The sequence below is a fragment of the Kitasatospora hibisci genome, from assembly GCF_043950205.1.
In the GTDB taxonomy this organism is placed as follows: domain Bacteria; phylum Actinomycetota; class Actinomycetes; order Streptomycetales; family Streptomycetaceae; genus Kitasatospora; species Kitasatospora hibisci.
Genome location: NZ_CP171642.1, coordinates 4,819,449 through 4,874,177 on the forward strand (window position 1 = coordinate 4,819,449; position 54,729 = coordinate 4,874,177).

Here is a 54,729-nt window from a genome sequence, read left to right on the forward strand (position 1 = left end):
CACCGGCCGGGACCGCTGGCGCGGCGTCACCGGCAACCGCCAGGGTGCCGAGCCGGTGGTGGTCGGCGACGGCATGGTGCTGGTCGGCAGCGGCGAGGTGCTGTACGCCTTCGAGGCGGCCGGCGGCCGGGAGCGGTGGCGGTACACCGCACGGGGCGAGATCGTCGGCTCGCCGGCGGTGGCCGACGGCCTGGTGCACCTGGGCAGCCGGGACCACTCGCTGCACACCCTGGACCTGGCGAGCGGTCAGCTGCGCTGGGAGCTCGGCACCAAGGGCGAGCTGACCGGCTCGCCGGTGGCCGTCGGCGGGAAGGTCTTCGTCGGCAGCAAGGACCGCTGCGTCTACGCGCTCGACGCCTTCTACGGCACGGCGGTGCCCTCGCACTGACCGGAGCGGCTGACGGAGCGGCTGACGGAGCGGGGCGGGAGCCGTCGTACGGCTCCCGCCCCGCTCGGTGCGGCTTGCCGCCCCGGGGCTACTTCTTGCGGGCCTCGGGGTGGCGGCTGCACCAGCCCTCCCACGCCGAGGCCACCATCTCCTCGACGCCGTAGCGGGCGGTCCAGTCCAGCTCGCGGCGGATCAGGTCGGCGGAGGCGACCACCCGGGCCGGGTCGCCGGGGCGGCGCGGGGTGACCTCGCCGGTGGCGTCGTAGCCGGTGACCTTGCCGATCACGTCCAGCATCTCCTTGACGCTGACGCCCTCGCCGCGGCCGATGTTGAGGACCAGCGAGGTCTCGCCGGCCGGGTCGGACGCGAGCCGCTTCGCGGCCGCGACGTGGGCGGAGGCGATGTCGGAGACGTGGATGAAGTCGCGCACGCAGGTGCCGTCGGGCGTCGGGTAGTCGGCGCCGAAGATGCGCGGGGCCTGACCGGCGGTGAACCGCTCGAAGACCATCGGGATCAGGTTGAAGACCCCGGCGTCGGAGAGCTCCGGCGAGGCCGCACCGGCCACGTTGAAGTAGCGCAGCGCCACGGTGGAGATGCCGTAGGCCTGCCCCGCCGCGGCGACCAGCCACTCGCCGGCGAGCTTGGTCTCGCCGTACGGGCTCATCGGCGCGCACGGGGTGGACTCGGTGACCAGGTCGACGTCCGGCATGCCGTAGACGGCGGCGGAGGAGGAGAAGAGGAATCGCTTGACGCCGCCCTCGGCCGCGGCCTCCAGCACGGTCTGCAGGCCGGTGACGTTCTCGCGGTAGTAGAAGAAGGGCTTCTCGACCGACTCGCCGACCTGCTTCTTCGCCGCGAAGTGCAGGATGCCCTCCACCGCGTGCTCGCGGATGGCCGCGTCGAGGACGGCGCGGTCCAGGGTCGAGCCCTCGATCAGGGCGACCCCCTCCGGCAGACGGGTGCGGTCGCCGGTGCTGAAGTCGTCGAGGACGGCGACGCGCTCGCCGGCCTCGACGAGCTGCCCTACCACGTGCCCGCCGATGTATCCGGCGCCGCCGGTGATCAACCAAGTCATGGCCGCATCTTACGGGCCCGTACGGTCGGAAAGGCGGCCGGGCGAGTCGGTGCAGAGCATTCGGACATTTCGGTGAAATGCTGACAAAGATCTCTGTGTGGGGAATCGGAGGGAGCCAAGGTGAACCGCAAGAAGGAGCCCACCCGCCCGATCCCGGCCGGGCCGCGGCCGACCGGGCCCAGAGCCTTCGGCGTGAGCACGGCCGTCCTGGCGGCCGTCGCCGTGCTCACCGCGCCGGCCGTGGCGGGCTGCAGCAGCGGCTCGTCGTCCGCGTCGTCCCCGGCCGCCACCACCCCGGCCGCCACCACCACGGGCGCCACCGCCACCGCGCCCGCCCAGCCGACCGGGCCCGCCAACCAGCTGGAGGAGGCCTACCGGAAGGTGATCACCGACGTGCTGCCCTCGGTGGTGCAGATCACCACCGGCAGCGGGCTCGGTTCCGGGATCGTCTACAACGACAAGGGCGACATCGTCACCAATGCCCACGTGGTCGGCAACGCGACCAACTTCACGGTCACGCTGGCCAACAGCACCAAGCCGCTGGACGCCACCCTGGTCGCCAGCTACCCGGACTCCGACCTCGCGGTGATCAGGCTGACCGACCCGCCGAGCGGTCTCAAGCCGGCCTCCTTCGCCGACTCCGGCAAGGTCCAGCTCGGGCAGATCACGCTGGCCATGGGCAGCCCGCTGGGGCTCTCCAGCAGTGTCACGGACGGCATCGTCTCGGCCACCGGCCGGACCGTCTCCGAACCCGACAGCCCCGGATCGCCGGGCGCCACCATCGGCAACATGGTCCAGACCTCGGCGGCGATCAACCCCGGCAACAGCGGTGGCGCGCTGGTCGACCTGAACGGCCAGGTGATCGGCATCAACACGCTGGCCGCCACCGAGCCCGAGAGCAACGGGACCGCCGCCGCGCCCGGGATCGGCTTCGCCATCCCGGCGTCCACCGTCACCCGCATCGCCGACCAGCTGATCAAGGACGGCAAGGTCACCAACTCCGGCCGGGCCGCACTGGGCATCACCGCCCGGACCTTCTTCGACCAGGAGTTCCGCCCGGCGGGCGCGGTCGTCGTGGCGGTCTCCGCGGGCGGCGCGGCCGAGGCGGCGGGCCTCCAGGCCGGTGACGTGATCACCAAGGTCGGCGACACCCCGGTCGACTCGCTGAACGCGCTCACCACCGCGCTGGCCTCGCTCTCCCCGGGCGACAAGACCACCGTCACCTACACCCGCGACGGCCAGTCCAGGAGCACCGAGGTCACCCTCGGCACCCTGGCGACCCCCTAGGCCCCGCCGGAGGTCACCCGCCCGCCGCGCAAGGGTCCGCGGGCGGCCGCCGGACGGGTCGCGGCCGGGAACCCCGCCCACTGCCTCGGAGGGGTTCCCGGCCGCTTCGGCCGCCCGGGCGCGTGTCTCCGTCCCCGGGGCTCAGCGGCGGGCCGCCCGGGTCCGCCAGGGAAGCTCGACGGTCACGGTGGTCGGGCCGCCGTGCGGGCTCTCCACCAGGAAGACCCCGTCCACGGCCCGGATCCGCTCGGCCAGCCCGGCCAGGCCGCTGCCCGGGTACGGGGCCGCGCCGCCCTTGCCGTCGTCCCGGACCAGCAGCATCAGCTGCTCGCCGGCCCGCCAGACGTCCACGGTGGCGGATCCGGCGCCGGCGTGCTTGGAGATGTTGGTCAGCAGCTCGCTCACGGTGAAGTAGGCGATCCCCTCGACCGCGGAGTCCGGGCGCTCCACCGCGCCGTTGCCGTCGCTCAGCTCGACGTGCACCTTGACCCCGCCCGGCACGGTGCAGCGGGCGGCCACCGAGGAGAGCGCCGCGTCCAGGCCGCGGTCGGTGAGCACCGCCGGGTGGATGCCGCGGGCCAGGTCGCGCAGCTCCTGGAGGGCCAGCTTCACCTCGCCGTGCGCGTTGTCGACCATCTGCGCGGCGGCCCGCACGTCCTCCGGCGTCTCCGTCTCCCGCAGCCGTTCCTTGGCCATGCCGAGGTCCATCGCCAGCGCCACCAGCCGGGCCTGGGCGCCGTCGTGCAGGTCCCGCTCGATCCGCCGCAGGTCCGCGGCGGCGGTGTCGACCACCGTGCCGCGGTCGTCCTCCAGCTCGCGCACCCGCTCGGAGAGCGCCCCGGGGAAGAGCAGGGTCTCCACCAGCATCCGGTCGACCGCCGACTCGAAGCGGACCACCCAGGGCAGTACCGGCCAGCCGGCGATCACGCAGACCAGCGTCAGGGCGAAGCTCAGCACGCCCCAGGGCAGCAGCAGCACGCAGTAGAGGGCCGAGCGCCAGCTCAGCGCGTCGGTCAGGTGGGCGATCGCGTAGCCGGTGATCCCCGGGCGGGTCCGGCACACCGGCGGCGGCTCGCTCACCCCGGAGCCGTGCACCGACCGGGCCCGGCGGCGGGCGGCGCCGCCCAGCGCCCGGCACCCGGCCAGCCCGGCGGCGAGCAGCGGCAGCCCCACCACGGTGACCGACAGGGCCAGGCCGATCGAGAGCAGCGTGACGGCGAAGACGAACCCGGCGATGCCGACCGGAAGGTTGAGCAGCAGCTGGCCGGCCTGCCGCCACATCCGCGCGCCGTACAGCGGGGCGCGCTCCGTGCGCGCACCCTGCTCGTCGCTGGCATCCGCGGTGCCGCGGTGCTCTGGCTTCATCTGGATCTACCGTCCCTCTCGGTCGAGCTGGTGATCCAAGCTTCCCGGGCCGGCGGTGCTCGGGGCCATGGGGGTGCTCCGTCTTCCCGGGCGGGGGTTATCCCCACCCCCGCGTCCCGCCCGGTGGCCACTCCCGTGTCCGCCGGGCGTCCAGCGGCTGTCCACGGGTTGTCTTGCGGATCGGGCAGGGTGCGGTGGTCGACGGCCGTGCACTTAGACTCACGCATTGGCGATGGTTATGACCGTGTAAAGAAACGTCGTAGAACTGCCCCGAGGGGCGGTTTCCACGGCCGATGTGGAGGCGAGTGGCATGGAGGGGCAGCAGGCGGCTGCCGTCGCTGCCGACCCGGCGGTCGGCAGCGGCTACTTCGACGCGTACGCCGCGATGGGCCTGCTCGCGGTGGTCGGCGTGCTGTTCGTCGCCGTGGCGTTCACCGCGAACCGGCTGCTGCGGCCGGTGGTGTACTCGCCGGAGAAGCTCCTCGCCTACGAGTGCGGTGTGGACCCGGTCGGGGAGGACTGGGCGCACACCCAGATCCGTTACTACGTCTACGCCTTCCTGTACGTGATCTTCGCAGTCGACGCGATCTACCTGTTCCCGTGGGCGACCGTCTTCGCCGCCCCCGGGTACGGCGCCGGGACGCTGATCGAGATGTTCGTCTTCATCGGCTTCCTCGCGGTCGGGCTGCTCTACGCCTGGAAGAAGGGCGTTCTGGAATGGACGTGACGCACAACCACTCGCACGGCGCCGGAGGCCCCGTCCCGCTCGGCCTGCCCGACCCGTCCCGCCCCGGCGCGGCCGTCGAGCGCCGCGCCATCGGCCCGCTGGCCCGGCTGGCACCGGACCCGGTCAAGGTCGTCCTCAACTGGGGGCGCCGCTACAGCCTCTGGTGCTTCAACTTCGGCCTGGCCTGCTGCGCGATCGAGTTCATCGCCGCGTCCATGGCCAAGCACGACTTCATCCGGATGGGTGTCATCCCGTTCGCGCCCGGCCCCCGCCAGGCCGATCTGATGATCGTCTCGGGGACCGTCACCGACAAGATGGCCCCGGCGGTGAAGCGCCTGTACGAGCAGATGCCCGAACCGAAGTACGTCATCTCCTTCGGTGCCTGCTCCAACTCCGGAGGCCCGTACTGGGACTCCTACTCGGTCACCAAGGGCGTGGACCAGATCATCCCGGTCGACGTCTACGTCCCGGGCTGCCCGCCGCGGCCGGAGGCACTGCTCCAGGGCGTCCTCAAGCTCCAGGAGAAGATCGCCGCCGAGTCCCTGCCGGGCCGGTACACCGCGCCCGCCGCCGCACTGCGCCGCCCGCTGGTGGCCGGGCCGGACGCCGCTTCGGAAGGAGGAGGCGCATGAGCACCGCCGAGGAGTACGCGGCGTCGGTCGGCGAGTGGGCCACCGGCGCCGAGGCGTACGGGCTGATCACCGTCGACGTTCCCGCCGAGCACTGGGTCGAGGCCCTCACCGCGGCCCGCGACGTCCTCGGGCTCTCCTTCTTCGACTGGCTGAGCGCCGTGGACGAGCTGGCCGAGGGCTTCTCGGTGGTCGCCCACCTCGCCTCCGCCGACGCGCCGGGTGTGCGCCACCTCGCGGTGCGCACCCGTGTGCCGCGTGACGGGGCCGCGCTGCCGACGGCCGTCCCGGTGTACGCCGGCGCCGCCTGGCACGAGCGCGAGACGCACGAGATGTTCGGCATCGACTTCCCCGGGCACCCCTACCTCGCCACCCTGCTGCTGCCGGACGGCTTCGAGGGGTACCCGCTGCGCAAGGAGTTCGTGCTCGCGGCCCGGGTCGCCAAGGCCTGGCCGGGTGCCAAGGAGCCGGGCGAGTCCGACCACGGCGACGGGCCGGCGCGGCGCAAGATGCAGCCGGCCGGCGTGCCGGACCCGAACGAGTGGGGGCCGCTCAAGGGCACCCTGCCGCCGGTCGCGGAGCGGCCCGCGCGCGGTGCGCGGGCGGCGGGCGCGGCCCGGGTGCCGCGGGCCGCTGCTGCCGGTGCGGGTGCCGCTGCCGGGGCGGCCGAGGGTGCTGCCGCGGTGCGGGCGGACCGGCCGCGGCGGACCAGGTCGGTCTCCGAGGGTTCCGCGAGCCAGGCCGCCGAGGCGGCCGGGGGCGCGGCCGTCGAAGGCGCGCCGGTCGTCGGTGCGGCGGAGAGCACCGCACCGCCGGTGCGGGCGGACCGGCCGCGGCGGACCAGGACGGCCTCGGACGGCTCCGCGAGCCAGGCGGCGGGTGCGGGGACCGACTCCGCAGACGCCGGGGCGAGGCCCGACCGGCCGGCGCCGGCCCGGCCGCAGTCCGCGGACGCGCCCTGGCACAACCCCGTGCCGGCGCACGACGAGCCCGGGGCGAAGCCCGGCACGAAGCCGGAAGCGGCGACCGGGGCGGAGCCCGAACCGGAGCCCGAACCGGAGCCCGAAGCGGCACCCGAACCGAAGCCCGCGCCGGAGGCCGGGCCCACGTCGGACGGGACGACCGACGGGACGACCGACGAGACGCCGGCCGACCGGGCCGGCCAGGACGGAGACAGCACGTGAACCTGCTCGACACGTTGCTGCGCTGCGCCGCCACGCTCGTCGTCTTCCTCTCCTTCCCCCTGATCATCGGCCAGACCGAGCACAAGGTGATGGCGCACATGCAGGGCCGGCTCGGTCCGATGTACGCCGGCGGCTTCCACGGCTGGGCCCAGCTGGTCGCGGACGGGGTGAAGTTCGCGCAGAAGGAGGACATCGTCCCGGCCGGTGCGGACCGCCGGATCTTCCAGATCGCCCCGGCCGTCTCGCTGCTGCCGTACCTGTTCGTCCTGCTGGCGATCCCGGTCGGCCCGGACGGCTTCGTCGGCCAGGCCGTCGACGCCGGCCTGTTCTTCGTGCTGGCCGTGATGGGCATCGGCGTGATCGGCAAGCTGATGGCCGGCTGGGCCTCGGCGAACAAGTTCTCGCTGCTCGGCGGCCTGCGCACGGCCGCGCAGCTGATGTCCTACGAACTGCCGATGGTGCTCGCCGCCGCCTCCGTGGCGATGGCCGCCGGCACGCTCTCACTGCCCGGGATCATGGACGCCTGGGAGTGGTACTGGCTCCCGTGGCAGCTCATCGGCGCGTTCGTCTTCTTCACCGCCGGCCTGGCCGAGCTGCAGCGCCCGCCGTTCGACATGCCGGTGGCCGACTCCGAGATCATCTTCGGGGCGTACACCGAGTACACCGGCCTGCGCTTCGCGTTCTTCCTGCTCTCCGAGTACGTGGGCATCCTGGTGGTGTCCGGGCTGACCGCGGTGCTGTTCCTGGGCGGCTGGCACGGCCCGCTGCCGGACCAGCTCGGCTGGCTCTGGACCATCCTCAAGACCTTCGCGCTGGCCTTCGTCGTCATCTGGCTGCGGGTCACCTATCCGCGTCTGCGCGAGGACCAGCTGATGAAGTTCGCGTGGACCGTGCTGATCCCGCTCGCCCTCGTCCAGCTCGCCCTCACCGGCGTCATCAAGGTGGCGATCTCATGACCTTCCCCGGCTCCGGCCTGGCCAAGGGCCTGGCCGTCACCCTGCGGACGATGACGAGGAAGAGCGTCACCGCGCAGTACCCCGACGTGCAGCCGGTGCTGCCGCCGCGCTCGCGCGGCGTCATCGCGCTGCTGGAGGAGAACTGCACGGTCTGCATGCTCTGCGCCCGTGAGTGCCCGGACTGGTGCATCTACATCGACTCCCACAAGGAGACGCTGCCGGCCGCGGACCCGAACGCCCGCGCCCGCACCCGCAACGTGCTGGACCGGTTCGCCATCGACTTCTCGCTCTGCATGTACTGCGGGATCTGCATCGAGGTGTGCCCGTTCGACGCGCTCTTCTGGTCGCCGGAGTTCGAGTACGCGGAGACGGACATCCTGGAGCTGACCCACGAGCGGGACAAGCTCCGCGAGTGGATGTGGACGGTGCCGGCGCCGCCGGCGCTGGACCCGGGGGCCGAGGAGCCCAAGGAGATCGCCACCGCGCGCAAGGCGGCGGACAAGCTGGCGGCGGCCGCCGCCGCGGCCGCCGCGTCGGAGGAGCCGGACGGGAAGGAGGACGCCGAGTGAGCGCCGCCCTGATCGCCGCGACCGGGTCGCTGGACCCGGCCGCCCGTTCGTTCCTCTCCCCGACCGGGGCCGAGATCGTCTTCCTGCTGGTCGGCATCGCGGTGCTCGGCTCGGCCGTGGTCGCCGTCACCACCAAGCAACTGGTGCACGCCGCGCTCTGGCTGGTCGCCGCGCTCGGCGGCCTGGCGGTGGAGTTCCTGCTGCTCACCGCCGAGTTCATCGCCTGGGTGCAGGTGCTGATCTACCTCGGCTCGGTGGTCGTGCTGGTGCTGTTCGGGCTGATGCTGACCAAGGCGCCGATCGGGCGCTCGCCGGACGCCGACTCGAAGAACCGCTGGGTCGCCCTGGTGGTCGCGCTGGCCTCGGCCGGCACCCTGGTGACCCTGGTCGTGGACGCCTTCCGGAAGTCCTGGATCGACCTCGGCGCCGGCGGCGGCTCGGCCGCGGTGACCGGGGCGAGCCTCTTCCGCACGTGGGTGCTGCCGTTCGAGGCGCTCTCGGTGCTGCTGCTGGCGGCGCTGATCGGCGCGATCGTGCTGTCGCGCGGGGCCGGGCGGCGGGTGCCGCCGCCCCGGGCGGGCCGGATCAGGGCCGGCCGGCCGGTGGGCGGCAACGGGACGGTCGCCGCCACCGCGCCGCGGGCCGCGGAACCGAAGGCCGACGCCGCCGCCACGCCGAAGGCCGCCCCGGAGGCCCCGACCGCGGCCGCTGCCACCGCGCCGACCGCTGCCACCGCGTCCGCGACCACCCCGGCGGAGGAGAGCTGATGCACCTCGCCTACCCCGCCGTGCTCGCCGTGCTGCTGTTCAGCGTCGGCGTCTACGGCGTGCTCGCCCGGCGGAACGTCATCCTGGTGCTGATGTCCGTCGAGCTGATGCTCAACGCCGTCAACCTCAACCTCGTCGCCTTCGACGTCTGGCTGCGGGACTCCCTGCACGCCGGCCAGGCGCTCACCCTGTTCACCATCACCATCGCCGCCGCCGAGATCGGTCTCGGGCTCGCCATCGTCCTGCTGCTGTTCCGGGCCCGGGGCACCGCGGACGTCGACCGGGCCACCGAGCTCGGCGACCCGGCCGAGACCGCCGAGGAGGCGCCGACCGGAGCCGAGGCGCTGAAGGGCCAGGCCGCCGCATGAACCTCGCCCTGCCCGCCCTCGTCCCCGCGCTGCCCGCCCTCGGTGCCGCCGCAACCCTCGCCACCGGCAAGAAGGCGCGCGGGCTGGCCAAGCCGCTGGCGATCGTGCCGGTCGCCGCCTCGGCCGTACTCGCCCTGGTGGTCGCGCTCCAGCTCGGCACCGGCCAGGTCCTGGACGCCGCCACCCGGCTCGCGCCGACCGGCGGCCCCGAGATCTCGCTGGGCTTCTACCTGGACGGCTACAGCTCGCTGATCTCCGTCCTGGTCGGCCTGGTCGCCACCTGCGTGCAGGTCTACTCGACCGCCTACCTCAAGGGCGACCCGCGCTACCCCTCGTACGCAGCGCTGGTCTCGCTCTTCACCGCGGCGATGCTCCTGGTCGTCTACTCGGGCGACCTGATCGTGCTGCTGGTCGGCTGGGAGGTCATGGGCATCTGCTCGTACTTCCTGATCGGCCACCACTGGGAGACCGCCGACGCCCGCTCGGCCTCGCTGAAGGCCTTCCTGGTCACCAAGCTCGGCGACGTGCCGTTCCTGTTCGGGATCTTCCTGCTCGGCGCCGACGCCGGCAGCTTCCGGATCCCGGACGTGCTGGCCGCCGCCACCGACGGCCGGCTCGGCCACCCGACGCTGACCGCGCTGCTGCTGCTCGCCGGGGTCGCGGGCAAGAGTGCGCAGTTCCCGCTGCACACCTGGCTCCCGGACGCGATGGCCGGTCCGACGCCGGTCTCCGCGCTGATCCACGCCGCCACCATGGTGGCGGCCGGCATCTACCTGGTGGCCCGGCTGCTGCCGGTCTTCCTGCTCTCCGGGGCGGCGCTGGTCGTGCTGGCGGTCATGGCCGCCGTGACGATGATCGGCTCGGCGCTCTGCGCACTCGCCCAGGACGACCTGAAGCGGGTGCTCGCCTACTCGACCGTCGGCCAGCTCGGCTACATGGCCGGTGCGCTGGCCAGCGGCGACCGCGAGGCGTCCGTCTTCCACCTGGTCACCCACGGCGTCTTCAAGGCACTGCTGTTCCTCGCCGCCGGTGTGGTGATCCACGCCGCGCACACCAACTCGATCTCCGCGATGTCCCGGCTGCCCGGGCTGCGCAAGCGCGTCCCGGACGCCTACTGGACGATGGGCATCGCGCTGGCCGCCCTGGTCGGGCTCCCGCCGTTCTCCGGCTTCTTCAGCAAGGAGGCGGTGCTGACCGCCGCCGAGCACGCCGCCGACGGCGACGCGCTGACCAACGGGCTCGGCCCGGCCTCGGCCGTCCCCGAGGCGGCCGGGTGGATCGTGCTGGTCTCGGCCGCGCTCACCGCGCTGCTCACCGCGGCCTACGCGGCCCGGATGTTCCTGGTCACCTTCCACACCCCGCCGGCGGCCGTCGCGGCCGCCGCCCCCGCGGTGGGACGGCCGGACCACGAGGCCGACGCACCGTACTCGCCCGAGGTGGACGAGGCCGACCCGGCCACCGCGGAGCCGCCCGCGATGCGCTGGCCGCTCTGGGTGCTGGCCCTCCCCACGATGGGCCTCGGGGTGCTCGGCCTGCGCTCCGACTGGCTGCCCGCGCTGCTGGACGGCGGCTCGCTGCGCCCGTCGCCCGTCACCGCCGTGATCGGCACCGGCCTCGCCGCGGTCGGTGCGCTGCTGGCGTACGGGGCCTGGCGCTCCGCCACCGCGCGGGTCGCGGCCGGCCGCACCGAGCCGGCCGACGCGCGCCGGGTGCCCGAGCAGGCCGGGGCCCCGGCCGCCGAGGTGATCGTCGGCGACCCCGGGCGCGCCCTGCTCGGCCCGCTGTTCGGCCCGGCCCGGCACGGCTTCGGCGTCGACCGGCTCTACAGCGCGCTGTTCGTCCGCCCGGTGGCCGCCGCCGCGCAGCTGGTCCGTTTCCTCGACCGCGAGGTCGTCGAGACCTACGTGCGCGGCAGCGGGCTCGGCGCCAACCTGCTCGGCCGGGCCGTCCGGCTCGCGCAGACGGGCAACGCACAGACCTACCTCGGCGCGCTGCTCGCCGGCGTCGTCCTGCTGGCCGTCCTGGTGGCGGTGTAGCCGGATGCCCTATCCCGCCCCGCCGGTCCCCCCGATGTCCACCGCCGCCCGCACCGCCCGTAGGAGCCCCCGATGAACGCAGTCCTCATCGCCCTCCTGCTGCTGCCGCTGGCCGGCGCCGCGCTGACCCTGGCGCCGGTGTTCGGCGCCGACGCGGCCGTCGCCGACCGGCGCGCGCTCCGGCTGAACAGCGTCGTCACCGGTGCCGTGCTCGTGCTGACCGTCGTGCTGGCGGCCGGCTTCGACCACGACGAGCCCGCCCGGATGCAGGCCACCACGGACGTGTCCTGGATCCCGGCCATCGGCGTCCGGCTCCACCTCGGCGTGGACGGCGTCTCGCTGCCGCTGATCGTGCTGACCTCGCTGCTCACCTTCCTCTGCGCGCTGTACTCGGAGAAGCGGCCGCCCTCGGGCGACGCCCCGGGCGGGGCCCCCGGCTCGGGCCGTCCGTCGGCGCAGTCCTTCGTCGGGCTGTTCCTCCTCCTCGAAGTGGGCATGCTCGCCACCTTCGCGGTGCTGGACCTCCTGCTCTTCTTCCTGGCCTTCGAGATCGTGCTGATCCCGATGTACTTCCTGATCGCCCGCTGGGGGAGCGGGGCGAAGGTGCCGGCCGCCAACCGGTTCATCCTCTACACGCTGCTCGGCTCGGCCGTGATGCTGCTCGGCTTCCTGCTGGTCGGCAGCAAGGCGGGCACCTTCGACATGCAGGCCCTGGCCGCCGCGCAGGGCAACGGCCTGAGCCACACCACCCAGGTGACCGCCGCGCTGGCGATCATGGTCGGCCTCGCGGTCAAGGCACCCGCCTGGCCGCTGCACAGCTGGCTCCCGGACGCGCACACGGCGGCCCCGACCATCGGCTCCGTACTGCTCGCCGGCGTGCTGCTGAAGATGGGCACCTACGGCCTGGTCCGCGTCCTCCTTCCGGTCGTGCCCGACGGCACCGCGACGCTCGCCCCCTACCTGGGCGCGTTCGCCGCCGTCGGCATCGTCTACGGCTCGCTCGCCTGCCTCGCGCTCGCCCGTCCGGGCTCCAAGGGCGACCTCAAGCGCCTGATCGCGTACTCCTCCGTCGGCCACATGGGCTTCGTCCTGCTGGGCATCGCCTCCCTCACGACGGTGGGCGTCAACGGCGCGCTGTTCGCCAACATCGCCCACGGCCTGATCACCGGTCTGCTCTTCTTCGTGGTGGGCGCGCTCAAGAACCGCTACGGCACGGCCGACCTCGACACCCTGGCCGGCTCCACCGGCGGCGCGCTCTACGGGCGGGCCCCGCGGATCGGCGCCCTGCTCGCCTTCGCCGCCGTCGCGAGCCTCGGCCTGCCCGGCCTGGCCGGCTTCTGGGGTGAGCTGCTCGCGATGTTCGGCGCCTTCGACCCGGCCGCCGGCCTCTCGCGTCCCGCGTTCCTCACCTACATGGTCCTGGCCGGCCTCGGCACCCTGCTCACCGCCGCGTACCTGCTGGTCGTGGTCAAACGCGTCTGCATGGGAGACCCGGAGCAGCCCGCCCCGGTGGCCGAGCTCGCGGACCTGCGCCCGTACGAGGCGGTCAGCTGGACGCCGCTGGCCGCGCTCACCCTGCTGGCCGGACTCTGGCCCGCGCTCCTGCTGAGCCTCTCCGAACCCGCCGTCAAGCTCCTCCTCGGAGGTGGCTGAGCATGCTCGGACCCCAGCTCGCCGCACTCGGACCTCACTCCACGGGGCAGCACACTGTGACCTCCCTCGCCGTAGCCAACCCGGGCAGCCTGATCCAGTCCGTGGACTGGGTGGCGATCGCGCCCCCGCTGATCGCCGCCGTGGCCGCCCTCGCCGTGCTGGTCACCGACCTCTTCCTGCCCGAGCGCCACAAGAAGCTCCTCGGTCTGCTCACCGCGGCCGGACTCGCCCTCGCGCTCGCCTCGATCCTCCCGCTCACCGGGGGATCGCCCCGGGCGACGTTCTGTGCGCAGAGCGTCCCGGGATCCGCCGGCGGCGCGGGCTGCTCGTACGTCGCCGACCACTTCGCCCTGGTGTTCCAGCTGCTCGCGCTCGGCGGCGCACTGATCGCCGCGCTGCTCTCGGTGCACACCGTCGAGGACGAGAAGCTGCCCGGCGGCGAGTACTGGTTCCTGTTGCTCTCCAGCGCCACCGGCGCCGCCCTGCTGCCCGCCTCCCGCGACCTCGCCACCCTGGTGATCGCCCTGGAGGTGGCCTCGCTGCCGTCCTTCGCGCTGGTCGCGCTGCGCCGGGACGGCAGGGGCGCCGAGGCGGCGCTCAAGTTCTTCCTCACCTCCGTCACCGCGACCGCCGTGATGCTGCTCGGCGTCGGGTTCGTCTACGCCGCCGCCGGCAGCCTCCACCTGGGCGCGGTGGCCGAGGGCCTGGCGCACGCGCCGGCCCAGCTGAAGCCGCTGGCCGAGGTGGGCGCGGTGCTCACCCTGGTCGGCTTCGCCTTCAAGGTCGCCGCCGTCCCGTTCCACTTCTGGGTGCCCGACACCTACACGGGCGCCCCGCTGCCGGTGGCCGGCTACCTCTCGGTGGTCGGCAAGGCGGCCGGCCTCTCCGGCCTGGCCCTGGTCACCGTGATCGCCTTCCGGCCGTACGCGCACACCTGGGGCCCGGTGCTCGCGGTGCTGGCCGCCGCCACCATGACGGTCGGCAACGCGGGTGCGCTGCGCCAGCGGTTCGACACCCGGTACAGCGCCGTCCGGCTCCTCGCCTGGTCCTCGGTCGGCCAGGCCGGCTACCTGCTGGTCCCGCTGGCCGCCGCCGGGTACGCGCCCACCGGCACCGACCCGCTGGGCGCCACCGCGGCGTACGCGCTGATCTACGGTGTGGTGAACCTGGGCGCCTTCGGCGTGGTCGCCGCCGTCGGCCGCCGGGCCGGGACCAGCGTCGACGACTTCCGGGGCCTGTTCGCCCGCCGGCGCTGGACCGCCCTGGCGCTCGCCTTCTTCCTGCTCTGCCTGGCCGGCCTGCCGCCGGGCGTGATCGGCCTGTTCGGCAAGGTCGTGGTGTTCCGCGCCGCGGTCGACGCCGGGCTGGGCTGGCTGGCCGTGGTGATGACCGTCAACGTGGTCGTGGCGCTCTACTACTACCTGCTCTGGACGGCCCGGCTGTTCGCTCCGGTGGCGGCCGGGGAGCCGGTCGGCGAGGCTGTCACCGAGCGCCGACTCCCGGTCCCGCTGGCGGCCACGCTGGGGCTCACCGCCTCCGCGGCCGTGGTGCTCTCGGTGGCTCCGGAGCTCGTCCTCCAGGTGGTCGGCGGCACCCTGTTCTGACCCCCGCCGGCCGGCCCCCGGGCCGGCCCCGGCGGGTGCGGTGGTGGTCACAGGCGGAGGTCACAAGGGAACAAGGCCCACGGCCCCACCCGTTGAGCGGGCAGAGGGACGAGGCAGAGAGGGCTTCCCCACCGCACCATTGGAGGGCCTGCCGTGCACCGCCGGCACAACGGACTGAGGACCGCCGCACTGCTCGGCGGCCTCTCGGCACTGATCCTGCTGATCGGCAGCCTCTTCGGCCGCACCGGGTTCGTGATCGCCCTGGTGGTGGCACTCGGCACCAACGCCTACGCGTACTGGAACAGCGACAAGCTCGCGCTGCGCGCGATGCGGGCCCGCCCGGTGAGCGAGATCGAGGCGCCCCGGCTGTACCGGATCGTCCGGGAGCTCTCCACCTCGGCCCGGCAGCCGATGCCCCGGCTCTACATCTCGCCCACCCCGGCGCCGAACGCCTTCGCCACCGGGCGCAACCCGCGCAACGCGGCGGTCTGCTGCACCGACGGCATCCTGCAGCTGCTGGACGAGCGCGAGCTGCGGGGCGTGATCGGGCACGAGCTCAGCCACGTCTACAACCGGGACATCCTGATCTCCTCGGTCGCCGGGGCGCTCGCCTCGGTGGTGATGTTCCTGGTGAACTTCGCCTGGCTGATCCCGTTCGGGCGCAGCGAGGACGACGACGGGCCCGGCCTGTTCGGGACGCTCGCGATCATGATCCTCGGGCCGCTGGCGGCCTCCCTGATCCAGCTGGCCGTCAGCCGCTCCCGCGAGTACCAGGCCGACGCCGACGGCGCCCGGATCACCGGGGACCCGCTCGCCCTGGCGAGCGCGCTGCGGAAGCTGGAGGCCGGCACCCGGAAGCTGCCGCTGCCGCCCGAGCCGCAGCTGCAGACGGCCAGCCACATGATGATCGCCAGCCCGTTCCGGCCGGGCGAGGCCGGTGCCCGGTTGTTCTCGACGCACCCGCCGATGGCGGAGCGGATCGCCCGGCTGGAGCAGATGGCAGGCCACCGGCGCTGAACGCCCGCCGCCCGGTGCCCGCCGAGTGCGGTCGGCCGGGCGACCCGGGCGTACGGTTCCGGGTTCAGCCGACGGCGGTCTCCTCGTACGCCCGGCGCAGCCGGTGGACGCCCTCGGCGGCGTGTGCGGGGCTGTCCACCCCGGCGTAGCTCAGGCGCAGGTGCGGGGCCGGCGGCTCGGCCGCGTAGTAGGGGCGGCCGGGGGCGACCAGGACGCCGGCCCGGAGCGCGGCGGCGGCGAGCGCCGTCTCGTCGGTGCCGTCGGGCAGCCGGACCCAGAGGTGGTAGCCGCCCGGCCGGAACGCGCCGAGCAGACCGGGGAGCTCGCGGCGCAGCGCGGCGACGGTGGCGGTCCGGCGGTCGCGCAGCTCGGCGCCCAGGGTGCGCAGATGACGGGCCCAGCCGGGGTCGGCGACCAGCTCCAGCGCGGCCTCCTGGAGCGGCCGGGAGACGAAGAAGCTGTCCACCACCTGGGTGGCCCGCAGCCGCTGGCGGGCGGGGCCGCGGGCGGTGAGTGCGCCGACCCGGAGGTTGGGCGAAGCCGCCTTGGTGAGCGAACGCAGGTGGACCACGACGCCGTCCGGGTCGTCGGCGGCGAGCGGGCGGGGCAGCGCGGGGGAGTCGGAGTGCACCAGGCGGCGGGCGAAGTCGTCCTCGACCACGAAGGCGCCGGCGGTCCGGGCGATCCGCAGCACCTCTGCCCGCCGCTCGGCGGAGAGCACCGCGCCGGTCGGGTTCTGGAACAGCGGCTGGCAGACGAAGAGCCTGGCCCGGGTGGCGTCGAAGGCCGCTGCCAGCAGGTCGGTGCGCACGCCGTCCGCGTCGACCGGGACCGGCACCACCCGGAGTCCGGCCGCCCAGGCTGCGGCCAGGGTGCCGGGGTAGGTCGGGGACTCGACCAGGACGGGGGCGCCCGGTGCGACCAGCGAGCGCAGCGCGACGGTGAGCGCGCTCTGCCCGCCAGCGGTGATCAGCACGTCCCCCGCGTCGAGCGGCCCGCCGTTGCCGCCGATGTCCCGGGCGAACCAGCCGCGCAGTTCGGTCAGCCCCTCCACCGGCGGGCGGTCCCAGGCACCGGGCCGCCGTCCGGCCCGGGCCAGTGCGGCGGCCAGCAGACGCTCCGGCAGCAGCGAGGCGTGCGGGTAGCCGCCGGTGAGGTCGACGACCCCGGGCGCGGGGACGTTCAGGGTGGCGAGCAGCGGTTCCGCCGCGGGGGTGCGCGGGCCGGCGTCGGCGCTCAGGGCCACCTCCTGCCAGGAGAGGTCACCGGAACGCCCCGGCGGTGGGGCGGTGGGTGCGGCGGGCGGGGCGAAGGCCGCGGCGCGGAAGACCCCGGCGCCCGGCCGGGAGACCACCAGCCCCTCGGCGGCCAGCACGGCGACCGCACGGGATACCGTCACCGGGCTGACCTGGTGGCGTTCGACCAGCGCCCGGCTGGACGGCAGTTTCCGCCCCTCCGGATAGCGCTCCACTTCTCGTCGAAGGATGTCGGCGAGTTCGGTGACGCTGCTACGCTCGTTCATGACGGCACAAGATAGCGCTACTCGGTCCCTGGTGATAGCGGCCGAGCAGTCGGCGCCCGCCCCCGGAGCACGCTCCGCCGATGGCACCGCCGGTCGCAGCGGCTCCTCCCGCGGCACCCGTTCCTCCGGAAGCTCCGGCACCGCGCTGGCGGGGCTCGGGGTGCTCTCCTTCTCGTTCAGCTTCCCGGCCACCGCCTGGGCCCTGACCGGCTTCGGTCCGTGGACGGCGACCGGGCTGCGCGGCGTCCTGGCCGGGCTGCTCGCCGCGCTCTGCCTGGCGGCCGCCCGGGTGCCGCTCCCCGAACGCCGCCACTGGCCCGGGCTGCTGGTGGTATCGGCCGGCTGCGTGCTGGGCTTCCCGCTGCTCACCACCCTGGCGCTGCGGACCTCCTCGACCGCGCACTCGGCCGTCGTCATCGGGGTGCTGCCGGTCGCCACCGCCTCGGTCGCCGCGCTGCGGACCGGCCGGCGCGCGTCCCGGGCGTTCTGGGGCGCGGCGCTCGCGGGGGCCGCGGCGGTGCTGACGTTCACCCTGATGCAGAGCCACGGCAGGCCCACCGTCGCGGACCTCTACCTGTTCGCCGCGCTGCTGGTTTGCGCGGCCGGGTACGCGGAGGGCGGGCGGATCTCGCGGGAGCTGCCGGGGTGGCAGGTGATCGCCTGGGCGGTGGTCGCGGCGCTGCCGGTCACGGTGCTGACCACCGTGCTGGCGCTGCCCGCGGAGTCGGTCCACCCGGGTGCGAAGGCGCTGGCCGGGCTGGCGTACACGGCGGCGGTCTCGCAGTTCGGCGGGTTCGTGGTCTGGTACCGGGGGATGGCGGCTGTCGGGGTGCCGAAGGCCAGTCAGCTCCAGCTGGCGCAGCCACTGCTGACGCTGGTCTGGTCGGTGCTCCTGCTGGGCGAGGAGCTGCCGGCGGCGGCACCGGTCACGGCGGTGGTGGTGCTGGTCTGCATCGCGGTCACCCAGCGCGCCCGCAGCTGAGGCCGGGACGGCCGCCGCCGCGCCCGTACCCGGGCACCGGGTACGGGCGCGGCCGCGGGCGGTCAGATGTCCTCGGGGCGGTAGACGCAGAGCGCCCAGATGATGAAGACGTCCGCCGCGATCACGATGATCGACCAGAACGGGTAGTACGGGAGATCGAGGAAGTTCTCCAGGGCGCTCAGCGCGACGACCACGATGGCGGCCCAGCGGGCCCAGCGGGCGCCCGCGAGGAGGAAGCCACCGATCAGCGCGACCACCGCGCCGGTGATGACGTGGACCCAGCCCCACCCGGTGAGGTCGAAGCGGAAGACGTAGCGCGGGGTGGTGAGGAAGACGTCGTCGTCGGCGATCGCCATGATGCCGCGGAAGGCCTCGAAGAAGCCGTTGATCAGCATCAGGACACCGGCGAAGACGACCAGCCCGGGGGCCCACTCGCTGAACCGGTTGGCCGAGGCCGGCGGCGGTGGCTGCCCGGTGCCGGAGCGCCAGGGCGGGGGCTGGTCGGGGGTGGGCGACGCGCTGCTCATGCTGCTCCTCCTGGGCCGTGCGCCGGGGCCGAAGGCGCGGCGCACGGAGGCGACGCGCCGAGGCCCCGGCACGGGCGTACGGAAAGGCGTTCGGACTTCGACCGTCCGCCGAACCCGGGCGGTGGGCAATCGGGCGCAACTGTTCGGGTGACGGGCTCCGCGCGCCGCCGGGGCGCGCGAGGCGGGACTGGTAGTGGTTGTGCGACCACTGTCCGGGCCCGGTCCGCCCGCTCCGGCGGGCCACCGCCCGGCCCGAGCACGGAAGGCGCGCCGCGTGACTCTTCTGCCGAAGGACGTCGTGGAGCAGGCCGGGGGTCCGCCGCGCACCTCCCGGCTGGCCCGCTTCCTGGCGGCCGCACGCCGCCGCCGCGGCCGGGCGCTGGTGGGCTGGCTGACCACCACAGACCACAAGCGGATCGGCACCCTCTACATCGCCACCTCGTTCCTGTTCTTCCTGGTCGGCGGCCTGATGGCGATGCTGATCCGGATCGAACTGGCCCGCCCGGGGATGCAGCTGCTCGACAACGAGCAGTACAACCAGCTCTTCACCATGCACGGCACGATCATGCTGCTGATGTTCGCGACGCCGCTGTTCGCCGGGTTCGCCAACTGGATCATGCCGCTGCAGATCGGCGCGCCGGACGTGGCCTTCCCCCGGCTGAACGCGCTCGCCTACTGGCTCTACCTGTTCGGCTCGTTGATCGCGGTCTACGGTTTCCTCACCCCCGACGGGGCGGCCGACTTCGGCTGGTTCGCCTACGCGCCGCTGAACAGCGCCGAGTACAGCCCCGGCCTGGGCGCCGACCTCTGGATCATGGGCCTGGCCTTCTCCGGCTTCGGCACCATCCTGGGCTCGGTCAACTTCATCACCACGATCGTCTGCTTCCGTGCTCCCGGGATGACCCTGTTCCGGATGCCGATCTTCGTCTGGAACGTCCTGCTCACCGCGGTGCTGGTGCTGTTCGCCTTCCCGGTGCTCGCGGCCGCGCTGCTCTGCCTGGAGTCGGACCGCCGCTTCGGTTCGCACGTCTTCGACGCCGCCAACGGGGGCGCGATGCTCTGGCAGCACCTGTTCTGGTTCTTCGGGCACCCGGAGGTGTACATCATCGCGCTGCCGTTCTTCGGCATCGTCACCGAGGTGATCCCGGTCTTCAGTCGCAAGCCGGTCTTCGGATACTCCGGCCTGATCGCGGCGACCATCGCCATCACCGGTCTGTCGATCACGGTCTGGGCGCACCACATGTTCGTCACCGGGCAGGTGCTGCTGCCGTTCTTCTCGATCATGACGATGCTGATCGCGGTGCCGACCGGGGTGAAGTTCTTCAACTGGATCGGCACCATGTGGCGCGGTTCGCTGAGCTTCGAGACCCCGATGCTCTGGACGGTGGGTTTCCTGGTCACCTTCCTGTTCGGGGGTCTGACGGGCGTGCTGCTCGCCGCTCCGCCGATCGACTTCCACGTCTCGGACTCGTACTTCGTGGTGGCGCACTTCCACTACGTGGTGTTCGGGACGGTCGTCTTCGCGATGTTCGCGGGGTTCCACTTCTGGTGGCCGAAGATGACGGGGCGGATGCTGGACGAGCGGCTCGGCCGGATGCACTTCTGGACGCTGTTCGTGGGCTTCCACGCGACCTTCCTGGTGCAGCACTGGCTGGGCGCCGAGGGGATGCCGCGCCGGTACGCCGACTACCTGGCCTCGGACGGCTTCACCACGCTCAACACCGTCTCCAGCATCGGCTCGTTCCTGCTCGGCCTCTCCACGCTGCCGTTCCTCTACAACGTCTGGTACACCGCCCGGTACGGCGAGAAGGTGACGGTGGACGACCCGTGGGGGTACGGGCGTTCGCTGGAGTGGGCCACCTCCTGCCCGCCGCCGCGGCACAACTTCACCGCCCTGCCGAGGGTCCGTTCGGAGTCGCCGGCCTTCGACCTGCACCACCCCGACATCGCCGCGCTGGACCGGCGGCAGAACGCCGGCGAACCGCTGGTCTGAGTGCGGCGGACCCGGCGGCGCCGGGCGGTCTCGGGGCGGTTCCCGGGCGCTCGTTAGGATGGCCGCCATGGCAGAGGAGACCAACGCCCCGGCGGCCGGGGACCCGCGGGCCCGGCGGCGCGGCCAGGGCGAACTGGAGGCCCAGGTGCTGGCGGTGCTCCAGCGCGCGCCCGGTCCGGCCACGGCCGGCTGGGTCCAGGAGCACCTGGACGGAGGCCTCGCCTACACCACGGTGATCACCATCCTCTCCCGGCTGCACGCCAAGAACGCCGTTTCCCGGACCCGTTCCGGCCGCTCCTACCACTGGCAGGCCGCCTCCGACGCGGCCGGCCTCGCGGCGCTGCGGATGCGGCGCGTCCTGGACGGCGAGCCCGACCGGGACGCCGTGCTGGCCAGCTTCGTCACCGCGCTGCTGCCGCACGACGAGGAACTGCTGCGGGCCCTGCTGGACAGCGCGTCCGCCGGTCCGGCAGTGGTCGACCGTGAGAGCTGACCCGTGGGCTTCTTCGTCTTCCTCCCGCTCGTCCTGCCGCTGACGGCAGTTCCGATCGCCCGCCTCGCCGAGCAGCACCTGCACCCGCGCGGCGCGGCCCGGCTGCTGACCTCGATCGGTGCGGTGATGGCGCTGTGCAGCGCGGTCTGCCTGGGGCTGACCGGCGTCGTGGGCACGGCCCAGATCCCGGGCAACCCGCTGCCGGACAGCTGGTCCGACCCGGAGGTCCGGGCGGCGCTGCCGTACCACGAGACGGTCGGGACGGCGGCGATCTGCCTGCTGGCCGCGGTGGCCGCGGCCTGTCTGCGGACGGTCGTCAGGCACCTGCGGGTCCGGGCCCGGGCGCGCCGGGCCCTGGGCTGCCGCGGCGTGGGCGGCGTGGGCGGCGTCGGAGGCGCGGGCGGTGCGGGCGGCGTCGAAGGGGCGGGGGCCGCTGCCGCAGGTGCGGCGGGCGCAGACGACGTGGCCGTGCTGCCGGACACCAGCCCGTACGCGTACGCGCTGCCCGGCTCGCCCGGGTGGGTGGTGGTCTCCACCGGGATGCTGGCCGGCCTGGCCGCCGACGAGCGGGAGGCGCTGCTCGCCCATGAGCGGGCGCACCTGGAGCACCGGCACCACCGCTACCTGCTGGCCACGCAGCTCGCTGGCTGCGTGAACCCGTTCCTGCGGCCGCTGCAGCAGGCGGTCGCCTACAGCGCGGAGCGCTGGGCGGACGAGGAGTCGGCCCACGCCGTGGGCGACCGGCGGGTGACGGCCCGGGCGGTGGCCCGTGCCGCGCTGGTCTCGCACCGGGCCCCTGTGCCCGGGTTCGCCGCCTTCGCCGCCCCCGGGCCGGTGCCGCGCCGGGTCGCCGCGCTGCTCGGCCCGGTGCCGGCCGCGCGGAACTGGCCACCGGCCCACACCCGGGCGGGCGTCGCCGCGATGGTCGCGGCGATCGGGACGGCGGCCTCGGCGCTCTGCGCGGTCAACGCGGCGGTGGCCCTGCTGCTGGTCCTGAAGGCCGTCACCCCGTTGTAGGGAGCGTCCGGCCCGGTTCACCCCGGCGGGCCGACGGCGGGTCCCCGCCGAGTGGACACGCCCTCGGGCGGGGATGATCGGTATGAGGTGCTGACCGTCCACCGCGAGAGGATGCTCGCCATGAAGGTGCTCGAATTCGTCCTGAACGCGATCTGGCTGATCTTCTGCGGCATCTGGATGGCGATCGCCTACGCAGTCGCAGGCATCATCTGTTTCATCCTGATCGTCACCATTCCATTTGGCATCGCGGCCTTCCGGATCGCCGGCTTCGTGATCTGGCCGTTCGGGCGGACGACCGTGGAGCGGGCGGACGCGGGGGCGCCGTCCTGCGTCGGCAACGTGATCTGGCTGGTCTTCGCCGGGTGGTGGCTGGCGCTGGCGCACGTCGCGACCAGCATCCCGCTGTTCCTGTCGATCATCGGGATCCCGTTCGGGTGGGCCAACCTCAAGATGATCCCGATCTCCCTGATGCCGCTCGGCCGCGAGGTCGTGTCGACGGACGAGCGCTTCGGGCGCTGAGCCGGGCCTCTGAGCCGAGTGCGGGGCCGGGTCGCGTCGGGTCGCCGGATGCCCGGGCCGGTACCGGCGACGGGCGCACCGGTCAGGGCGCCTCGCTGAGCTGGACGATCATCTTGCCGGTGTTGGCACCGCGGAGCATGCCGAGGAAGGCGTCCACCACGTTCTCGAAGCCCTGGACGACGGTCTCGTCCGGGACGACGGCACCCGAGCGCAGGTGGGGGACGAGGAAGTCGTACAGCTCCGGCCGGGCGTCCAGGTGGTTGCGGACCAGGAACCCCTCCAGCCGCAGGCTCTTGCCGACCACGTCGTAGAGGTTGCGCGGTGCGGCCGGCGGGTCCTGGAGGTGGTTGTACTGGGCGACGGCGCCGCACCAGGCGATCCGCCCGTGGTCGCGCAGCGCGTCGATGGCGCCTTCGAGGTGGTCGCCGCCCACGTTGTCGAGGTAGACGTCGAGGCCCCCGGGGGCGGCCTCGCGGAGCCGGTCGGCGATCGGCGCGTCGTGGTAGTCGAAGGCGGCGTCGAAACCGAGCCGCTCGGTCAGGTGCTCGACCTTGGCGGCCGAGCCGGCGCTGCCGACGATGCGGCCGGCGCCGAGCAGCCGGGCGAGCTGCCCGGCGGCTGAGCCCACGCCGCCGGCCGCCGCCGAGATGAAGATCGTCTCGCCGGGCTGGAGACGGGCGATCCGGGTCAGGCCGACCCACGCGGAGAGGCCGGTACCGCCGAGGACGCTCAGGTGGGCGCTGAGCGGGACGCCCGCGAAGTCGGGCAGCACGGTGGCCTCGCCGGGGCCGACCACGGAGTGGGTGCGCCAGGCCTTGCGGTGGAAGACCAGCGCCCCGAGCGGTAGGGCCGAGCCGCGGGACTCCACCACCCGGCCGAGCGTCCGGCCCTCCAGCGGGGCGTGCAGTGCCCAGCCGCCCTCGTCCATCTCCTCGCGCATGTACGGGTCGACGGACTGGTAGATGTTCTCGACCAGGGCCTGGCCCTCGGCGAGCGCCGGGACGCGTTCCTCCAGGAACGCGAAGTCGGCGGCGGTGGGCGCGCCGACGGGGCGGGAGACCTGGTGGACGACGAGGGCGGTGGGGCGCGGCATGGCGGTACTCCGGGTGGGTGTGGGTGCTCTTGCTCTTGCGGGGGCGCGGCGCCGGGCCGGCCGGGCGAACGTGGTCACCGTACGGAGGGCGGGGGCCGGCTGGGCAGGGGTGCGCGTCGATGGAAGAGCCACTTCCATGAGCAGCTTCGATGGATGGAGGTCGGGGCGCGCGGGGGCAGGCTCTAGATTCGAGGGCATGAACGACCTCGCCCGGGGCGCCGCCGTCCCCGACCTCGCCCCGCAGGAGCTGCGCATCCTGGTCGCCGTCGAGGAGGAACAGGGTTTCACGGCCGCGGCCGCGCGCCTGGGTACCACCCAGTCCGCCGTCTCGCACGCCGTCCGCGGCTGTGAGCGGAAGCTCGGCGCAGTGCTCTTCGACCGTGGGCGCCACGGCGCACGCCCCACCGAGGCGGGCGCGCGGGCCGTCGCGTACGCCCGGCGGATCCTGCGGCTGCTGGGGGCGATGGGTCCGGAGGTGCGCGCCGCCGGCCTGGCGGACGGCGCCGGGGAGGTCGCCGGCACACTGCGGATCGCGGCCTTCCGCAGTGTGGCCGCCCACCTGCTGCCGCCCGTGCTGGCCGCGCTGGCGGCCCGTCACCCCAGGCTGACCGCACAGGTCCGGATCGTCCGCGAGGTCGGGCGGGGCACCGCCGGCGAGGTCGCGGACGGTCGCGCCGACCTCGGCCTCGCCACCCTGGACGCGGGCGGTCCGCCGGCCGTCCCGGGACTGGTCGCGGTCCGCCTCTTCGAGGAGTCCTACGCCCTGGTCCACCCGGACGGCCACCCGGCGCCGCGCGGGCTGCCGCTGGTCGACTGGGACGAGAACTGCGGCTCGTACACCCGCAGTTGGTGGGACCGCCAGGACTGGATCCCGCCCGCCACCATCGACGTCGAGGACGACACGGTGGCCGTCTCGCTGGTCTCGCAGGGGCTGGGGATGGCCATCATGCCGCGGACCGCCCTGCTCGGGGCCCCGGCCGGCCTGGCCGTCACCGACCTCGGCCCGCAGCCGCCCAGCCGGTACGTCGGGTACGTGACCACGCCGGAGCTGGCGGGCACGGCGGCCGTCCGGGCGCTGATCCGCGAACTGCGCTCGGCGCCACTGCCGGAGGGGCTGGCGGCGGCCTGAGGCGGCGTCCGGCCGGGGCGAGGTCCGGCTGTCGGCCGGTCGGTCGGTCGGCCCGACGGGCCCGGCGTCGGCCGGACGCCGCCTCAGGCCGCCAAGCCGCCGCTACCGCGCCGCCGGCTGCTCCACGGTCTCCCGCAGCCGGCGGAACTCGGCCGCCAGCCCGTCCAGGGTGTAGTGCGCGTTGAGGCCGCTCGGGTTGGGCAGGACCCAGACCTCCGTCGTCCCGATGCCGTCCGGCTGGCGTCCGATCGTGGCCGTCCGCCGCCCGAACGCCGTGCGGTAGGCGCCGATGCCGAGGACGGCCAGGACGCGCGGACGCAGCCGCAGCACCCGGTCGGCCAGCGCGGCGCCGCCCGCGCGCAGTTCGTCGGCCGTCAGCTCGTCGGCCTTGGCGGTGGCACGCGGAGCGACGTTGGTGATGCCGAGGCCGAGGGCGAGCAGCTCGCGCTGCTCGCCCGGGCGCAGCTGGTGCGGGGTGAAGCCGGAGCGGTGCAGTGCGGGCCAGAAACGGTTCCCGGGGCGGGCGAAGTGGTGGCCGGTGGCGCCGGACCAGAGTCCGGGGTTGATGCCGCAGAAGAGCACCCGCAGGCCGGGCGCGACGACGTCCGGGATGGTGGTGTCACGGGCGGCCAGCAACTGCTCGGCCGTCGGCTTAGCCACCGCCGGCGTCGCCGACTTCGTCGGATGCGGGGACTCGGCGTGCTTCGCGGGCTTGTCGGTCACCCGCCCAGTCTGCCCGGCCCGCGCCCGCCCCCGGCGTGCCGGGGGCCGCCGGGGCGCCGGATCCGGCCGGGACACCGGCTTCGGCCAGGACACCGGGGACGGCGGCCCGCAGCCGTGCCTGGCGCCGCTCCCGGAGCCACCGCAGCCCGTACACGACGGCCGCCGCGTAGGCCCAGCCCGCGAAGATGTCGACGATGAAGTGCTCGGCCCCGTAGACCAGGGTGAACGCCATCGCGAGCGGGTAGGCGACCAGCAGCACCCGCATCCGGCGCGTCGCCGTCGGCCAGAAGAAGAACAGCAGCATCGCCGGGTAGGCGGAGTGAAGCGAGGGCATCGCGGCGACGTCGTTGGCGAACCGGCTGCCGTTCTCGAAGATCGAGCCGGCCCGTGGCAGCCCGCTCTGGGTGAGGACGTCGGACACCACCCGAGTGAGCGCCGGCATGTTCCCCTCCTGGGCGGTGAGCCACGGCGGGTCGGCCGGGTACAGCAGGTACGTGGCGAAGCCGGCGAAGGTGAGGGCGAGGTAGCAGGTGAGCAGCCGGCGGAACCGGTCGTGGCGCCGCCGCCAGAGCACGGCCAGCACCACGAAGACCACGAAGAAGTGCGACAGGTAGACGGTGACCGCCGCGTAGTCGTACCAGCGCGGCGAGCCGGGGGTGTAGAGCCCGTACTGGAGCCGGACGGTCCAGGTCTCGCCGAAGCCGAGCAGTTCGTCGGCGCGCAGCTGCGGCCGCCAGTGCGGGGCCCACGGGGTGTGCGCGCCGTAGCCGCGCAGCAGCGAGTACGTCCAGACGGCGGCCATCACCGGGACCCAGTCACGCAGGACGAGCAGGAAGCCGCGCGGCCCGTGACCGCTGTGCACGGCGGCCGCCAGCAGCGCGCCGATGAGCCAGCAGAACACCACGTCGTTGGCGTACGGCAGCCCGTACGCGCGCAGGTACCAGAGCAGGGCGAGGAAGTAGAGGGGCCACGCCAGCAGCCGGAGTCGGGACAGGGCGCCGACAGGCGCACCCGGTCCGGGCCGGTTCACCGGACGCAGCCGCCCGGATCGCTCGGGTGGGAGCGGTGCCGGGCGGAGCAGTTTGGTCATGCCGGTCTAATCTAGCAAGGCATTCTTTGAGGACTCTCTACGCGTACGGCCCGCCGCCCAGCAAAGGCTCAGAAAGCCGCCGGTCGGCGTAACCGCGGGCCGGTGGGACGGCCCGCGGTCACGCCGACCCGTGCGCGGTCTACGCGACGATGCCCAGCTCGTGCGGGGTGTTGTTGAGCCGGCGCCCGCCGTTCTCGGTCACCGTCACGATGTCCTCGATCCGTACCCCGAACCGCCCCGGCAGGTAGATGCCGGGCTCGATCGAGAAGCACATGCCCGGCACGAGCGGCCGTTCCTCGCCCTCGACCAGGTACGGCGGTTCGTGGGTGGTGATGCCGATGCCGTGACCGGTGCGGTGGATGAAGTACTCGCCGTAGCCGGCCTCGGTGATCACCCGGCGGGCGATCCGGTCGATCTCCTGGCAGCTCACGCCGGGCCGGACGGCCTCGAACGCGGTCTGCTGCGCCCGCCGTACGACGTCGTGGACCTTCCGGACCTCGTCCGGGACGTCCGCCCCGACGTGCACCGTGCGCGTGGTGTCCGAGCCGTAGCCGTCCTTGAGGCCGCCGAAGTCCAGCACCACGGTGTCTCCGGGCTCGATGACCCGGTCGCCGGCCTCGTGGTGCGGGTTGGCGCCGTTGGGGCCGGAGCCGACCACGGTGAAGTCGACCTGGCTGTGCCCGTACTGGATGAGCAGAGCGCTGAGGTCGGCGGCCACGTCGGTCTCCCGGCGGCCGGCGAACCGGACCTCCAGGATGCCCCGGTACGCGGAGTCGGCGGCGCCGCCGGCCGCGGCCAGGCGCTCCAGCTCGTCGCCGTCCTTGACCGCGCGCAGCATCGGCAGGGTCTCGGAGAGCGAGGTCCAGCGGGTGCCGGCGAGGGCGGCCTGGAAGCCGAGCAGGTGCATGGCCCAGGTGTTGTCGGAGACGCCGTACCGGCCGGCGGGTTCGAGCAGCGGGACGGCGGCGGCGTACGGGTCCTCGCCGTCGGTCCAGTCGACCAGCCGGAGGGCGGGGGCGCCGGGGGCCTTCTCGGCGTCCGGGCGTTCCAGCTTGGGGACGATCAGGGCGGGCTCGCGCCCGGCGGTGAGGACGAGCGCGGTCAGCCGCTCGGTGATCGCGGTGGGCTGGTAGCCGCAGAGGTGGACCAGGTCGGGGCCGGGGGCGACAACCAGGCCGGCGAGCCCGGCGGCGGTGGCGTCGGCGGTGGCCCGGGCCATCCGGGCGGTGTAGTCCTCGGTGGTGAACGGTCGTGGCACGGGTGTCTCCCGCCTTCCTGGATGGGCAGCGTCATGTGGTGGGGATCGGCCTCGGACACCCGGAGCCCCGGACCGGCGGTGCACGACGGATCCACCGCGCACCACCGGACGCCGGTGCTGCGGCCGTCACCGATGCCTTATCACGGCCGGGTCGCGGCGGCGTAGTGCCGGACCGGGTCGGTGTCGGGTCGGTGTCGGGCCCGCGACCCCTCGGCCGGCCTCCGGCCGGTCCGGCCGGAGGACCCCTGAGGACGGCTCGGCCGGACCGTCCAGCCTCTTCGCACACCCGGAGCTGCCGCTCAGCCCGGGCCGCCCGGACCGGCTCCGGAGCCGGCTCGCCGAGGTCTTCGACGAGCTGATCGCCGAGTTGCAGGACGGGTCCGGGGAGGAGGCGGAGGACGCCGTGGACGTCATCGCGCTCACCGTGAGCCACGGCGTCCGGCCGGAACACCCTCTCGGGTCGATTCCCATCGAGGCACGGATTCGTAAATCGCAGGCGGACTGTCGGTGCGGTGGTTCAGGATGACTGAATGCCATACGAACTTCAGGCGCTGATCGGCTCGGCGGAGCTGCTCGCGGTGGCCGCCGCCGAGGTGCCGGTCGCCCGCCTCGCCCCGTTGTCGCAGGGGCTGGCCCTGATCCCGGCCACGCCCGAGTTCCTGGCCGCGCTCGGGTACCAAGTCGGCGGCGCCGAAGGCGCGTCGGATGAAGAGGCCGGGTTCGACTGGCTTCCGGACGGCTCCGGGCGGCGGCTCGCCGCGTGGTCCAAGGCCGGCCCGATCGCCTGCGTCGAGGCCTTCTTCTTCGGCGGCAGCGGCACCCAGCGCGCCGCCGTCTGGGTCGACGGCCGTCTCGCCCTCGGCCCGCTCACCAACGCCGAGTTCGCGCCCTTCCCGCCCGAGGGCGGCCCGATCTCCCGCGCCCTGCGCCACCTCGGTGCCCGGGTGGAGCCCGCCCGGGCCGACGGGGCCGACTATGTCGACGAGTTCGAGGCCGTCGGCCTCCCGGCCCACCGCAGCACGGCCCGCTGGGCGTCCCCCTCCTGAGCCGTCCCGGCCCTCGCCGACTTCCCCCTCACCGTTCGGCGTACGTGCGGTGGCTGGGTCAACTGCCGTGCCCCAACGTGTGAACCAGGCGAACTCGCCTGATTCGCATCGAGAGGAAGCAACACCCATGCGTGCCACCTGGATGGCCGCCGCGCTGACCGCAGCCATCGTGCTGACCCCGGTCGCCACGGCGTCCGCCACCGCCGCCGGAAACGGATCCGCGGCCCCCCGAACCTCCCCCTTCGCCGCTGCCCTCCCGGGCTCGTCCGCCTTCGCGGCCGTCTCTGCGGTCCCCGTGCACCCCGTGCTCCCTGCGGTTCCGGCCGTCCCCGCGATCCCGGTGCCCAAGGCCTCCGGAGCCCCGGCGGCCCCCGCCCGCCCGGCCGACGTGCCGCTGCCCGTCACGGTGCCCCCGGTCGCGGTCCCGGCGCCGGACGCCCCGGCCCTGCCGGCCACCCCCGACCTGCCGGCCCTTCCGGAGCTGCCCGCCGCCCCCGACACGTCCGCGCTCCTCGGGACGGTCGGCGACCTCGTCGACACCGTCACCGGCCTGCTCTCGTCCCTGACGTCCGCGGTCGACCTCGGCGCCGTGCAACAGCTGGTCAGCTCGCTCCAGGCGGTCCTGCAGGGCCTGCTCGGTCAGCTGCCGACCCCGCCGGTGAACGTCCCGTCCCCGCCGGCTCTCCCAGGCAGCGGCACGCAGACCCGCGCGGACCAGCTCGCCTCCCTCAAGGTGCAGGCCCGCTTGCTGGCCGACGCCGCGGCCGAGGCCCGCGCCGCCGTTCACCCGCACCCGGCCGCCGGCTGACCGGCCCGCCGATGACGCACGAGGCCCCGGAGGCGGTTTGCAGGGGCCGTCGCAACACGTGGTCGGCTTGATCGGGCCGCGATGAGTCAGTGCAGGCGCTCGGCCGGGGTCTCCCGGCCGAGCGTTCTGCGTGGGCGGCCGTCGAGTTCGGCGTCCACCGTCACAAGTCGGCGGGCCGCTCGCCGATCACGGTCATCGGGCCGATGAGGCCTGGCCTGCGGCAGTTGGCCGGCCGATGGGGGACGCGGCGGGCACGGCCCGTGCGCAGGGCGCCGGCCAGCTCCCGGCGGAGCCCGCCGCGGCCCTGGACGCAGAGGGCCTGGTGGACGGTGCGGGGGGCCACCTGCATCTCGGGCCGCTCGGGAGAGGTCTCCCGCCGAGCAGGCAGATCTCCTCGGGGCTGCACTTCTCGTCCAGGTGGTCCCGGACGAAGTCCCGCAGGGCCCGGTTGTGGGCGATCTTGGTGGGCGTCCGGCGTCCGGCGTCCGGCGTCGGGCGTCCGGCGTCGGGCGGGGCCGGCGAGCCTGCACGGCGAGCCTGCACGGCGAGCGGGCCGGTACCGGCCGCCGCCGGGGCGGCGGTTGCGCCGGATCTCCCGGCCGACCTGAGAGTTTGCGGCGATCGCGGCGCTGACCTGGGAAGACTCATGCCACGAGCTCCGCTGGTCAGCGCCACTTTCCGCCCGCGTGCGCCCTGGACGTGCCCTCACTTTGCACGGGTCGTCACTGCCGTGCGCGAACGGCGACCTGCGTCCGGAGCCGACTCGGCAACGGTCTCGCACAGGATCGCCGTGAAGGCCCGCACGGCGGCCGTGGCCTGGTGGGTGGGCCACAGCAGGCCGTAGTCGATGGTGGGCGCGTCGCGGAACGGGACGAAGACGATGCCCGGGCGGCTGTGGAACTCCTCGGCACGGGCCGCCACGGGAGCGACGCCCTGCCCGGCCGCAACCTGCGTCAGGACCTCGGGCCAGTAACGCACGGCCGGACCGCGGATGATGGGCCGCCCACCCGGCGTGTGGGTGGGCAGGTGGTACTCCAGCCAGTAGGCGGGGTACTCGGCCGCGAACGTGATCAGCGGGGCGAGCGCGAGGTCCTCCACGCTGACGCTCGCCTGCCGAGCCAGCGCATGCCCGGCGGGCACCAGCAGAGCCCTGGGCTCGGCGAACAGCACCGGCCCCGCCGTCAGATCCGGTTCCCGGACCGGGAGTTCGCTGATCTGGAGGTCGACCTCACCCGAGCGCAGCGGCCCGTGCGGGTCGGCGAACTGGATCTCCCGGATCTCGACCGCGCAGTCGGGGTGACGGGCGGAGAACGCCTCGCCCGCGCGCAGCACCGCGTCCGCCGCCCAGGGGGTGGTGTAGCCGACCCGTAGCGTGCCGGTGATGCCGCGCCCAGCGGCGACGGCCCGCCTGTACGCCTGCTCGATCTGCCGGTGCGCCGGCAGCACGTCGGCGCGCAACTGTTCCCCGAGCGGGCTCAGCGTCACGCGGCGGCTGCTGCGTACGAACAGGGGTGAGCCGATGCGCCGCTCCATGTTCTTGACGATCTGGCTGACCCGTCCAGGGGTGCAGCGAAGCCGCTCGGCGGTGCGGCCGAAGTGCAGTTCCTCGGCGAGCGCCAGAAAGACCTCGATCTCCTGTCGTTCGAGCACTGCACCCCTCGTCGTTGAGCCTGCCTAAACGGATCTTCGCGGATCGTACGTTGATCCGGTTCGCCGTGTCAGGAGATCGTTTCCGGGCAGGCCGGGGCCGTAGCAGCCCTGGCTGAGTGCCGCACACAGGAGCCCAGGAGGGGACCATGGACCAGACCACCGGGAAGATCACCCATTTTGTCCACCAGTCGCTGGACGGCTTCATCGAAGGGCCGAACGGCGAGTTCGACTGGCCGGTCATGGACCCGGAGCTGTCGGCGTACTCCCGCTCCCTCACCGAGAGCGCCGACATCTTTCTCTACGGCCGCGGCGTGTGGGAGCTGATGGCCGGATTCTGGCCCCACGCCGAGGAGTTCTCCACCCACGAGCACGACCTCGCGTTCGCGCCGGTGTGGCGGAAGGCACCCAAGGTGGTCGTCTCGACGACCCTGGGACACGTCGACTGGAACACCCGGGTGATCGGTGAGAACGTCGTCGAGGAACTGGCCGCGCTCAAGCGGGGCGGTGCCCACCTGCTGTTGTTCGGAGGCTCCACGCTGGCCGCCCACCTCACCGAGCACCAGCTGATCGACGAGTACCAGGTCTTCGTCCACCCGGTGGTCCTCGGCGGAGGCAAGCCGGTCTTCCGCAGCCCGCAGCCGGGCTTCGGCCTCACCCTCGTCGAGTCCAGGGTCTTCGACAAACAGGTGACCCTGTTGCGTCACCGGCCTGTACGGGAGGTCTCCTCGGTTTCGCACGGTTCGTGACGCGCCCGGCCATGAGCGACCACCGGACAGCGCCATGGACACCTCGCACCGTGCTCCGCGACGTCGTGCGGCCGCACTACCGGGACCGGGACGGCGGCCCTGCCCCACCCTGCTCGCCCTGGGACAGCACGGCATCATCCCGCCCCACGATCACCGACATGCTCACCCGCCGCTCCGCAACCACGGCCGTCAGCACTCCCGGCGCCGGACACGACCTCCACCTGGAGCATCGCGACACCGTCCACCTGCTGGTGGCCGCCCTCCTCGCACTCCCGGATCCGGCCCACACCCCACCGGATCCGTACCACCCCTGATCACACAAGGAGATTCCCCTCGTGACCACCGTCATCTCCGCCGACGGCACCCCGATCGCCTACTCCGCGACCGGCACCGGACCCGCCGTCGTTCTCGTCGACGGCGCGCTGTGCCACCGAACCTTTGGCCCGAGCGCTGCCATCGCCGAACAGCTCGCCACCCACCACACCGTCCACACCTACGACCGGCGGGGCCGGGGCGAGAGCGGCGACACCGCGCCCTTCACCGTCGACCGCGGGATCGAGGACCTCGCGGCGGTGATCGCGGCCGCCGGCGGCTCCGCACACGTCCTCGCCCTCTCTTCCGGTGCGGCACTCGCCCTGCGAGCTGCCCCGCGCGGTATCGGCATTACCCGACTCGCCGTCTACGAGCCGCCGTTCAGTACCGAGGACGGACAGCGCGAGCGCTTCGTCCAGTACGCGGCGGACTTGGAGGCGGCCCTGGCCGACGACCGCCGAGGCGACGCCGTCGCCCACTTCATGGCGTTCGCCGGCATGCCTTCGGAGATGGTCGACCAGATGCGCGGCGCCCCCGTATGGCCGCTGTTCGAGGCCGTGGCACCGACCCTGGCGTACGACGCCGAGGCGCTGGGCGCATCGACGGGTGCGGTGGTTCCCGCCGACACCCTCGCCGAGATCGCCGTGCCGACCCTCGTCATCGACGGCGGTGCCAGCCCCGAGTTGCTGCGCGCTCCCGCCCGCGCGGTCGCGGCCGCGATCCCCGACGCCGAGCACGAGACGCTGGAGGGCCAGACGCACGAGGTGGCCGCCGACGCCCTGACCCCCGTGCTGCTGAAGTTCTTCGCCTGAACCACCACCCACAGGGAACGCACCCGGCTGCTTACAGGAGCCGAACCATGCGCGAAGGCGACCGTGTCCGGCTGCGCGCGTTGCGCGCCGAGGACGTCGAACACCGCCTTCGCCGGCGCAACGGTCCCGAGGTCGCGCCCTGGGCGACCGCCCGCGGCCCGTGCTCCGGACCGGTGACCGCCGGGGCGCTCGGCATCGCCTTCGAGTCGATGCTGCGTCTGGTACCGCTGAAGGGCGCAGTGTTCACGGTCGCGGGCCAGCCGATCGGGTTGGCCGAACTACCAGGACCTCGACCCGTACGGCGGGACGGCCACCCCCGGCGTCGTGATCGGTGAGCGGCGGTGCTGGGATCGCGGCCACGGATCCGAGGCGCTGCGACTGCTGGTGGACCGCCTCTTTCCGGCCCCGCCCGCGGTGGAGTCGCGTCCGATCAGGTCCGCCACCAGTGGCACGTTCCTGTCCCGGACTGTGGTCCGGCAGCGTTTGCGCAGGTGACGGCCGACGATGCCGCGCTCGCGCATCAGACGGGCTATCCGCTTGCGGTTGAACGTTCTATGGCACGTGTCGGACGAGGTGACGATGCACGACCTCCGGCACGTCTACCCGGTGCTGACCAAGCATCGCGAGAGCGTCAAGACGGTCCGGAAGCACCTCGGCCATGCCAAGCCCTCGATCACGCTCAACACCGACACGAACCTGTGGCCGGACGAGGAGGGCACAACGAGGGCTGCGGCCGAGGCTGTCTTCCGCATTGTTCCCTTGATGTGCCCTCCCGGGCCGAAAAGCTAGCGCTTCCGCAGGTCGGCGGGTTCTACTAGCGGTAGTTGACGAACTGGATCGCGAAGTCCAGGTCCTTGCCCTTGAGGAGCGCCTGGACGGCCTGCAGGTCGTCACGGCTCTTCGAGCTGACCCGCAGCTCGTCGCCCTGGACCTGGGCCTTCACGCCCTTGGGGCCCTCATCGCGGATGATCTTCGCGACCTTCTTGGCATCGTCCTGGGAGATGCCCTCCTTCACGTTCGCGAAGATCTTGTACTCCTTGCCGGACAGCTGCGGCTCCTTGGCGTCCAGCGCCTTCAGCGACAGCCCGCGCTTGATGAACTTGCTCTGCAGCACGTCCAGCACGGCCTTCACGCGCTCCTCGCCGCTGGCCTTCATCTCGATCGTTTCGCCGGAGCGGCTGATCTCGGCGCCGACGTTCTTGAAGTCGAAGCGGGTGGCGATCTCGCGGGAGGTCTGGTTGATCGCGTTGTCGACCTCCTGCCACTCGACCTTCGAGACGATGTCGAAACTGGAGTCGGCCATGGGTGTTGGTCTCCTTGATGCTGTGGCTTCACTGACACGGCCCGCCCCACCGGGCGACCGCCGCCCCAGCCTATCCAGCACCACCCCGCCCCCGCCCGCGGCGAGCGCGCCGCGCGCCTTGATCATCACGTGACCAACCGAGTGGCGAACCACCCCCTGGCATCAGGTATCGTTTACGGAGTCGAGCGGGGGAAGCCCCGCGAGACACCGATCCTGGCTGGTTGCCCGAGCGGCCAAAGGGAGCAGACTGTAAATCTGTCGCGCAAGCTACGCAGGTTCGAACCCTGCACCAGCCACAGGATAGATAACAGGCCCTGATCTGCGGAAACGCAAATCAGGGCCTGTTTCGTTGTGCTCGAACACCGGCCACACCGGATGGCCGTTTGGCGTGGTTTGTCTCACCTCGTTTCGCCCGGATCCCAGCCCGGACCAGCGGTTCCGGACCGGGCGCGGACCGGGATCAGGGTGATGTCCCCTGGAGTGGTGCAGCAGCGATCACTTCTCGCGACTTGCTGCTACCGCATCGCGATACCACACCGCTCTGCGGGACACGATCCGCACGCCGGACCGGCGGTCGACGGCAGTCACCCCCCAGCCCTGGCAGCCAGCCGACCCTGTTTGTTTATGATCACGCCCATGACGCTCGAATGGGAACAGATCATCGTTGACTCCGCCGACCCCATCGCCCTCGGGCGCTGGTGGGCCGAGGCTCTGGGCTGGGTCGTGGTCGACGAGTCCGAGGAGATCATCGAGATCCGGCCTACGCCGGACCGGATGCCGGGGCTGCTCTTCGTGCCTGTCCCCGAGGGCAAGACGTCGAAGAACCGGCTCCACCCCGACTTCCGCCCCGACGACCAGAAGGCCGAGGTCGCCCGGCTGCTCTCCCTCGGTGCCCGGCCCGCCGACACCGTGCAGGACGAGCAGCACTGGGTGACCCTCCTCGACCCGGAGGGCAACGAATTCTGTGTCCTGGGTGAGCGGAAGAGCTGAGCGGGGCCGGGCAGCCGTTCGGGCGAAGGTGCCGGACGGTTCCAGACCCGCAGCTGCTCCAGCTGCTGCTCGCCGGCCCGGCTGCGCCGGGTGGTCTGACCGTGGTCCGTGCATGGATCAGAAGCCGTCGGGCGCCGGCCGGCAAGCGGGCCGCGGCTGGAGCCGTTCACCACCCTGTTCCACCACGCCACCGGACCGGACGACGCCTCGCTCGGCTCGCAGTGCGTTCAGCAGGCCCAGAGGCGGTTCGACGGCGTGTGGAGCACGATTGCCTACGAGCGGCAGCCATGACCGCCGCCCCCCTCGGCAACTCGCCGACGTGCTGCGGCCGGTGAAGCGCGTGCTCCTCAACTTCGACGGTCCGGTGTGCCCGGTCTCCGCGGGCCTCCCCGCTCCGGAGGTCGCGCGCCGACTCCGTGAGGGCCTGGATCAATCGTGACGCTGGCCGGCATCTTCGGGTGCGGCTCTGCTGTGCCGCCGCGCCAGCATCAGCGCTGCGACCGCGCCGATTAGGCCCGTAATCGCAGTCACAAGGGCTGCAGGCGCAGTGAGAACCTCAGCAGCGGAGCTGCTGCCTGCTTCGCTGCCCGAACCCGTGCCAGGTTCGGCGCTATTACCGGACCGGCCCCGAACAGCGGAAGCGCTGTTCGGGGCCGGTCCTGGTTTGGGGGTTTCGGGGAGTCAGGAGGTGGCGAGGAGGAGGGCGGCCGCGGCGGGGGTGTCGGGGGCGGTGTAGGTGGGGGCGGGGTGTGACGGGGGGAGAGGTGGGGGCGGGGTGGGCGTGATCCAGATGGAGCGCAGACCGACGGCGTGAGCTCCCCGGAGGTCGGTGGCGGGGTTGTTGCCGACCATCCAGGCGTCGGGGGTGAGGGTGCGGCCGAGGCGGGCGGCGGCGGCGTGGAAGATCTCGGGGGCGGGCTTGCGGGCGCCGGCCTCCTCGGAGACGCAGACGGCGTCGACGGCCGGGAGCAGGCCGGTGCGGGCGAGTTTGGCGCGTTGGATGTCGGTGCTGCCGTTGGTGACGACGGCGATGGCCCAGCCGGCCTCACGGAGGGCGGCGAGTGCGCCGGGGACGCCGGGGATCAGGTGGGTGCGGGCGGCCTCGTGGGCGACGTGCTCCTCCCAGAGGGCCTCACCGGAGTGCGGGAGGCCGTGGGCGGCGGCGATCCGGGCGAAGCCGGCGGGGGAGCGGTCGGCGACGAAGAGGTCGAAGACGGCGGCGGCGGCTTCGGCGGGGAGGCCGTGGGCGGCGCAGAAGGCCGGAGCCCAGGCATCGGAGGCGCCGTCGCGCTCGACCAGGGTGTGGTCCAGGTCGATCAGGAGCAGGGGCGGAGAGTGGTCGGACATGCGCGGAGGGTAGCGCATGGGTGGGATGGGGAGGTGTGGGCTTATTGCATATAGCTTGCAATTACCTGGATTAGGCAGCAGAGTGGCAGCAGGGGCGGTCGGGCCGTTCGGCCTTCCGCTGAGACGTTCCGGATGTGCCGAGGTGCGCCGGAGTCCTCCGTATGAGCTGATCGTCTTCCCAGCCGGCGCCCGCCGGGACACCGGTCCGCCCGCCCCTCCCGCTTCCCCTCGTCTGCCCGTGCCGCTCGCGCGGGGTGCCCGTCGCAGGGCGTCAAGAGCGTGCGCCGGGGCGTCGGCAACCCGTCGTGGCGAAGGGTGTGAGGCCATTGTCGCGGGTGTGCCGCCGCCTCGCCGTCCTGATTCCCGAGGCTGAGCCAGCAGGCCCTGGCGGCGGGCGCCGCAGAACCGGCGCGGCGCCGTCATCGACCGGGCCCTGCGCCGCCGAGCCGACGTGGTGGTCTGCCGACTCCGGATGCGAATGCAGTGCTGTCCGACATCTGCCGATAAGAGGCAAAGATCCGGGTACATCGTCATATCTTGACGATGTCTTAACGGCCCCCCTCTGCGCCCTCGAAGCGCCGGCGCCTGGCCCGACACGCTTCGCCCTTAGCGGCTCCGACCTGCGGGAACACCCCGCCTGTTGGGCGTGTCGGGCGCTTCGGATGCTCCGCGACGGCCCATTGCGCGCCCGTTCGGCGCGCTTACGCTCGCCCATGTGTTCAACGTGCCCCAGGCGCTCAAACGCCTAGTGATCGGCAGAGCCATGCGCAGCGAGGAGCTGGGCGAGACGCTGCTCCCCAAGCGGCTGGCGCTGCCGATCTTCGCTTCCGACCCGCTCTCCTCGGTCGCCTACGCGACCCAGGAGATCCTCCTGGTGCTCACCGTCGGTGGTGCCGCGTTCCTCCACCTCACCCCGTGGGTCGCGGCCGGCGTGGTCGCCCTGATGGCTGTCGTGGTGATGTCCTACCGCCAGGTCGTGCACGCCTACCCGAGCGGCGGTGGCTCGTACGAGGTGGTGTCCCGCAACCTCGGCGCCAACTCCGGCCTGGTGGTGGCCGCTTCGCTGCTGGTCGACTACGTGATGACGGTCGCGGTGTCGGTGGCCTCCGGTGTCGACAACATCATCTCGGCACTGCCCTCGCTGGCCGACCACCGGGTCGAGCTGGCGCTCGGCTTCGTCGTCCTGCTCGCGGCGACGAACCTGCGCGGGGTCCGGGAGTCGGGCAAGGCCTTCGCGGCGCCGACGTACCTCTTCATCGGCGGCATCCTGCTGATGGTGGTCACCGGCCTGATCAAGGCGGTCTTCGGGGAGACCCCGGTGGCGGCCAGCGCCGCGTACGGGGTGCTGCCGGTGGACGGCAAGGACGCCCTGACCGGCCTGGGCCTGCTGATGCTCGGCCTGCGGGCGTTCGCCTCCGGCTGCACGGCACTGACCGGGGTGGAGGCGATCTCCAACGGCGTGCCGGCGTTCCGCGCGCCCAAGTCGAAGAACGCCGCCGCCACGATGGCCGTGATGGGAACCACGGCCGTGGTCATGTTCGTCGGCATCACCGCGCTGGCCCTGATGGCGAAGGTGCACATCACCGACGACGCCTGCCGGCTGACCGGGTTCGCCGGGGACTGCCGCACCGCGCCGCAGCAGACCGTGATCGCCCAGCTGGCGGCGGCGATCTTCGGTGGGGACCACAGCGTCCTCTTCTACCTCATCCAGGCCGTCACCGCGCTGGTACTGATCCTGGCGGCCAACACCGCGTTCAACGGGTTCCCGCTGCTGGCCTCGATCCTGGCCGAGCACCGCTACCTGCCCCGGCAGATGCACACCCGCGGTGACCGCCTCGCCTTCTCCAACGGCATCATCGCGCTCGCGGTGGTGGCCGGCGGGCTGCTCTGGCTGTACGACGCGGACGTCACCAGCCTGATCCACCTCTACATCCTGGGTGTCTTCACCTCCTTCACGCTCTCCCAGATCGGGATGGTGAAGCACTGGAACCGCGTCCTCGACGCCGAGGCCGACCCGGCCGCGCGAGGCTCGGCGCAGCGGTCCCGGGTGATCAACGCCTTCGGTGCGGTGACCACCGCGCTGGTGCTGGTGATCGTGCTGCTGACGAAGTTCACCCAGGGCGCCTGGCTGGCGGTGGTCGCCGCGGCCGTGCTCTGGGTGATGATGCGGGGCATCCGCCGGCACTACGACGGCGTGGCCGCGGAGCTGGCGGTGGACGACCCGGACGCGGAGTCGGTGCGGCCGTCCCGGGTGCACGGGATCGTGCTGGTCTCGAAGCTGCACAAGCCCACGCTGAGGGCGCTCGGCTACGCGGAGGCGTTCCGGCCGGACTCGCTGGAGGCGCTGACGGTCGCGGTGGAGAAGGACGCCACCGCCGAACTGGAGCGGCAGTGGGAGGAGCTGGACGTCCAGGTGCCGCTCAGGGCGCTGGAGTCGCCCTACCGGGAGATCACCAAGCCGGTGCTGCAGTACGTGCGGGAGTACCGGCGGAGCAGGCCGCGGGAGGCGGTGGCGGTCTTCATCCCCGAGTACGTGGTCGGGCACTGGTGGGAGCACCTGCTGCACAACCAGTCGGCGCTCTGGCTGAAGAGCCGGCTGCTGTTCACCGCGGGGGTGATGGTGATCAGCGTGCCGTGGCAGCTCAGCTCCTCCAGCCGGGCGCACCACCCCTCCGGCCGGGCACCAGGAGCGGTCCGGCGCGGTGAGCCGAAGGCGCGATCGGAGTACGAGAGGCTCCCGGCACCCGAGAACGCCTGAGGACGCTTGCGCCTGAGGACGCCCACGTCCGACGTCGGTAGCGCCCGGGGCCGAACCACCGAGAGCGACCACGGACCGGACGACACCGAGAGCCCCGGGCATCACGCCCGGGGCTCTCGGCATACCCGAGCACATCCGAGCACACCCGGACGCACCTCGGCGCGGTCCCCGCGCCGTCCCGGCGCCGCCCCCTCCGACGTCCCCTCCGACGCCCCTACGGCTCCCGTATGGAGCCCGTCAACGATCGAACGGGCGGCGTATGGGGGCCGTCAAGAGCAGCGGTAACGGCCCGTGAACGCGGTTGGCTGGCATCGCCGGCCCGCCGCCGGTGCCGCACCGAGCCCGCCGGGCCGGGACTGCGGCCACCTCCGAACCACCGTGGTGGAGCCCATGTCCGATCTCATCTACGTCGGTGTCACGGTCGTCGTGTTCGCCGCCATCGCCCTGATCGCGCGGGGGGTGGAGAAGCTGTGAGCGTCGAGCACATCGCAGGTCTCATCGTCGCCGTCGCCCTCGTCGGCTACCTCGTCGTGGCGCTGATCCACCCGGAGAAGTTCTGACATGAGCTCCACCCTCGCGGGCTGGTTGCAGGTCCTGGCCCTGGTGGCCGCGCTGGTCCTGTGCCACCGCCCCCTGGGCGACTGCATCGCCCGCATCCTGACCACCTCCAAGCACCTCGGAGTCGAGCGCGGCCTGTACAAGGCCGTCGGCGTCGATGCCGACGCCGACCAGCGCTGGCCGGTCTACCTGCGCTCGGTGCTGGCCTTCTCGGCCGTCTCGGTCCTCTTCCTGTACGGCCTGATCCGGCTGCAGCAGCACCTGCCGCTGAACCTCGGGGCCGAGCAGATGGCGGGGCACCAGGCGTGGAACACCGCGATCTCGTTCGTCACCAACACCAACTGGCAGTCCTACGGCGCCGAGTCCGCGATGGGGCACCTGGCGCAGATGGCGGGCCTGGCGGTGCAGAACTTCGTCTCCGCCGCCGTCGGCATCGCCGTCGTGGCGGCGCTGATCCGCGGGTTCACCCGCAACCGCACCGACCGGCTGGGCAACTTCTGGGTCGACCTCACCCGGATCTGTCTGCGCCTGCTGCTGCCGGTCTCGATCGTCTTCGCCCTGGTCCTGGTGGCCAACGGCGTGGTGCAGAACTTCCACGGCTTCCACGAGGTCACCACTGCGGCCGGCGGCCCGCAGTCGATCCCGGGCGGGCCGGTGGCCTCGCAGGAGGTCATCAAGGAGCTGGGCACCAACGGCGGCGGCTTCTTCAACGGCAACTCGGCGCACCCGTTCGAGAACCCGACCGGCTTCACCAACGTCCTGGAGGTCTTCCTCATCCTGCTGATCCCGTTCGCGCTGCCGCGGACGTTCGGCCGGATGGTCGGCGACGACCGCCAGGGCCGCGCCGTCGCGTCCGTCATGGCGATCTTCTGGGTCGCCTCGGTGGCGCTGATGACCTTCTTCGAGTCGCAGCACTCGGGTGCGGCGGCGAGCGCGGCCGGCGGGGCGATGGAGGGCAAGGAACAGCGGTTCGGCACCGCGGCGTCCAGCCTGTTCGCGGCGTCGACGACGCTGACCTCGACCGGTGCGGTCAACTCCTTCCACGACTCGTTCACGCCGTTCGGCGGCGGCCTCACGATGTTCAACATGATGCTGGGTGAGATCGCTCCCGGCGGGGTGGGCTCCGGCCTCTACGGGATGCTGATCCTGGCGATCCTCGCGGTCTTCGTGGCCGGTCTGATGGTCGGCCGCACCCCGGAGTACCTGGGCAAGAAGCTCGGCGGACGGGAGATGAAGTTCGCCTCCCTCTACATCCTGACCACGCCCACGATCGTGCTGGTGGGTACCGGTGCCGCGACGGCACTGCCGGGCGAGCGGGCCGGGATGCTCAACTCGGGCCCCCACGGCTTCTCCGAGGTCCTGTACGCCTTCGCCTCGGCGGCGAACAACAACGGTTCGGCGTTCGCCGGCATCACGGTGAACACCGGCTGGTACGACACGGTGCTGGGCCTGGCGATGGTCTTCGGCCGGTTCCTGCCGATGGTCTTCGTCCTCGCCCTGGCCGGCGCGCTCGCCCGCCAGCAGCGCGTCCCGGCGACCCCGGGCACCCTGCCCACCCACAAGCCGCTGTTCGTGGGCCTGCTGGCGGGCGTCGTCCTGATCGTCGTCGGTCTCACCTACTTCCCGGCCCTGGCGCTCGGGCCGATCGCGGAAGGTCTCTCCTGATGTCGTCCACCCTTACCGGCACGCCGGCCACCCGGCCGGAGGCGCCCGCCGCGGCGCCGCGCAGAGTGGCCAGCGGACTGCTGGACCCGAAGCTGATCGTCGTCTCGCTGCCGGACGCGGTGAAGAAGCTCGACCCCCGGGTGATGGTCAGGAACCCGGTGATGTTCGTGGTCGAGGTCGGCTCGGTGGTCACCACCGTCGCCGCGATCGCCGACCCCGGCGTGTTCGCGTGGGCGATCACCGTCTGGCTCTGGCTGACCACGATCTTCGCCAACCTGGCGGAGGCCGTGGCAGAGGGCCGCGGCAAGGCGCAGGCCGACACGCTGCGCAGGACCAGGACCGACACCACGGCCCGCCGCCTCCCCGACTGGCCGAGGAACCGGGCCGAGGAGGAGGTCTCCGGCACCGCGCTGCGGCTGGGCGACCACGTCGTCGTGGAGGCCGGGCAGATCATCCCCGGCGACGGCGACGTCGTCGAGGGCGTGGCCTCGGTGGACGAGTCGGCGATCACGGGTGAGTCCGCGCCGGTGATCCGTGAGTCGGGCGGCGACCGCTCGGCCGTGACCGGCGGCACCAGGGTGCTCTCCGACCGGATCGTGGTGAGGATCTCCTCCGAGCCCGGCAAGACCTTCATCGACCGGATGATCGCCCTGGTCGAGGGCGCCGCCCGGCAGAAGACGCCGAACGAGATCGCGCTCAACATCCTGCTGGCCTCGCTGACCGTCGTCTTCCTGACCGCCGTCGTCACCCTGCAGCCGATGGCCGCCTACGCGGGTGCGCCGCAGTCGACGACCGTGCTGGTCGCCCTGATCGTGGCGCTCATCCCGACCACCATCGGCGCGCTGCTCTCCGCGATCGGCATCGCCGGCATGGACCGGCTGGTGCAGCGCAACGTGCTGGCGATGTCCGGTCGCGCCGTCGAGGCCGCGGGCGACGTCGACACCCTGCTGCTCGACAAGACCGGGACCATCACCCTCGGCAACCGCCAGGCCGCCGACTTCCTGCCCGCGCCCGGCACCTCCACCGAGGAGCTCGCCGACGCCGCGCAGCTCTCGTCCCTCGCGGACGAGACCCCCGAGGGCCGCTCGGTCGTGGTCCTGGCCAAGACCGGGTACGGCCTGCGGGCCCGGGCCCAGGGCGAGCTGACGCACGCCGCCTGGGTGCCCTTCACCGCGCAGACCCGGATGTCCGGCGTCGACCTCGACGAGCCGGGCGGCCTGCGCCAGGTCCGCAAGGGCGCGGCCAGCGCGGTGACCAACTGGGTGACCGCGCAGGGCGGTTCGGTTGCCTCGGAGGTGTCCTCGCTGGTCGACGGGATCTCCGCCGCGGGTGGCACGCCGCTCGTGGTGGCGACGAAGAGCGGTGCCGAGCCCGCCCGCGTCCTGGGGGTCGTCCACCTCAAGGACGTGGTCAAGGAGGGCATGCGGGAGCGCTTCGACGAGCTGCGCCGGATGGGCATCAAGACCGTCATGATCACCGGCGACAACCCGCTGACCGCCAGGGCGATCGCGGAGGAGGCGGGCGTGGACGACTTCCTCGCCGAGGCCACCCCCGAGGACAAGCTGGCCCTGATCAAGACGGAGCAGGAGGGCGGCAAGCTGGTCGCGATGACCGGCGACGGCACCAACGACGCACCGGCCCTCGCCCAGGCCGACGTCGGCGTCGCGATGAACACCGGGACCACCGCGGCCAAGGAGGCCGGGAACATGGTCGACCTGGACTCCGACCCGACCAAGCTGATCGAGATCGTCGGGATCGGCAAGCAACTGCTCATCACCCGCGGCGCGCTGACCACCTTCTCCATCGCCAACGACGTCGCGAAGTACTTCGCGATCATCCCGGCGATGTTCGCGGCGGTCTACCCGGGCCTGGACGGGCTCAACATCATGCACCTGCACAGCCCGCAGTCCGCGATCACCTCGGCCGTCGTCTTCAACGCCCTGGTCATCGTCGGCCTCGTCCCGCTCGCCCTGCGCGGGGTGAAGTACCGCCCGTCCGAAGCCGGTTCGCTGCTGCGCCGCAACATCGGGATCTACGGCGTCGGCGGTCTGCTCGTCCCCTTCATCGGGATCAAGGCGATCGACCTGGCCGTCCAGTTCATCCCCGGTCTGAGCTGAGAGAGGAGCACCCGGAATGTCCAAGCCCCTGCCCGCCCTCCTGCGCACGCACGTCAGCGCACTGCGGATGCTGCTGGTGATGACGACGGTCCTCGGGATCGCCTACCCGCTGCTGGTCACCGGCATCTCCCAGGCAGCCTTCGGCCGGACGGCGAACGGCTCGATCGTGAGGACCGCCGACGGCAAGGAGATCGGCTCCAGCCTGCTGGGCCAGAACTACGACCTGCCCAAGCGGAACCCGGACGACGAGAACGAGCAGGCCCGGCCGGACCCGAAGTGGTTCCAGCCCCGCCCCTCGGCCAACGGCTACGACGGCAAGGTCTCCGGTGCCTCCAACCTGGGCCCAGACAGCGAGGACCTCGTCAGGGCGATCGAGGAGCGCCGCCGGGCGGTCGCCGCGTTCGACGGCGTCGACCCGGCGAGCGTGCCGGTGGACGCGGTCACCGCCTCCGGCTCGTCGCTGGACCCGCACATCTCGGTCGCCTACGCCGTGGAGCAGGTCGACCGGGTGGCCAAGGAGCGGGAGCTCCCGACCGACGTGGTGAACGGACTGGTCGAGAAGTACACCGAGGGCCGCTCGCTCGGCTTCCTCGGACAGGAGGGCGTCAACGTCGTCCTGCTCAACACCGCGCTGGCGGAACTGAGGTGACGGGTCCACGATCGGATCCGTGAGACCGGGCCGACCCGGGCAAGGGGTGCCGCCCCGCGCCCGGGTCGGCCGCAGCACGTCCCGAGCCCCGCCCCGAAGACGAAGGAGCAGCGCCCATGGTCCGCGACCTCGCCCCCGGCAGCGGCCCCCGCCGCGGCCGGCTGAGGGTGTACCTCGGCTCCGCCCCCGGCGTCGGCAAGACCTACCGGATGCTGGACGAGGCCCGCCGCAGACAGGAGCGCGGCGCGGACGTCGTGGTCGGCTACATCGAGTGCCACGGCCGCCGCCGCACCGAGTCCATGCTCACCGGCCTGGAGGTCCTGCCACGCGTGCAACGCTCCTACCGCGGATCGGACTTCGAGGAGATGGACCTCGACGCGGTCATCGCGCGGAAGCCGTCCGTCGTCCTGGTGGACGAGCTGGCCCACACCAACATCCCCGGCGGGCGCCACGCCAGGCGCTGGCAGGACGTGGAGGAACTGCTGGCCGCCGGCATCGACGTCATCACCACCGTCAACGTCCAGCACCTGGAATCGCTGAACGACGTCGTTCGGAAGATCACCGGCGTCCCCCAGCGCGAGACCGTCCCGGACGAGGTGGTCCGCCGGGCCGACCAGATCGAACTCGTCGACATGGCCCCGCAGGCACTGCGCCGTCGGATGGCCCACGGCAACGTCTACCGGGCGGAGAAGGTGGACGCCGCGCTCGCGAACCACTTCCGGGTCGGCAACCTGACGGCCCTGCGCGAGCTCGCCCTGCTCTGGGTGGTCGGGCGGGTCGACGAGGGGCTGCGGGACTACCGGGCCGGCCACGACATCGACCGGGTCTGGGAGACCGGGGAGCGCGTCGTGGTCGCCCTCACCGGCGGCCCCGAGGGCGAGACGCTGATCCGGCGCGCCGTCCGGATCGCCGACCGCACCGCCGGCGGCCACCTGCTCGCCGTCCACGTCACCCGCAGCGACGGCCTGGCCGGCGCCTCCTCCGGCACGCTCGCCCAGCAGCGACGGCTGGTGGAGACCCTCGGCGGCAGCTACCACGTGGTCGTGGGCGACGACATCCCCACCGCGCTGCTCGCCTTCGCCCGCGCCCACGACGCCACCCAACTGGTGCTCGGCACCAGCCGCCGCGGCCGGCTCAACCGCTTCGTCACCGGCCCCGGCATCGGCGAGTCCACCGTCGACGCCTCCGAGGACATCGACGTCCACATGGTCACCCACGAGTTCACCGGCCGCGGCCGGCTGCCCCCGCTCGGCCGCCGCCACTCCAGGCGCCGCACCGCCGCCGGGTTCGCCTCGGGCCTGGCGGTGCCCTCGCTGCTCACCCTCGTCCTCTCCCGGTTCCACGCGACGGTCAACCTGACCACCGACGCGCTGATCTTCCAGCTCGGCGTCGTCGCGGTCGCCCTGCTCGGCGGCGCGACCTCGGCGCTGCTGGCCTCACTCGTCGCCTCGGCGCTGCTCAACTACTTCTTCATCCCGCCCGTCCACACCCTGACCATCGGTGAGACCAACAACCTCGTCGCCCTGATCGTCTTCGCCGCCGTCGCGCTGACCGTCTCGACCGTGGTCGACCGCGCGAGCCGGCTCACCACCCGGGCCGCCCGGGCCACCGCGGAGGCCGAGACCCTCTCCACCCTGGCCGGCAGCGTGCTGCGCGGCGCCGACGCCCTGCCCGCCCTGCTGGAGAAGTCCCGCACCGCCTTCGGCATGGACTCCGTCGCTCTGCTGGAACGCAGCGGCGGCGAGGTGCTGGCCGCCAGCGAGAGCGGGAACCGGCCCGAGCCCGGCCGGGTGGCGGAGGCCACCGAGGCCCCGGTCGGCGCCGACGCGGTGCTCGTCCTCACCGGCCGCCGGCTGCCCGCCGCGGACCAGCGCGTGCTGACCGCCTTCGCCGCCCACGTCGCCGCCGCCCTCGAACGCGACCGGCTCGCCGTGGTCGCCGCCGAGGTCGAACCGATCAAGGCCGCCGACCGGATGCGCACCGCCCTGCTCGCCGCCGTCAGCCACGATCTGCGCACCCCGCTGGCCGCGGCCCTCGCCTCGGTCGGCTCGCTGCGCAGCCCCGACGTGGAGTTCTCGCCCGAGGACCGGGCCGAACTGCTGGCCACCGCCGACGAATCGCTGGTCAGACTCACCCGGCTGGTCGACAACCTGCTCGACATGAGCCGCCTCCGGGCCGGCGCGCTCACCCTGCACCTCGCCGCCACCCACCTCGACGAGATCCTGCCGCGAGCCCTGGACACCCTCCCCGACCCGTACGCGCCGGTCCGGCCGCTCGACCTCGACACCGCCCCGGCGGTGCTCGCCGACCCGCCGCTTCTGGAGCGCGTCCTGGCCAACGTCATCACCAACGCCCTGCGCCACAACGCGCCCGGCGAACCCGTCCTGGTCACCGCCGGCCACCACCTGGACCGGGTCGAGGTCCGGGTCGTCGACCGCGGCCCCGGCATCGCCCCCGAGGACCGCGACCGCGTCTTCCTCCCCTTCCAACGCCTCGGCGACACCGACAACACCACCGGCGTCGGCCTCGGCCTCGCTCTCTCCCGCGGCCTCGCCGAGGCCATGGGCGGCAGCCTGGAGGTCGAGGACACACCCGGTGGCGGCACCACGATGCTGCTCACCCTGCCCGCTGCAGACCCCGGGGGTCCCGTACATGAGTGAGATCCTGATCGTCGACGACGAACCGGCAGCGCTGTGCACCCTGCGGATCAACCTCAGCGCCCGCGCGTACGCCGTCCGGACGGCTCAGCCCCCGCCCGCGCTCCCCGACTGGCGGGGCAGCGCCAGCGCCACCGTGTCCGCGAACTCCCGCACCGCACTCGTGCGGCTGACGACCCGTCCGCTGTGCACCACCAGGCGGCTGTGCCCGCCGGCCAGCGCGCCCGCCAGGCTGTCCCCGCGCACCGCCAGCAGCTCCGCCGGGAACCCGGCGTCCACCCGCACCGGCGGCAGCCCGAGCGCCGCCCGCGCCTGGTTGGCCACCGCGTCGTACGCCGCCTCGGCGTCCAGCACCCCGCCCGACGCCAGCAGGTAGGCGGCCTCCAACGGATCCGCCCGCCCGACCGGATTGGCCGGGTCGCGCAGCGAACCGCTGCCCGCCGCCAGCGGCACCCGAGCCGTCACCAGCTCGCGCAGCAGCCCCGGCCGCATCCCCGGGGCCCGGCCCTCCAGTCCGGTGCAGCAACCGTTCTGCGGCAGGCAGACCACCCGGACACCGCTGGTGGCCAGCACCGTCGAGGCGCCGGGGGCCAGCGTCCCGCACGGGCCGAGCACCACCCGGGGCCGCAGTGGCGCGAGCGCGCCGGCCAGTCGGGCCAGCTGAGCCGGGTCGGTGCCGGTGGTGTGCAGGTCCACCGGGCAGTCCGCCTCCCGGGCGGCCTCCAGCAGGACCTGGACGTACCCCGCCGGGTCAGGGTCCAGCTCGGGGCAGCCGCCGGCCGCCGTCGCTCCCAGCTTCAGGGCGTCGCGCAGCTGCGCCCGGCCGTCCGCCCCGGCCCGGCCGGTCAGCAGCCGGGGCATCGCGACCGCCTGCAGCTCGGCCAGCCCGCGCAACGCCTGCCGGGCGGTGAGCACCGCCTCCAGCCGGCCCAGCCCGTGCACGTCGCCGATCCGGACGTGGGTGCGCTGCGCGGTGGCGCCGTAGCCGAGAGAGGTCAGTGCGGCCTCGGTGACCCGCCGGGTGAGGTCGGCCGACGTGTCCGGGGGCGGGTCGGGCAGTGCGGCGGCGAACGCGGTGTCGTAGTGGGCGTGCGCCTCGGCGGGGGCCGGCAGCAGGAGGTAGCCCTTGAGGTCGATCCGGGCGCCGGTGGTGGCGGTGGGGGCACCGGGCAGGGCGGGCAGCGGGCCGAGGCTGCCGGTGGTGCCGACGGCCTGGATCCGGTCGCCGCTGATCCGTACGTCCACCACCCGGCCGTCGGCCAGCCGGGCATCGGTGAGCAGCAGGACCGGGCCGTGCCCGAGCGGGTTGGCCGACGGGCCCGGCCCGGAGTGCGGCCCGTCGGCGGCTGAGCTGTCCATCGCCCGGCTCCTCCTCGCGCTGGCCCGTCCGGGCCTCGGCCCGTCCCGATCAATGAGCGTCGAGCCTATGGCGCACGGGCGCGGGGGGTGGGGAGGCGGGCAATAGTCGTATCGGGTCGGGCCGCACCGCCGGGGGTCGGCCGAACGCCCGGCCTTCGATCGCTCGTCCGTGCAGCCCGTCGACCTGCGGACTTCGCGGCGGGATACGGATTTCACCTCTGGGCGCGGAACGTGTAATGTCTTCCTCGTTCGCCCCTATAGCTCAGTCGGTAGAGCGTCTCCATGGTAAGGAGAAGGTCTGCGGTTCGATTCCGCATGGGGGCTCTGGTGAAATGGGGTCAGCTTCGGCCGGCCTCCTGCTCACTGTGGCGGTGTAGCTCAGTTGGTAGAGCAAGCGGCTCATAATCGCTGTGTCACCGGTTCAAGTCCGGTCACCGCTACCCCGCGTAGTCGGTCGGGAGATCGCACTCCCGGTCGGCTACTCTTGTTGTGTTCTTATTCATTGTCCAAGGAAGGCACTCCCGTGGCTGCCACCGACGTCCGCCCGAAGATCACGCTGGCCTGCGTGGAGTGCAAGGAGCGGAACTACATCACCAAGAAGAACCGGCGCAACGACCCGGACCGTCTTGAGATGAAGAAGCACTGCCCCCGCTGCAACTCGCACACCGCGCACCGCGAGACCCGCTGACCCTGTCGCGTGTCACCGGGCCTGTGTGATTCAGGTCTCCGACTCCGGGCCGCACCCCTCCAGGGTGTGGCCCGGAGTCTTTTTGTCACCCGCACACGCGTCACCCGCACGCACTTCCGAGGAGTTGCCCATGGCGCTCGACCCCTCCTTCATCGGGCGGACCTACCCGCCCACCGAGCCGTACGAGGTCGGCCGGGAGAAGATCCGCGAGTTCGCGGTCGCCGTGGGCGACGCCAACCCGGCGTACACCGACCCGGAGGCCGCCAAGGCGCTGGGCCACCCCGACGTCATCGCCCCGCCGACCTTCCCGTTCGTCATCACGTACCGGGCGGCCGGTCAGGTGGTCGAGGACCCGCAGCTGGGCCTGGACTACACCCGCGTGGTGCACGGTGACCAGAAGTTCGCCTACACCCGCCCGGTGCGGGCCGGCGACCGGCTCTCGGTCGAGGTGACCATCGACAACATCAAGTCCCTCGCCGGCAACGACGTGCTGACCGTGCGCGGCGAGGTGACCGACGCGAGCGGCGAGCACGTGGTGACGTCGGTCATGACCCTGGTGGCCCGGGCCGCCGACGAGGCAGGGGAGTAACGCCATGGCGATCCGCTACGACGAGACCGCGGTCGGCACCGAGCTGCCCGCGCAGTCCTTCCCGGTGACCCGCGCCACGCTGGTGCGGTACGCGGGCGCCTCCGGCGACTTCAACCCGATCCACTGGAACGAGAGGTTCGCCAAGGAGGTCGGACTGCCGGACGTCATCGCCCACGGCATGTTCACCATGGCCGAGGCCGTCCGGGTGGTCACCGACTGGGTCGGCGACCCGGGCGCGGTGGTCGAGTACGGCGTGCGGTTCACCCGCCCGGTGCCGGTGCCCGACGACGGCGTCGGCTCCGTGATCGAGGTCACCGGCAAGGTGGCCAAGCTGCTGGAGGACCGCAAGGTCCAGGTCGACCTGGTGGCGACGTACGGGGGTCAGAAGGTGCTGGGCATGTCCCGCGCCGTCGTCCGCCTGGCCTAGGGCCCGCACTGTGCCCGGTGGGGGAGGGGTCGCCCGGCCCCTCCCCGTACGCTGGGGGCGTGCTGGTAGAACTCGACGCCCCCCTCGCCCCGCTGACCACCCTCCGGCTCGGCGGCCCGGCCCGCCGCCTGGTGACCGCGACCACCGACGACGAGGTGGTCGCCGCCGTCCGCGGGGCCGACGCGGCCGGCGAGCCGCTGCTCGTCCTCGGCGGCGGCTCCAACCTGGTGATCGGTGACGCCGGATTCCCCGGCACCGTGCTGCGGATCGCCACTGAGGGCTTCGCCCTGGACGGCACCGTCCTGGAACTGGCCGCCGGCGAGGTCTGGGCCGACGCGGTCACCCGTACGGTGGAGCGCGGCCTGGCCGGCATCGAGTTCCTGGCCGGAATCCCGGGCTCGGCGGGTGCCACCCCGGTGCAGAACGTCGGCGCGTACGGCCAGGACGTGGCCCAGTCGATCACCGAGGTGGTCGCCTACGACCGCCGGGACGACCGGGTGGTCACCCTCTCCAACGCCGAGTGCGCCTTCTCCTACCGGCACAGCCGCTTCAAGGCCGACCCGGACCGCTACGTCGTCCTGCGGGTCCGCTTCGCGCTGGAGGACAACGCCGGGCTCTCCACCCCCGTCCGGTACGCCGAGACCGCCCGCCACCTGGGCGTCGAGCAGGGCGAGCCGGTCCCGCTGGCCGACGCCCACGACGCCGTCCTGCGGCTGCGCTCGGGCAAGGGCATGGTGCTCGACCCGGCCGACCACGACACCTGGTCCGCCGGCTCCTTCTTCACCAACCCGGTGCTGAGCGCGGAGCAGTACGCCGCCTTCCTGGCCCTGACCGCGGAGCGCGAGCTCGCCGCCCCCGCCTATCCGGCGCCGGACGGCTGCACCAAGACCTCGGCCGCCTGGCTGATCGACCGGGCGGGCTTCGGCAAGGGCTACGGCACCGGCCCGGCCACCCTCTCCACCAAGCACACCCTGGCCCTCACCAACCGTGGCGCGGCCACCGCCGAGGACCTGCTCGCGCTCGCCCGGGAGATCCGGGACGGGGTGCGGGCGGCCTTCGGCGTGGAGCTGGTGAACGAGCCGGTGATGGTCGGCGTCACGCTGTAGCGTCGCCGTCCACCAGCCAGGCGTCGATGTCCGCCAGCAGCTCCTTCCGGACACTCTCCGGCGCGCACGAGCCACGGACCGACTGGCGGGCCAGCTCGGCCAGTTCGGCCTCGCCGAAGCCGAGCACGTCACGGGCCAGCCCGTACTGGTCGGCCAGCCGGCTGCCGAAGAGCAGCGGGTCGTCGGCGCCCAGTGCCAGCGGCACGCCCGCGTCGAACAGCCGCCGCAGCGGCACGTCCTCGGCGTGCTCGTAGACGCCCAGCGACACGTTGGAGGACGGGCAGACCTCGCAGGTCACCTGACGGTCGGCCAGCCGTTGCATCAGCCGCGGGTCCTCCGCGGCCCGGACGCCGTGGCCGATCCGGCCCGCGCCGAGGTCGTCCAGGCAGTCCCGGACGGACTCCGGGCCGGCCAGCTCGCCGCCGTGCGGGGCGGCCAGCAGACCACCCTTACGGGCGATCTCGAAGGCCCGGTCGAAGTCCCGGGCGAGGCCGCGCCGCTCGTCGTTGGAGAGGCCGAAGCCCACCACGCCGCGGTCGGCGTAGCGGACGGCCAGCCGGGCCAGCGTCCGGGCGTCCATCGGGGACTTCATCCGGTTGGCCGCGACCAGGACCCGGATCCCGACGCCGGTGGCCGTGGAGGCGTGCTCCACCGCGTCCAGGATCAGCTCCAGGGCGGGGATCAGACCGCCCAACCGCGGGGCGTACGAGGTCGGGTCGACCTGGATCTCCAGCCAGCGCGAGCCGTCGCGCCGCTCGTCCTGGGCGGTCTCCAGCACCAGCCGGCGGATGTCGGCCTCGTCGCGCAGCACCGAGCGGGCGGTGTCGTAGAGGCGCTGGAACCGGAACCAGCCGCGCTCGTCGGTCGCCCGCAGCTTGGGCGGCTCGCCGGAGCTGAGCGCTTCGGGCAGCCGGACGCCGTGCTTGTCGGCCAGTTCCAGCAGGGTGGCCGGGCGCATCGAGCCGGTGAAGTGCAGGTGCAGGTGGGCCTTGGGGAGGTCCCTGACGTCTCGCGGGTTCAACAGGCGTTCCATTCGCCGATCCTGCCGTATCCGACCCCGATACGGGAACCGCCCCCTTCCCATCCCCCGAAGGGGTGAAAAGGGGGCGGTTGCCGGTCGTCGCCGGGAGGGCGGTCAGGCGGTGGCCTCGCCGAGCAGCTTCTGGATCCGGCTGACGCCCTCGACCAGGTCGGCGTCGCCCAGCGCGTACGACAGGCGCAGGTAGCCCGGGGTGCCGAAGGCCTCGCCCGGGACGACCGCGACCTCGGCCTCGTCCAGGATCAGCGCGGCGAGCTCGCCGGAGGTCTGCGGGCGCTTGCCGCGGATCTCCTTGCCGAGCAGGGCCTTGACCGACGGGTAGACGTAGAAGGCGCCCTCGGGCTCGGGGCAGACGACGCCCTCGATCTCGTTGAGCATCTTCACGATGGTGCGGCGGCGGCGGTCGAACGCGGTGCGCATCTCGTGCACGGCGGAGAGGTCGCCGGTGACGGCGGCGATCGCGGCGCGCTGCGCGACGTTCGAGACGTTCGAGGTGGCGTGCGACTGCAGGTTGGTCGCGGCCTTGACGACGTCCTTCGGGCCGATCACCCAGCCCACCCGCCAACCGGTCATCGCGTAGGTCTTGGCGACGCCGTTGACGACGATGCACTTGTCGGCCAGCTCGGGCAGCAGGGCCGGCAGCGAGGTGAAGGACGCGTCGCCGTAGACCAGGTGCTCGTAGATCTCGTCGGTGAGCACCCAGAGGCCGTGCTCCAGCGCCCAGCGGCCGATCTCCTCGGCCTCCTCCCGGGTGTACACAGCGCCGGTCGGGTTGGACGGCGAGACGAAGAGGACGACCTTGGTGTTCTCGGTGCGGGCGGCCTCCAGCTGCTCGACCGAGACCTTGTAGCCGGTGGTCTCGTCCGAGACGACCTCCACCGGCACGCCGCCGGCCAGCTGGATCGACTCCGGGTAGGTGGTCCAGTAGGGCGCCGGGACGATGACCTCGTCGCCCGGGTCGAGGATCGCGGCGAAGGCCTCGTAGATCGCCTGCTTGCCGCCGTTGGTCACCAGGATCTGGGCGGGGTCCACCTCGTAGCCCGAGTCGCGCAGTGTCTTGGCGGCGATGGCGGCCTTCAGCTCCGGCAGGCCGCCGGCGGGGGTGTACCGGTGGTTCTTGGGGTCGCGGCAGGCCTCGACGGCGGCCTCGACGATGTAGTCCGGGGTCGGGAAGTCCGGCTCGCCGGCGCCGAAGCCGATCACCGGCCGGCCGGCCGCCTTGAGGGCCTTGGCCTTGGCGTCCACGGCGAGGGTCGCGGACTCGGCGATCGCACCGATCCGGGCGGAGACGCGCCGGTCGGCGGGGCGGACGGAACTGTCGGGCTGCGGGGTGGAAGCGCTCATGCCTGCATGGTCGCAGAACCGGGACGGACCGGGTGCGGCGGTTTCACCATATGTACGGGCCCGTCCGTATCGCGGCCGCGATACGGCCCACGATCCGGTACGCGCGCAGGCCCGCGCCGCGGGCCGGAGCGCCGGGGGGAGGAACGGGGGGAAACCGCCCGGGACCGGCCGGGAAGCGGAAGAGGTTCGACCAAACACCCCTCGACCACGTACACTCACTCCTCGACGGCCACCGAGAAGCCACAGCTTCCACCGCCTGTGCAAACAGCGACGGAAGATGCGGTACGTTGGTGGCCGCTACTGGAGCCGCGAGGCACCGTAGGGCAATAGCTCAATTGGTAGAGCACCGGTCTCCAAAACCGGCGGTTGGGGGTTCGAGTCCCTCTTGCCCTGCTGCTTGATCCGCATTCAGCCCGTTCGCTCCACAGAGCGAGCGGGCTTGATGCGGAGAGGGCACCGAACAGCACCGCTTAAGCCGGCCGCTCGTGCCCGATCGGGTACGCAGGTGATGATCGGCAGGACCCGGATTCAGGTGAGGACGAGTGACGGAGACCACGGGCTCCACCGCAACGCCTGAGAGCGGCAACCCCGAGGGTGCCGACGGCGCTGCCGAGACCACGCCTGCCGGCGGCGAGTCGCGCCGCGACCGCAAGCGGGGCGAGAAGAAGTCCGGCAAGCGGGCCAAGAAGGGCGTGTTCGCCCGCCTCGCCCTCTTCTACCGCCAGATCATCGCCGAGCTGCGCAAGGTCGTCTGGCCCAGCCGCAACGAGCTGGTCAACTACACCACC

53 protein-coding genes, 4 tRNA genes and 1 pseudogene (2 of these 58 running past the window's edge) are annotated in these 54,729 nt (G+C 73.0%); 43 read left to right on the top strand and 15 right to left on the bottom strand.

Annotated elements, in window-relative coordinates; translation table 11 throughout:
- A protein-coding gene (locus tag ACF9IK_RS21035) for a PQQ-binding-like beta-propeller repeat protein (RefSeq protein ID WP_395295717.1) crosses the window boundary here: on the top strand, window positions 1–388 show its 3' end. The gene continues 1,994 nt to the left of window position 1, outside the view; the window shows 388 of its 2,382 coding nt (coding positions 1,995–2,382); the start codon falls outside the window, past its left edge; it ends in the stop codon at window positions 386–388.
- 88 nt (window positions 389–476) lie between these two features.
- Here the strand turns inward: ACF9IK_RS21035 and galE are convergent, their stop codons facing one another.
- On the bottom strand, window positions 477–1,463 hold the full coding sequence (gene galE / locus ACF9IK_RS21040; protein ID WP_395295718.1) for a UDP-glucose 4-epimerase GalE: 987 nt from the start codon (window positions 1,461–1,463) through the stop codon (window positions 477–479).
- A 192-nt stretch (window positions 1,464–1,655) separates the two neighbouring features.
- Between galE and ACF9IK_RS21045 the strand changes: the two genes are divergently transcribed.
- Window positions 1,656–2,750 (top strand): S1C family serine protease, encoded by a 1,095-nt coding sequence (locus ACF9IK_RS21045; protein WP_395298633.1) that lies wholly within the window; start codon window positions 1,656–1,658, stop codon window positions 2,748–2,750.
- A gap of 141 nt (window positions 2,751–2,891) precedes the next feature.
- Here the strand turns inward: ACF9IK_RS21045 and ACF9IK_RS21050 are convergent, their stop codons facing one another.
- Window positions 2,892–4,031 carry a sensor histidine kinase gene (locus tag ACF9IK_RS21050; protein ID WP_395298634.1) on the bottom strand — a complete coding sequence of 380 codons (1,140 nt, stop codon included), beginning with the start codon at window positions 4,029–4,031 and terminating at the stop codon, window positions 2,892–2,894.
- Between the two features lie 394 nt (window positions 4,032–4,425).
- Between ACF9IK_RS21050 and ACF9IK_RS21055 the strand changes: the two genes are divergently transcribed.
- The 11 genes from ACF9IK_RS21055 (at window position 4,426) to htpX (ending at window position 15,625) form a co-directional block, all read left to right on the top strand.
- Window positions 4,426–4,842: an NADH-quinone oxidoreductase subunit A gene (locus ACF9IK_RS21055; protein WP_238863742.1), complete on the top strand. Its 417-nt coding sequence runs from the start codon at window positions 4,426–4,428 to the stop codon at window positions 4,840–4,842.
- A complete protein-coding gene (locus ACF9IK_RS21060) occupies window positions 4,833–5,474 on the top strand; it encodes an NADH-quinone oxidoreductase subunit B (RefSeq protein WP_395295719.1) in 642 nt (213 codons plus the stop codon). Before ACF9IK_RS21055 ends, ACF9IK_RS21060 begins: the two co-directional genes overlap by 10 nt.
- Complete coding sequence (locus ACF9IK_RS21065) at window positions 5,471–6,655, top strand: NADH-quinone oxidoreductase subunit C (RefSeq protein ID WP_395295720.1); 1,185 nt, start codon at window positions 5,471–5,473, stop codon at window positions 6,653–6,655. Before ACF9IK_RS21060 ends, ACF9IK_RS21065 begins: the two co-directional genes overlap by 4 nt.
- 2 nt (window positions 6,656–6,657) lie before the next feature.
- Window positions 6,658–7,611 carry an NADH-quinone oxidoreductase subunit NuoH gene (nuoH, locus tag ACF9IK_RS21070; RefSeq protein WP_395298635.1) on the top strand — a complete coding sequence of 318 codons (954 nt, stop codon included), beginning with the start codon at window positions 6,658–6,660 and terminating at the stop codon, window positions 7,609–7,611.
- The gene (locus ACF9IK_RS21075) at window positions 7,608–8,180 is read left to right on the top strand and encodes a NuoI/complex I 23 kDa subunit family protein (protein ID WP_395295721.1); all 573 of its coding nucleotides are present in this window, start codon (window positions 7,608–7,610) and stop codon (window positions 8,178–8,180) included. The genes nuoH and ACF9IK_RS21075 overlap by 4 nt, the downstream gene beginning before the upstream one ends.
- Window positions 8,177–8,947 (top strand): NADH-quinone oxidoreductase subunit J family protein, encoded by a 771-nt coding sequence (locus ACF9IK_RS21080; RefSeq protein WP_395295722.1) that lies wholly within the window; start codon window positions 8,177–8,179, stop codon window positions 8,945–8,947. Before ACF9IK_RS21075 ends, ACF9IK_RS21080 begins: the two co-directional genes overlap by 4 nt.
- Window positions 8,947–9,315 carry an NADH-quinone oxidoreductase subunit NuoK gene (gene nuoK / locus ACF9IK_RS21085; RefSeq protein WP_395295723.1) on the top strand — a complete coding sequence of 123 codons (369 nt, stop codon included), beginning with the start codon at window positions 8,947–8,949 and terminating at the stop codon, window positions 9,313–9,315. Before ACF9IK_RS21080 ends, nuoK begins: the two co-directional genes overlap by 1 nt.
- Window positions 9,312–11,351 (top strand): NADH-quinone oxidoreductase subunit 5 family protein, encoded by a 2,040-nt coding sequence (locus ACF9IK_RS21090; RefSeq protein WP_395295724.1) that lies wholly within the window; start codon window positions 9,312–9,314, stop codon window positions 11,349–11,351. Before nuoK ends, ACF9IK_RS21090 begins: the two co-directional genes overlap by 4 nt.
- A gap of 72 nt (window positions 11,352–11,423) precedes the next feature.
- Window positions 11,424–13,004, top strand: a complete 1,581-nt coding sequence (locus ACF9IK_RS21095) for a complex I subunit 4 family protein (protein WP_395295725.1) — start codon at window positions 11,424–11,426, stop codon at window positions 13,002–13,004.
- 2 nt (window positions 13,005–13,006) lie between these two features.
- A complete protein-coding gene (locus ACF9IK_RS21100) occupies window positions 13,007–14,608 on the top strand; it encodes an NADH-quinone oxidoreductase subunit N (protein WP_395295726.1) in 1,602 nt (533 codons plus the stop codon).
- Between the two features lie 153 nt (window positions 14,609–14,761).
- Complete coding sequence (htpX, locus tag ACF9IK_RS21105) at window positions 14,762–15,625, top strand: zinc metalloprotease HtpX (RefSeq protein ID WP_395295727.1); 864 nt, start codon at window positions 14,762–14,764, stop codon at window positions 15,623–15,625.
- A gap of 64 nt (window positions 15,626–15,689) precedes the next feature.
- On the opposite strand, the gene ACF9IK_RS21110 is transcribed toward htpX, so the two are convergent.
- A complete protein-coding gene (locus ACF9IK_RS21110; RefSeq protein ID WP_395295728.1) occupies window positions 15,690–17,147 on the bottom strand; it encodes a PLP-dependent aminotransferase family protein in 1,458 nt (485 codons plus the stop codon).
- On the opposite strand from ACF9IK_RS21110, the gene ACF9IK_RS21115 reads away from it, so the two are divergent.
- Entirely contained in the window at window positions 17,146–18,129 is a 984-nt protein-coding gene (locus ACF9IK_RS21115) for a DMT family transporter (protein WP_395295729.1), read from the top strand. The genes ACF9IK_RS21110 and ACF9IK_RS21115 overlap by 2 nt on opposite strands.
- A 62-nt stretch (window positions 18,130–18,191) precedes the next feature.
- Here ACF9IK_RS21115 and ACF9IK_RS21120 read toward each other — a convergent pair whose 3' ends face one another.
- Window positions 18,192–18,656, bottom strand: a complete 465-nt coding sequence (locus tag ACF9IK_RS21120; protein ID WP_395295730.1) for a DUF7144 family membrane protein — start codon at window positions 18,654–18,656, stop codon at window positions 18,192–18,194.
- Window positions 18,657–18,990: 334 nt separating this feature from the next.
- Between ACF9IK_RS21120 and ctaD the strand changes: the two genes are divergently transcribed.
- The 4 genes from ctaD to ACF9IK_RS21140 all read left to right on the top strand — a co-directional run bounded on the left by ctaD (window position 18,991) and on the right by ACF9IK_RS21140 (window position 22,678).
- Window positions 18,991–20,649, top strand: coding sequence for an aa3-type cytochrome oxidase subunit I (gene ctaD, locus ACF9IK_RS21125; RefSeq protein ID WP_395298636.1), 1,659 nt, complete (start codon window positions 18,991–18,993; stop codon window positions 20,647–20,649).
- A gap of 67 nt (window positions 20,650–20,716) precedes the next feature.
- Window positions 20,717–21,142, top strand: a complete 426-nt coding sequence (locus tag ACF9IK_RS21130; protein WP_395295731.1) for a BlaI/MecI/CopY family transcriptional regulator — start codon at window positions 20,717–20,719, stop codon at window positions 21,140–21,142.
- Between the two features lie 3 nt (window positions 21,143–21,145).
- Entirely contained in the window at window positions 21,146–22,159 is a 1,014-nt protein-coding gene (locus ACF9IK_RS21135) for a M56 family metallopeptidase (protein WP_395295732.1), read from the top strand.
- A 120-nt stretch (window positions 22,160–22,279) separates the two neighbouring features.
- Window positions 22,280–22,678: a YccF domain-containing protein gene (locus ACF9IK_RS21140; protein WP_395298637.1), complete on the top strand. Its 399-nt coding sequence runs from the start codon at window positions 22,280–22,282 to the stop codon at window positions 22,676–22,678.
- Window positions 22,679–22,760: 82 nt separating this feature from the next.
- Here ACF9IK_RS21140 and ACF9IK_RS21145 read toward each other — a convergent pair whose 3' ends face one another.
- On the bottom strand, window positions 22,761–23,771 hold the full coding sequence (locus ACF9IK_RS21145; RefSeq protein ID WP_395295733.1) for an NADP-dependent oxidoreductase: 1,011 nt from the start codon (window positions 23,769–23,771) through the stop codon (window positions 22,761–22,763).
- 196 nt (window positions 23,772–23,967) lie between these two features.
- Between ACF9IK_RS21145 and ACF9IK_RS21150 the strand changes: the two genes are divergently transcribed.
- A complete protein-coding gene (locus tag ACF9IK_RS21150; RefSeq protein ID WP_395295734.1) occupies window positions 23,968–24,900 on the top strand; it encodes a LysR family transcriptional regulator in 933 nt (310 codons plus the stop codon).
- A 102-nt stretch (window positions 24,901–25,002) separates the two neighbouring features.
- Here ACF9IK_RS21150 and mug read toward each other — a convergent pair whose 3' ends face one another.
- The 3 genes from mug to ACF9IK_RS21165 form a co-directional block, all read right to left on the bottom strand.
- A complete protein-coding gene (mug, locus tag ACF9IK_RS21155) occupies window positions 25,003–25,560 on the bottom strand; it encodes a G/U mismatch-specific DNA glycosylase (RefSeq protein ID WP_395295735.1) in 558 nt (185 codons plus the stop codon).
- Complete coding sequence (locus ACF9IK_RS21160; protein ID WP_395295736.1) at window positions 25,553–26,713, bottom strand: phosphatase PAP2 family protein; 1,161 nt, start codon at window positions 26,711–26,713, stop codon at window positions 25,553–25,555. Before ACF9IK_RS21160 ends, mug begins: the two co-directional genes overlap by 8 nt.
- Window positions 26,714–26,852: 139 nt before the next feature.
- Window positions 26,853–27,932, bottom strand: a complete 1,080-nt coding sequence (locus ACF9IK_RS21165; protein ID WP_395298638.1) for a M24 family metallopeptidase — start codon at window positions 27,930–27,932, stop codon at window positions 26,853–26,855.
- A 569-nt stretch (window positions 27,933–28,501) separates the two neighbouring features.
- Between ACF9IK_RS21165 and ACF9IK_RS21170 the strand changes: the two genes are divergently transcribed.
- Window positions 28,502–29,017 carry a hypothetical protein gene (locus ACF9IK_RS21170; RefSeq protein WP_395295737.1) on the top strand — a complete coding sequence of 172 codons (516 nt, stop codon included), beginning with the start codon at window positions 28,502–28,504 and terminating at the stop codon, window positions 29,015–29,017.
- A 127-nt stretch (window positions 29,018–29,144) separates the two neighbouring features.
- Window positions 29,145–29,825 (top strand): hypothetical protein, encoded by a 681-nt coding sequence (locus ACF9IK_RS21175; RefSeq protein WP_395295738.1) that lies wholly within the window; start codon window positions 29,145–29,147, stop codon window positions 29,823–29,825.
- A gap of 166 nt (window positions 29,826–29,991) precedes the next feature.
- Here ACF9IK_RS21175 and ACF9IK_RS37060 read toward each other — a convergent pair.
- Both ACF9IK_RS37060 and ACF9IK_RS21185 read right to left on the bottom strand, forming a co-directional pair.
- Window positions 29,992–30,435 (bottom strand): annotated as a pseudogene (locus ACF9IK_RS37060) (IS30 family transposase); the annotation flags it as partial.
- Window positions 30,436–30,530: 95 nt separating this feature from the next.
- The gene (locus tag ACF9IK_RS21185) at window positions 30,531–31,475 is read right to left on the bottom strand and encodes a LysR family transcriptional regulator (RefSeq protein WP_395295740.1); all 945 of its coding nucleotides are present in this window, start codon (window positions 31,473–31,475) and stop codon (window positions 30,531–30,533) included.
- Between the two features lie 146 nt (window positions 31,476–31,621).
- Here ACF9IK_RS21185 and ACF9IK_RS21190 point away from each other — a divergent pair, with 146 nt between their 5' ends.
- From ACF9IK_RS21190 to ACF9IK_RS21210, 5 genes are all read left to right on the top strand, one after another.
- Complete coding sequence (locus ACF9IK_RS21190; RefSeq protein WP_395295741.1) at window positions 31,622–32,221, top strand: dihydrofolate reductase family protein; 600 nt, start codon at window positions 31,622–31,624, stop codon at window positions 32,219–32,221.
- A gap of 158 nt (window positions 32,222–32,379) precedes the next feature.
- Window positions 32,380–32,535: a hypothetical protein gene (locus tag ACF9IK_RS21195; RefSeq protein WP_395295742.1), complete on the top strand. Its 156-nt coding sequence runs from the start codon at window positions 32,380–32,382 to the stop codon at window positions 32,533–32,535.
- A 21-nt stretch (window positions 32,536–32,556) separates the two neighbouring features.
- The gene (locus tag ACF9IK_RS21200; RefSeq protein WP_395295743.1) at window positions 32,557–33,345 is read left to right on the top strand and encodes an alpha/beta fold hydrolase; all 789 of its coding nucleotides are present in this window, start codon (window positions 32,557–32,559) and stop codon (window positions 33,343–33,345) included.
- Between the two features lie 47 nt (window positions 33,346–33,392).
- Complete coding sequence (locus tag ACF9IK_RS21205) at window positions 33,393–33,680, top strand: hypothetical protein (protein ID WP_395295744.1); 288 nt, start codon at window positions 33,393–33,395, stop codon at window positions 33,678–33,680.
- Between the two features lie 208 nt (window positions 33,681–33,888).
- Window positions 33,889–34,134 carry a hypothetical protein gene (locus ACF9IK_RS21210; RefSeq protein WP_395295745.1) on the top strand — a complete coding sequence of 82 codons (246 nt, stop codon included), beginning with the start codon at window positions 33,889–33,891 and terminating at the stop codon, window positions 34,132–34,134.
- A 25-nt stretch (window positions 34,135–34,159) separates the two neighbouring features.
- Here ACF9IK_RS21210 and ACF9IK_RS21215 read toward each other — a convergent pair whose 3' ends face one another.
- Window positions 34,160–34,648, bottom strand: a complete 489-nt coding sequence (locus ACF9IK_RS21215; protein WP_238863770.1) for a YajQ family cyclic di-GMP-binding protein — start codon at window positions 34,646–34,648, stop codon at window positions 34,160–34,162.
- Window positions 34,649–34,863: 215 nt separating this feature from the next.
- Between ACF9IK_RS21215 and ACF9IK_RS21220 the strand changes: the two genes are divergently transcribed.
- Window positions 34,864–34,944 (top strand) — tRNA-Tyr (locus tag ACF9IK_RS21220).
- A gap of 340 nt (window positions 34,945–35,284) precedes the next feature.
- Complete coding sequence (locus ACF9IK_RS21225) at window positions 35,285–35,638, top strand: VOC family protein (protein WP_395295746.1); 354 nt, start codon at window positions 35,285–35,287, stop codon at window positions 35,636–35,638.
- Window positions 35,639–36,319: 681 nt separating this feature from the next.
- On the opposite strand, the gene ACF9IK_RS21230 is transcribed toward ACF9IK_RS21225, so the two are convergent.
- Complete coding sequence (locus ACF9IK_RS21230; protein WP_395295747.1) at window positions 36,320–36,985, bottom strand: HAD family hydrolase; 666 nt, start codon at window positions 36,983–36,985, stop codon at window positions 36,320–36,322.
- Window positions 36,986–37,748: 763 nt separating this feature from the next.
- On the opposite strand from ACF9IK_RS21230, the gene ACF9IK_RS21235 reads away from it, so the two are divergent.
- The 7 genes from ACF9IK_RS21235 to ACF9IK_RS21265 all read left to right on the top strand — a co-directional run bounded on the left by ACF9IK_RS21235 (window position 37,749) and on the right by ACF9IK_RS21265 (window position 47,392).
- Window positions 37,749–39,743: an APC family permease gene (locus ACF9IK_RS21235; RefSeq protein WP_395298639.1), complete on the top strand. Its 1,995-nt coding sequence runs from the start codon at window positions 37,749–37,751 to the stop codon at window positions 39,741–39,743.
- A 291-nt stretch (window positions 39,744–40,034) separates the two neighbouring features.
- Window positions 40,035–40,217: a hypothetical protein gene (locus tag ACF9IK_RS21240; RefSeq protein ID WP_395295748.1), complete on the top strand. Its 183-nt coding sequence runs from the start codon at window positions 40,035–40,037 to the stop codon at window positions 40,215–40,217.
- The gene (kdpF, locus tag ACF9IK_RS21245) at window positions 40,214–40,303 is read left to right on the top strand and encodes a K(+)-transporting ATPase subunit F (protein ID WP_395295749.1); all 90 of its coding nucleotides are present in this window, start codon (window positions 40,214–40,216) and stop codon (window positions 40,301–40,303) included. Before ACF9IK_RS21240 ends, kdpF begins: the two co-directional genes overlap by 4 nt.
- 1 nt (window position 40,304) lies before the next feature.
- Entirely contained in the window at window positions 40,305–41,966 is a 1,662-nt protein-coding gene (gene kdpA, locus ACF9IK_RS21250; protein ID WP_395295750.1) for a potassium-transporting ATPase subunit KdpA, read from the top strand.
- Window positions 41,966–44,083, top strand: coding sequence for a potassium-transporting ATPase subunit KdpB (gene kdpB, locus ACF9IK_RS21255; RefSeq protein WP_395295751.1), 2,118 nt, complete (start codon window positions 41,966–41,968; stop codon window positions 44,081–44,083). The genes kdpA and kdpB overlap by 1 nt, the downstream gene beginning before the upstream one ends.
- 16 nt (window positions 44,084–44,099) lie before the next feature.
- A complete protein-coding gene (gene kdpC / locus ACF9IK_RS21260) occupies window positions 44,100–44,732 on the top strand; it encodes a K(+)-transporting ATPase subunit C (RefSeq protein WP_395295752.1) in 633 nt (210 codons plus the stop codon).
- Between the two features lie 116 nt (window positions 44,733–44,848).
- On the top strand, window positions 44,849–47,392 hold the full coding sequence (locus ACF9IK_RS21265; protein WP_395295753.1) for an ATP-binding protein: 2,544 nt from the start codon (window positions 44,849–44,851) through the stop codon (window positions 47,390–47,392).
- An 84-nt stretch (window positions 47,393–47,476) separates the two neighbouring features.
- Here ACF9IK_RS21265 and ACF9IK_RS21270 read toward each other — a convergent pair whose 3' ends face one another.
- On the bottom strand, window positions 47,477–48,748 hold the full coding sequence (locus ACF9IK_RS21270) for a hydrolase (protein ID WP_395295754.1): 1,272 nt from the start codon (window positions 48,746–48,748) through the stop codon (window positions 47,477–47,479).
- Between the two features lie 251 nt (window positions 48,749–48,999).
- Between ACF9IK_RS21270 and ACF9IK_RS21275 the strand changes: the two genes are divergently transcribed.
- From ACF9IK_RS21275 to ACF9IK_RS21300, 6 genes are all read left to right on the top strand, one after another.
- A tRNA-Thr gene (locus tag ACF9IK_RS21275) sits at window positions 49,000–49,072 on the top strand.
- Window positions 49,073–49,115: 43 nt separating this feature from the next.
- Window positions 49,116–49,188 (top strand) — tRNA-Met (locus ACF9IK_RS21280).
- 83 nt (window positions 49,189–49,271) lie between these two features.
- Window positions 49,272–49,436, top strand: coding sequence for a 50S ribosomal protein L33 (gene rpmG / locus ACF9IK_RS21285; RefSeq protein ID WP_006604855.1), 165 nt, complete (start codon window positions 49,272–49,274; stop codon window positions 49,434–49,436).
- A gap of 130 nt (window positions 49,437–49,566) precedes the next feature.
- Entirely contained in the window at window positions 49,567–50,025 is a 459-nt protein-coding gene (locus tag ACF9IK_RS21290; RefSeq protein WP_395295755.1) for an FAS1-like dehydratase domain-containing protein, read from the top strand.
- A 4-nt stretch (window positions 50,026–50,029) separates the two neighbouring features.
- Window positions 50,030–50,452, top strand: a complete 423-nt coding sequence (locus ACF9IK_RS21295) for a MaoC family dehydratase (protein WP_395295756.1) — start codon at window positions 50,030–50,032, stop codon at window positions 50,450–50,452.
- A 62-nt stretch (window positions 50,453–50,514) separates the two neighbouring features.
- A complete protein-coding gene (locus tag ACF9IK_RS21300; RefSeq protein WP_395298640.1) occupies window positions 50,515–51,558 on the top strand; it encodes a UDP-N-acetylmuramate dehydrogenase in 1,044 nt (347 codons plus the stop codon).
- Here ACF9IK_RS21300 and ACF9IK_RS21305 read toward each other — a convergent pair.
- Window positions 51,548–52,591 carry an adenosine deaminase gene (locus ACF9IK_RS21305; RefSeq protein WP_395295757.1) on the bottom strand — a complete coding sequence of 348 codons (1,044 nt, stop codon included), beginning with the start codon at window positions 52,589–52,591 and terminating at the stop codon, window positions 51,548–51,550. The genes ACF9IK_RS21300 and ACF9IK_RS21305 overlap by 11 nt on opposite strands.
- Window positions 52,592–52,693: 102 nt before the next feature.
- The gene (locus ACF9IK_RS21310; RefSeq protein ID WP_238863784.1) at window positions 52,694–53,941 is read right to left on the bottom strand and encodes a pyridoxal phosphate-dependent aminotransferase; all 1,248 of its coding nucleotides are present in this window, start codon (window positions 53,939–53,941) and stop codon (window positions 52,694–52,696) included.
- Window positions 53,942–54,261: 320 nt separating this feature from the next.
- On the opposite strand from ACF9IK_RS21310, the gene ACF9IK_RS21315 reads away from it, so the two are divergent.
- Together ACF9IK_RS21315 and secE are read left to right on the top strand one after the other, a co-directional pair.
- A tRNA-Trp gene (locus tag ACF9IK_RS21315) sits at window positions 54,262–54,334 on the top strand.
- 149 nt (window positions 54,335–54,483) lie between these two features.
- Window positions 54,484–54,729, top strand: the 5' portion of a protein-coding gene (secE, locus tag ACF9IK_RS21320; RefSeq protein ID WP_238863785.1) for a preprotein translocase subunit SecE. Its footprint extends 90 nt past the window's final position; 246 of the gene's 336 nt are visible here — the first part of the coding sequence; the start codon lies at window positions 54,484–54,486; the stop codon falls past the right edge of the window.

What these genes read in the sequence shown, in the direction of transcription:
- galE (WP_395295718.1), bottom strand. Translation starts at nt 1,463, where the DNA reads ATGACTTGGTTGATCACCGGCGGCGCCGGATACATCGGCGGGCACGTG.
- ACF9IK_RS21050 (WP_395298634.1), bottom strand. Translation starts at nt 4,031, where the DNA reads ATGTGGCGGCAGGCCGGCCAGCTGCTGCTCAACCTTCCGGTCGGCATC.
- ACF9IK_RS21055 (WP_238863742.1), top strand. Translation starts at nt 4,426, where the DNA reads ATGGAGGGGCAGCAGGCGGCTGCCGTCGCTGCCGACCCGGCGGTCGGC.
- ACF9IK_RS21060 (WP_395295719.1), top strand. Translation starts at nt 4,833, where the DNA reads ATGGACGTGACGCACAACCACTCGCACGGCGCCGGAGGCCCCGTCCCG.
- ACF9IK_RS21065 (WP_395295720.1), top strand. Translation starts at nt 5,471, where the DNA reads ATGAGCACCGCCGAGGAGTACGCGGCGTCGGTCGGCGAGTGGGCCACC.
- ACF9IK_RS21075 (WP_395295721.1), top strand. Translation starts at nt 7,608, where the DNA reads ATGACCTTCCCCGGCTCCGGCCTGGCCAAGGGCCTGGCCGTCACCCTG.
- nuoK (WP_395295723.1), top strand. Translation starts at nt 8,947, where the DNA reads ATGCACCTCGCCTACCCCGCCGTGCTCGCCGTGCTGCTGTTCAGCGTC.
- ACF9IK_RS21090 (WP_395295724.1), top strand. Translation starts at nt 9,312, where the DNA reads ATGAACCTCGCCCTGCCCGCCCTCGTCCCCGCGCTGCCCGCCCTCGGT.
- ACF9IK_RS21095 (WP_395295725.1), top strand. Translation starts at nt 11,424, where the DNA reads ATGAACGCAGTCCTCATCGCCCTCCTGCTGCTGCCGCTGGCCGGCGCC.
- ACF9IK_RS21100 (WP_395295726.1), top strand. Translation starts at nt 13,007, where the DNA reads ATGCTCGGACCCCAGCTCGCCGCACTCGGACCTCACTCCACGGGGCAG.
- ACF9IK_RS21115 (WP_395295729.1), top strand. Translation starts at nt 17,146, where the DNA reads ATGACGGCACAAGATAGCGCTACTCGGTCCCTGGTGATAGCGGCCGAG.
- ACF9IK_RS21110 (WP_395295728.1), bottom strand. Translation starts at nt 17,147, where the DNA reads ATGAACGAGCGTAGCAGCGTCACCGAACTCGCCGACATCCTTCGACGA.
- ACF9IK_RS21120 (WP_395295730.1), bottom strand. Translation starts at nt 18,656, where the DNA reads ATGAGCAGCGCGTCGCCCACCCCCGACCAGCCCCCGCCCTGGCGCTCC.
- ACF9IK_RS21130 (WP_395295731.1), top strand. Translation starts at nt 20,717, where the DNA reads ATGGCAGAGGAGACCAACGCCCCGGCGGCCGGGGACCCGCGGGCCCGG.
- ACF9IK_RS21140 (WP_395298637.1), top strand. Translation starts at nt 22,280, where the DNA reads ATGAAGGTGCTCGAATTCGTCCTGAACGCGATCTGGCTGATCTTCTGC.
- ACF9IK_RS21145 (WP_395295733.1), bottom strand. Translation starts at nt 23,771, where the DNA reads ATGCCGCGCCCCACCGCCCTCGTCGTCCACCAGGTCTCCCGCCCCGTC.
- ACF9IK_RS21150 (WP_395295734.1), top strand. Translation starts at nt 23,968, where the DNA reads ATGAACGACCTCGCCCGGGGCGCCGCCGTCCCCGACCTCGCCCCGCAG.
- ACF9IK_RS21160 (WP_395295736.1), bottom strand. Translation starts at nt 26,713, where the DNA reads ATGACCAAACTGCTCCGCCCGGCACCGCTCCCACCCGAGCGATCCGGG.
- ACF9IK_RS21165 (WP_395298638.1), bottom strand. Translation starts at nt 27,932, where the DNA reads ATGGCCCGGGCCACCGCCGACGCCACCGCCGCCGGGCTCGCCGGCCTG.
- ACF9IK_RS21170 (WP_395295737.1), top strand. Translation starts at nt 28,502, where the DNA reads ATGCCATACGAACTTCAGGCGCTGATCGGCTCGGCGGAGCTGCTCGCG.
- ACF9IK_RS21175 (WP_395295738.1), top strand. Translation starts at nt 29,145, where the DNA reads ATGCGTGCCACCTGGATGGCCGCCGCGCTGACCGCAGCCATCGTGCTG.
- ACF9IK_RS21190 (WP_395295741.1), top strand. Translation starts at nt 31,622, where the DNA reads ATGGACCAGACCACCGGGAAGATCACCCATTTTGTCCACCAGTCGCTG.
- ACF9IK_RS21195 (WP_395295742.1), top strand. Translation starts at nt 32,380, where the DNA reads ATGCTCACCCGCCGCTCCGCAACCACGGCCGTCAGCACTCCCGGCGCC.
- ACF9IK_RS21205 (WP_395295744.1), top strand. Translation starts at nt 33,393, where the DNA reads ATGCGCGAAGGCGACCGTGTCCGGCTGCGCGCGTTGCGCGCCGAGGAC.
- ACF9IK_RS21215 (WP_238863770.1), bottom strand. Translation starts at nt 34,648, where the DNA reads ATGGCCGACTCCAGTTTCGACATCGTCTCGAAGGTCGAGTGGCAGGAG.
- ACF9IK_RS21225 (WP_395295746.1), top strand. Translation starts at nt 35,285, where the DNA reads ATGACGCTCGAATGGGAACAGATCATCGTTGACTCCGCCGACCCCATC.
- ACF9IK_RS21230 (WP_395295747.1), bottom strand. Translation starts at nt 36,985, where the DNA reads ATGTCCGACCACTCTCCGCCCCTGCTCCTGATCGACCTGGACCACACC.
- ACF9IK_RS21235 (WP_395298639.1), top strand. Translation starts at nt 37,749, where the DNA reads ATGCGCAGCGAGGAGCTGGGCGAGACGCTGCTCCCCAAGCGGCTGGCG.
- kdpA (WP_395295750.1), top strand. Translation starts at nt 40,305, where the DNA reads ATGAGCTCCACCCTCGCGGGCTGGTTGCAGGTCCTGGCCCTGGTGGCC.
- kdpB (WP_395295751.1), top strand. Translation starts at nt 41,966, where the DNA reads ATGTCGTCCACCCTTACCGGCACGCCGGCCACCCGGCCGGAGGCGCCC.
- kdpC (WP_395295752.1), top strand. Translation starts at nt 44,100, where the DNA reads ATGTCCAAGCCCCTGCCCGCCCTCCTGCGCACGCACGTCAGCGCACTG.
- ACF9IK_RS21265 (WP_395295753.1), top strand. Translation starts at nt 44,849, where the DNA reads ATGGTCCGCGACCTCGCCCCCGGCAGCGGCCCCCGCCGCGGCCGGCTG.
- ACF9IK_RS21270 (WP_395295754.1), bottom strand. Translation starts at nt 48,748, where the DNA reads ATGGACAGCTCAGCCGCCGACGGGCCGCACTCCGGGCCGGGCCCGTCG.
- ACF9IK_RS21290 (WP_395295755.1), top strand. Translation starts at nt 49,567, where the DNA reads ATGGCGCTCGACCCCTCCTTCATCGGGCGGACCTACCCGCCCACCGAG.
- ACF9IK_RS21295 (WP_395295756.1), top strand. Translation starts at nt 50,030, where the DNA reads ATGGCGATCCGCTACGACGAGACCGCGGTCGGCACCGAGCTGCCCGCG.
- ACF9IK_RS21305 (WP_395295757.1), bottom strand. Translation starts at nt 52,591, where the DNA reads ATGGAACGCCTGTTGAACCCGCGAGACGTCAGGGACCTCCCCAAGGCC.
- ACF9IK_RS21310 (WP_238863784.1), bottom strand. Translation starts at nt 53,941, where the DNA reads ATGAGCGCTTCCACCCCGCAGCCCGACAGTTCCGTCCGCCCCGCCGAC.